The 57,671-nt window shown below is 50.1% G+C and carries 38 protein-coding genes (1 of these 38 running past the window's edge); 20 read left to right on the top strand and 18 right to left on the bottom strand.

All coding sequences use genetic code 11. The features are described 5' to 3' along the window. A protein-coding gene (locus KK083_RS24920) for a M1 family metallopeptidase (protein WP_254168532.1) crosses the window boundary here: on the top strand, nucleotides 1–1,451 show its 3' portion. Its footprint begins 541 nt before the window's first position; the window shows 1,451 of its 1,992 coding nt (coding positions 542–1,992); its start codon lies off the left edge, out of view; it ends in the stop codon at nucleotides 1,449–1,451. Nucleotides 1,452–1,645: 194 nt separating this feature from the next. Here KK083_RS24920 and KK083_RS24915 read toward each other — a convergent pair whose 3' ends face one another. The 7 genes from KK083_RS24915 to KK083_RS24885 all read right to left on the bottom strand — a co-directional run bounded on the left by KK083_RS24915 (nucleotide 1,646) and on the right by KK083_RS24885 (nucleotide 10,642). Further along, complete coding sequence (locus KK083_RS24915; RefSeq protein WP_254168530.1) at nucleotides 1,646–3,019, bottom strand: sensor histidine kinase; 1,374 nt, start codon at nucleotides 3,017–3,019, stop codon at nucleotides 1,646–1,648. Between the two features lie 6 nt (nucleotides 3,020–3,025). Beyond that, on the bottom strand, nucleotides 3,026–3,712 hold the full coding sequence (locus tag KK083_RS24910; protein WP_254168529.1) for a response regulator transcription factor: 687 nt from the start codon (nucleotides 3,710–3,712) through the stop codon (nucleotides 3,026–3,028). A 191-nt stretch (nucleotides 3,713–3,903) separates the two neighbouring features. Further along, nucleotides 3,904–4,830 carry a bestrophin family protein gene (locus KK083_RS24905; protein ID WP_254168528.1) on the bottom strand — a complete coding sequence of 309 codons (927 nt, stop codon included), beginning with the start codon at nucleotides 4,828–4,830 and terminating at the stop codon, nucleotides 3,904–3,906. 17 nt (nucleotides 4,831–4,847) lie between these two features. Continuing rightward, nucleotides 4,848–5,528, bottom strand: coding sequence for a universal stress protein (locus tag KK083_RS24900; RefSeq protein ID WP_254168527.1), 681 nt, complete (start codon nucleotides 5,526–5,528; stop codon nucleotides 4,848–4,850). A gap of 144 nt (nucleotides 5,529–5,672) precedes the next feature. Continuing rightward, nucleotides 5,673–6,155: a YybH family protein gene (locus tag KK083_RS24895; protein WP_254168526.1), complete on the bottom strand. Its 483-nt coding sequence runs from the start codon at nucleotides 6,153–6,155 to the stop codon at nucleotides 5,673–5,675. Nucleotides 6,156–6,632: 477 nt separating this feature from the next. Then, complete coding sequence (locus KK083_RS24890; RefSeq protein ID WP_254168525.1) at nucleotides 6,633–7,067, bottom strand: hypothetical protein; 435 nt, start codon at nucleotides 7,065–7,067, stop codon at nucleotides 6,633–6,635. Next, nucleotides 7,064–10,642, bottom strand: a complete 3,579-nt coding sequence (locus tag KK083_RS24885) for a choice-of-anchor tandem repeat GloVer-containing protein (RefSeq protein ID WP_254168524.1) — start codon at nucleotides 10,640–10,642, stop codon at nucleotides 7,064–7,066. The genes KK083_RS24890 and KK083_RS24885 overlap by 4 nt, the downstream gene beginning before the upstream one ends. A gap of 193 nt (nucleotides 10,643–10,835) precedes the next feature. Here KK083_RS24885 and KK083_RS24880 point away from each other — a divergent pair, with 193 nt between their 5' ends. The 12 genes from KK083_RS24880 to KK083_RS24825 all read left to right on the top strand — a co-directional run bounded on the left by KK083_RS24880 (nucleotide 10,836) and on the right by KK083_RS24825 (nucleotide 32,602). After that, on the top strand, nucleotides 10,836–13,832 hold the full coding sequence (locus KK083_RS24880; RefSeq protein WP_254168523.1) for a DUF2225 domain-containing protein: 2,997 nt from the start codon (nucleotides 10,836–10,838) through the stop codon (nucleotides 13,830–13,832). A gap of 346 nt (nucleotides 13,833–14,178) precedes the next feature. Next, nucleotides 14,179–15,012 carry an ABC transporter ATP-binding protein gene (locus tag KK083_RS24875; protein ID WP_254168522.1) on the top strand — a complete coding sequence of 278 codons (834 nt, stop codon included), beginning with the start codon at nucleotides 14,179–14,181 and terminating at the stop codon, nucleotides 15,010–15,012. Beyond that, a complete protein-coding gene (locus KK083_RS24870; RefSeq protein WP_254168521.1) occupies nucleotides 15,002–15,793 on the top strand; it encodes a hypothetical protein in 792 nt (263 codons plus the stop codon). Before KK083_RS24875 ends, KK083_RS24870 begins: the two co-directional genes overlap by 11 nt. A 1-nt stretch (nucleotide 15,794) precedes the next feature. Next, a complete protein-coding gene (locus tag KK083_RS24865) occupies nucleotides 15,795–16,160 on the top strand; it encodes a GntR family transcriptional regulator (protein ID WP_254168520.1) in 366 nt (121 codons plus the stop codon). Next, on the top strand, nucleotides 16,157–16,840 hold the full coding sequence (locus tag KK083_RS24860; protein WP_254168519.1) for a DUF4097 family beta strand repeat-containing protein: 684 nt from the start codon (nucleotides 16,157–16,159) through the stop codon (nucleotides 16,838–16,840). The genes KK083_RS24865 and KK083_RS24860 overlap by 4 nt, the downstream gene beginning before the upstream one ends. A gap of 103 nt (nucleotides 16,841–16,943) precedes the next feature. Beyond that, nucleotides 16,944–17,834 carry an ABC transporter ATP-binding protein gene (locus tag KK083_RS24855; RefSeq protein WP_254168518.1) on the top strand — a complete coding sequence of 297 codons (891 nt, stop codon included), beginning with the start codon at nucleotides 16,944–16,946 and terminating at the stop codon, nucleotides 17,832–17,834. Beyond that, nucleotides 17,831–21,166 (top strand): golvesin C-terminal-like domain-containing protein, encoded by a 3,336-nt coding sequence (locus KK083_RS24850; RefSeq protein WP_254168517.1) that lies wholly within the window; start codon nucleotides 17,831–17,833, stop codon nucleotides 21,164–21,166. Before KK083_RS24855 ends, KK083_RS24850 begins: the two co-directional genes overlap by 4 nt. 241 nt (nucleotides 21,167–21,407) lie before the next feature. Next, nucleotides 21,408–22,883, top strand: a complete 1,476-nt coding sequence (locus KK083_RS24845) for a TolC family protein (protein WP_254168516.1) — start codon at nucleotides 21,408–21,410, stop codon at nucleotides 22,881–22,883. Nucleotides 22,884–22,891: 8 nt separating this feature from the next. Continuing rightward, nucleotides 22,892–23,998, top strand: coding sequence for an efflux RND transporter periplasmic adaptor subunit (locus KK083_RS24840; protein ID WP_254168515.1), 1,107 nt, complete (start codon nucleotides 22,892–22,894; stop codon nucleotides 23,996–23,998). Between the two features lie 19 nt (nucleotides 23,999–24,017). After that, nucleotides 24,018–27,203 carry an efflux RND transporter permease subunit gene (locus tag KK083_RS24835; protein WP_254168514.1) on the top strand — a complete coding sequence of 1,062 codons (3,186 nt, stop codon included), beginning with the start codon at nucleotides 24,018–24,020 and terminating at the stop codon, nucleotides 27,201–27,203. Continuing rightward, nucleotides 27,196–31,929 (top strand): efflux RND transporter permease subunit, encoded by a 4,734-nt coding sequence (locus KK083_RS24830; RefSeq protein WP_254168513.1) that lies wholly within the window; start codon nucleotides 27,196–27,198, stop codon nucleotides 31,927–31,929. Before KK083_RS24835 ends, KK083_RS24830 begins: the two co-directional genes overlap by 8 nt. Next, nucleotides 31,901–32,602, top strand: a complete 702-nt coding sequence (locus tag KK083_RS24825) for a hypothetical protein (protein ID WP_254168512.1) — start codon at nucleotides 31,901–31,903, stop codon at nucleotides 32,600–32,602. Before KK083_RS24830 ends, KK083_RS24825 begins: the two co-directional genes overlap by 29 nt. An 18-nt stretch (nucleotides 32,603–32,620) precedes the next feature. Here KK083_RS24825 and KK083_RS24820 read toward each other — a convergent pair whose 3' ends face one another. From KK083_RS24820 to KK083_RS24795, 6 genes are all read right to left on the bottom strand, one after another. Then, entirely contained in the window at nucleotides 32,621–38,341 is a 5,721-nt protein-coding gene (locus KK083_RS24820; protein ID WP_254168511.1) for a T9SS type A sorting domain-containing protein, read from the bottom strand. A 62-nt stretch (nucleotides 38,342–38,403) separates the two neighbouring features. Beyond that, nucleotides 38,404–42,960 (bottom strand): YCF48-related protein, encoded by a 4,557-nt coding sequence (locus tag KK083_RS24815; protein WP_254168510.1) that lies wholly within the window; start codon nucleotides 42,958–42,960, stop codon nucleotides 38,404–38,406. 85 nt (nucleotides 42,961–43,045) lie between these two features. Further along, nucleotides 43,046–43,609 (bottom strand): GNAT family N-acetyltransferase, encoded by a 564-nt coding sequence (locus KK083_RS24810; protein ID WP_254168509.1) that lies wholly within the window; start codon nucleotides 43,607–43,609, stop codon nucleotides 43,046–43,048. Further along, nucleotides 43,606–43,899 (bottom strand): (2Fe-2S) ferredoxin domain-containing protein, encoded by a 294-nt coding sequence (locus KK083_RS24805; protein WP_254168508.1) that lies wholly within the window; start codon nucleotides 43,897–43,899, stop codon nucleotides 43,606–43,608. Before KK083_RS24805 ends, KK083_RS24810 begins: the two co-directional genes overlap by 4 nt. Nucleotides 43,900–44,020: 121 nt before the next feature. Beyond that, nucleotides 44,021–44,932, bottom strand: a complete 912-nt coding sequence (locus tag KK083_RS24800) for a TolB-like translocation protein (protein WP_254168507.1) — start codon at nucleotides 44,930–44,932, stop codon at nucleotides 44,021–44,023. Between the two features lie 397 nt (nucleotides 44,933–45,329). After that, on the bottom strand, nucleotides 45,330–46,844 hold the full coding sequence (locus tag KK083_RS24795; RefSeq protein ID WP_254168506.1) for a right-handed parallel beta-helix repeat-containing protein: 1,515 nt from the start codon (nucleotides 46,842–46,844) through the stop codon (nucleotides 45,330–45,332). Between the two features lie 569 nt (nucleotides 46,845–47,413). Between KK083_RS24795 and KK083_RS24790 the strand changes: the two genes are divergently transcribed. Further along, complete coding sequence (locus KK083_RS24790) at nucleotides 47,414–48,325, top strand: alpha/beta fold hydrolase (RefSeq protein ID WP_254168505.1); 912 nt, start codon at nucleotides 47,414–47,416, stop codon at nucleotides 48,323–48,325. Nucleotides 48,326–48,431: 106 nt separating this feature from the next. Here the strand turns inward: KK083_RS24790 and KK083_RS24785 are convergent, their stop codons facing one another. Next, complete coding sequence (locus KK083_RS24785) at nucleotides 48,432–49,085, bottom strand: MarR family winged helix-turn-helix transcriptional regulator (protein WP_254168504.1); 654 nt, start codon at nucleotides 49,083–49,085, stop codon at nucleotides 48,432–48,434. A 127-nt stretch (nucleotides 49,086–49,212) separates the two neighbouring features. On the opposite strand from KK083_RS24785, the gene KK083_RS24780 reads away from it, so the two are divergent. The 4 genes from KK083_RS24780 to KK083_RS24765 all read left to right on the top strand — a co-directional run bounded on the left by KK083_RS24780 (nucleotide 49,213) and on the right by KK083_RS24765 (nucleotide 51,641). Continuing rightward, nucleotides 49,213–49,587 (top strand): DoxX family protein, encoded by a 375-nt coding sequence (locus KK083_RS24780; protein WP_254168503.1) that lies wholly within the window; start codon nucleotides 49,213–49,215, stop codon nucleotides 49,585–49,587. A 110-nt stretch (nucleotides 49,588–49,697) separates the two neighbouring features. Next, nucleotides 49,698–50,174, top strand: coding sequence for a hypothetical protein (locus tag KK083_RS24775; protein ID WP_254168502.1), 477 nt, complete (start codon nucleotides 49,698–49,700; stop codon nucleotides 50,172–50,174). Nucleotides 50,175–50,182: 8 nt separating this feature from the next. Further along, complete coding sequence (locus tag KK083_RS24770) at nucleotides 50,183–50,836, top strand: NAD(P)-dependent oxidoreductase (RefSeq protein ID WP_254168501.1); 654 nt, start codon at nucleotides 50,183–50,185, stop codon at nucleotides 50,834–50,836. A 193-nt stretch (nucleotides 50,837–51,029) separates the two neighbouring features. Further along, nucleotides 51,030–51,641 (top strand): dihydrofolate reductase family protein, encoded by a 612-nt coding sequence (locus KK083_RS24765; protein WP_254168500.1) that lies wholly within the window; start codon nucleotides 51,030–51,032, stop codon nucleotides 51,639–51,641. A gap of 69 nt (nucleotides 51,642–51,710) precedes the next feature. Here the strand turns inward: KK083_RS24765 and KK083_RS24760 are convergent, their stop codons facing one another. Genes KK083_RS24760 through KK083_RS24750 form a run of 3 tightly spaced genes read right to left on the bottom strand, consistent with a single transcriptional unit; the run spans nucleotide 51,711 to nucleotide 53,402 of the window. Continuing rightward, nucleotides 51,711–52,385 carry a Type 1 glutamine amidotransferase-like domain-containing protein gene (locus KK083_RS24760; protein ID WP_254168499.1) on the bottom strand — a complete coding sequence of 225 codons (675 nt, stop codon included), beginning with the start codon at nucleotides 52,383–52,385 and terminating at the stop codon, nucleotides 51,711–51,713. A 3-nt stretch (nucleotides 52,386–52,388) separates the two neighbouring features. Next, on the bottom strand, nucleotides 52,389–52,958 hold the full coding sequence (locus tag KK083_RS24755; RefSeq protein WP_254168498.1) for a dihydrofolate reductase family protein: 570 nt from the start codon (nucleotides 52,956–52,958) through the stop codon (nucleotides 52,389–52,391). A 42-nt stretch (nucleotides 52,959–53,000) separates the two neighbouring features. Further along, nucleotides 53,001–53,402 (bottom strand): VOC family protein, encoded by a 402-nt coding sequence (locus tag KK083_RS24750; protein ID WP_254168497.1) that lies wholly within the window; start codon nucleotides 53,400–53,402, stop codon nucleotides 53,001–53,003. Between the two features lie 124 nt (nucleotides 53,403–53,526). Between KK083_RS24750 and KK083_RS24745 the strand changes: the two genes are divergently transcribed. After that, nucleotides 53,527–54,510: a GlxA family transcriptional regulator gene (locus KK083_RS24745; RefSeq protein WP_254168496.1), complete on the top strand. Its 984-nt coding sequence runs from the start codon at nucleotides 53,527–53,529 to the stop codon at nucleotides 54,508–54,510. A gap of 445 nt (nucleotides 54,511–54,955) precedes the next feature. Here KK083_RS24745 and KK083_RS24740 read toward each other — a convergent pair whose 3' ends face one another. Then, nucleotides 54,956–56,533: a hypothetical protein gene (locus KK083_RS24740; RefSeq protein WP_254168495.1), complete on the bottom strand. Its 1,578-nt coding sequence runs from the start codon at nucleotides 56,531–56,533 to the stop codon at nucleotides 54,956–54,958. Between the two features lie 355 nt (nucleotides 56,534–56,888). On the opposite strand from KK083_RS24740, the gene KK083_RS24735 reads away from it, so the two are divergent. Continuing rightward, a partial coding sequence (locus KK083_RS24735) for a ketopantoate reductase family protein (RefSeq protein WP_254168493.1) occupies nucleotides 56,889–57,671 on the top strand: 783 nt, incomplete at its 3' end.

Raw genomic sequence — 57,671 nt, 5'->3', positions numbered from 1 at the left:
GTAAGATAACACTGGAGATCGAATGGAATACAAAATTGCCGGGCGGCCCCAATGGCAGCGGGCACCGCATGACACAACGGTGGGAAAACACGCTCTTTCAACCTACCCAGTGGTTTCCGCGCGTGGCGAAATACGACGACCTGAGAGGCTGGGAAACCAGTGTCTACCTCGGCCCTTCAGAATTCTATAATAATTTTGGAAAATTCGATGTTCGCATCACTGTGCCCGCAGGCTGGCTTGTGAGCGGAACCGGACTGCTTCAAAATTCAAAGGAAGTTCTCTCCCCTGCTATCCTTCAACGACTTGCCAACATCACCACAACCGATGAGGAAGTAACGATCGTGGGTGAATCCGAACGCGGTGCGGGCACGGCTACCGCCACCGGAGAAACACTGACCTGGCATTTTGTTGCCGACCAGGTAAACGACTTTGCGTGGGCTACCTCACGCGATTTTATCTGGAAGGCTACACGCGCGAATATCCCGGAAAAAGGTTACATACCGATCCATATGTTCTACCTGCCGGCACGCGCTGGCTTGTTTGAAAACGCAGGAAAGATCACGCGCCATGCGCTTGAATTCTATTCCAGCTTATGGGCACCCTATCCTTTCCCTCAACTGACATTACAGGACGGGCCCAGCGCGGGCATGGAGTATCCGATGGTGATAAACTCCAACCAGGGCGCCGCCGATCACGAAACGGCACATCAATGGTGGCCCATGATGGTGGGAAACAACGAGACCCGCTATGGGTGGATGGATGAGGGATTCAACCAGTTTATGAATATTCTTTCTGACGCTGATGCCGAAGGAAAACCCTACAGCCTGGACGGTCTTGGTCAGCGCTACGGAAAAACGAGTGGCAGTGAAAACGAAGCGCCCATGATGTGGAGTGCTAACGACGCCGGACCGGGATACAGGTTTCAAACCTATGGCAAGGCACCGCTGATGCTCTCGATGCTGGGCGGAATGGTAGGCGACGAAGCCGTGCTGAAAGCCATGAAAGCGTATACAAAAGCCTGGAGCTTCAAACATCCTTCTCCGTGGGACTACATGTTCTTCATGAATCAAGCGCTGGGACAAAACCTGGAATGGTTCTGGTACTACTGGCTGTTCACCACCGAATCCGTGGACGGTTCGATCCGTGATGTACAAAGCTCACGCGGCATGACACGTGTGGTTGTGCACCAGGCCGGGCAGATGCCGTCACCTGTTGTACTGAAGGTTGAATTTGAAGAATCCGGACCGGCGATCGGAAACATGCCCAATGCAAAACCGATCGACAAGAACACCGTGATCGTTACGTGGCCTGCAGACGTGTGGTTCAATGGCAGCCGCACGTTCAATGCCGACCTGACGTTAGGCGAACGCAAGATCAAAAAGATCACACTCGATCCGTACGGAAGATTTCCGGATGCGGAAGTGAAAGATAATGTGTGGATGGCGAAGTGAAATGCAGGTTCACGCAAAGTGCGCAAAGAAGCGCAAAGGTCGCAAAGGATTTTTTTAAGGAACATTACATCCCGAGGCAGTCTGAAGACCGCAGGTATTGAGGCACAAGTGACCTTGCGCGCTGGGCTTACGCACAACACTTGCGCCAGGCAAAAGCCGTCGCACAGGTTTACGCATAACACCTTGCGCCAGGGTTAAAGATCCCGCGATGCGTTAAATTTTAACGTCACTTTTGTACCTGTATTGGGTTTTGAAAAGATCTGCAACTCTCCGGCGTGAAGCCTTACAATGCGTGCAGCGAGGGGGAGTCCGATGCCGTATCCTTTGTAGGGACCGGTATTGCTTCCACGGAAGAAGGGCTCAAAGACGTAACGCATGTCTTCTTCCGGAATGCCGATCCCCTGATCGGAGATCTCGACGAAACAATGTTGTTCGCTGGATGAAAGGGTTACGAGCACTTCTTTGTTGTCGCTATACTTGATGCTGTTCTGAATCACATTTGTAATTGCCAACTCAAGCCACACACTGGAGCCCACGATGCAATAAGCGGTTGTATTGCCTTCCTGTGCCTGAACAAGCATTCTTACTTTATTCGCGGGCATTCGCCGGTCAAAATTGATCTTGATATCCATCAGGAGCTCATCGAGCTGCAGGCGCTCGATCTTCTGCTTCTTACCTTCGTAGCTGATGCTGGACAGCCGGAGCAGGCTCGATGTAACGTCGCGCAGCTTCTTCGCTTCGTAATCTATGATGCCCAATGATTCTACATACTCTTCAGGTCTCCGGGGAGCGCTACGTATGATTTCGACCTCGCCCAGGATGGCGGTAAGCGGCGTGTTCAACTCGTGTGAGGCGTTTCCAATGAAGTTGCTTTGTAACTCAAAGGTGGTCTCGAGGCGGTCAAGCATGTCGTTGAATGTTGCCGCCATCTCTGCAATTTCATCGTTGCCTTTCGCGGAACCGAGACGCTCACTGAGGTTGGTTTTCGTGATCTCATGCACTTTAGAGATGATGTCGGCGATGGGTTTCATGATCCGGTTGGCAAAGAGCCGTCCCAAGGCGAAAACCAGAACACAACTTACCGAGAATCCAATGATCAGCATCGTTCGCAAAAAGAGCAGATTCTCTTCTCCATCTTCGTCGTAGGCGCTAGCGATCACAAAATACTGCTTCCCGTTGGTGCTGGCAGACTGGTACCGGAATCCGGTATAGTATTCAAAACCTTCGCGTGATGCAGCACTCCCCCTATCCATCAAATTTTCAATGAAGGATGTTGGCGCACGGGGAAGCGCTTTCAGCACCTCACGCGGGAAAGAACTGTTATCTTCAAAAAACCATTCTTTCTCCCGTCGCAATTTCTGTAAGTGACGGTCCCTGATCTCGCGAACAAGGTTAGTCTCATCTTCAAATTCACTTTCGGCGGCAATGGATGCTGAAACTTTCAAACGCGTGAGAAAGTGCTCCTCCATGTGCTTGGAAGAAACAACATACACAAAAGCGCTGAGCAGGAAGAGAATGGTACCTGTCATCAGCGTAAAGACCAACGCAATCTTCGTTCTGATCTTCATACAATGCTAGTCTGCGTCTTCCCGAAGCACGTAACCCATCCCCACCACCGTATGGATCAACTTCTTTGCTCCCGGCCTGTCGATCTTTCGCCTGACATGGTTAATGTATACGTCAACAACGTTCGTGTTCGTGTTGAAATTTATATCCCATACTTTTTCCAGTATTTCCAGCCGGGAGAATACACGCCCCTTGTTCTTCACCAGAAATTCAAGGAGGTTATACTCCGTGGCGGTCAGGTTGATCCGTTCCCCGGACCGGGTCACCAGCTTACCGAGCGTATCGAGTGCGAGATCGTCTACCTGAATCACCGAATTATCAACCGCGCTTTTTCCGTGAGACCTTCGCACAACGGCGCTGATCCTCGCCAGCAGCTCCGTAAACTTAAATGGCTTGGTAATATAATCATCCGCGCCGGTTTCAAGTCCCATCACAATATTTTCCGACGTGCCAAGGGCGGTCAGCATGATGATGGGAACACCGATGTTCTGACTTCTTACTTTCCTGCACAGCTCCACACCATTCATTCCGGGAAGCATCACGTCGAGCAGCACAACATCCGGCAAAGCAGAACGAATCATCTGCAGGCCGGTCAGCCCATCCATGGCAACGGATACTTCATGACGCGCTTCCATCAAGCCACGCCTGACAAATGAGATCACGTTGGGCTCGTCCTCGATCAACAGTATTTTCATGGCCGAAAAGGTAATGTACAACACCAATTAAAAAAAGCCGGTAGCATCAAGAGCGGTCGGTTAAGAGATTAGAGTATTATTAGAATTTCTGGATATTGGTGAACACTAACATTGGTTGGGTGCATGTTGGTGAAGAACACCAACATGGGCACACCAACATCGGCACACCAACATGGGTACACTGACATGGCTTACAACACATAAAATTCTTCGTCCGATACCTTTGCAGCGAGGCGATCGTGCTTTGGCTCGTTAAAATCCTCCATCATTTCACGGATGTTCCGCTCGATGGTTGCAGCAATGGTTGTCATCGGTGTGTCTGTCGGTTTGTTCTCGAAAGGATCCTGCAGGTGAATGGCCATCTTCTCGATAAAAAGAAAACTTGCGGAAATAAGAATGATGAGGGGAACAACAACGATGCCGAGGTACTCGGTTAATCCGAACGGGAGAAGTATGATGAACAGGTACAAGGCGAAGTTGATATAGAGACCGTAGGTGGTCGGGAACACGGTATTTTTGATCCGCTCACATTTTCCCATGGCATCACATAATCTTGTCAACGTCCTGTCGAGCTCTACCTGCTGAAACGGATTCAACCAGCCTCTTTCCATGGCTACCTGGATGTCTTTGCCGTGCAAGCTCAAAAGCGCGTTGGGAATGTGTCCATGGGCGGCAACAAACCTTTGCTCGTCTGCGCAGAGCAGGTCACGCGCGTGGAGCATTGGGTCTTTCTTTCGGAGACTATTTCCTAAACTATAACACCACATGATCTGCCGCTTGGCGAAACGGCGCACGAAGTCGTCTGCCGTCACACTGTACTCGGGATCATTCATGAAGGTTTTGATCTGGCGGATGAGGGTCCGCGAATCATTAACGATCGCTCCCCAGATGATCCTGGCTTCCCACCAGCGATCATAAGCCTGATTGGATCGAAAAGCTAACAAAAGGGAGATCACGGTTCCTACAATTGCCGGCACCGACAGGGGCAGCATGATGTGGTGAAGATTGAGCAATTTATGAAATATGCCGAACGAGATGGCGTAGATGGACACTGCGGCAATTTCAAGCCTGATCTTACCGACGATGTATGACCAGGGAATATTTTTGTTCAACAACATAGCTTTGGATCGTGTCGTTAAATGGTGAGAATAGGAAGTCCGAAAGTGCCTGCGTCGCGATCATGCTCCACGGGCAAACCTTTTTTTCGTTTTGGCTTTACGATCAGGTCGATCTGCATTTTTTCCACGATCGTCCGGGTGGAGCCATACTCCTGCCCTTCCACCATTGACTTATGAATAACGTGAAAGGGATATTGCTGAACAGCAACACTGCTGGCCTGCTGCTGCGATTCATCCAGGTACAGCGCACGTTGAATACCTTTCACTGTCTCCGCGTTGCCGGGCAGCAACATCATTGGGTACCGGCTCGTATGAAAAAGCCTGAGCGCAAACTGGTGGATATACTCCGGGCTTTGCTGAAAAGACTGCGGCACCACAACCATGTCGGGCTCAAATCTTTCCATCATTCTGTTGAACTTCGGCTGGGAAAGGCCAAACTGGTGATGCAGGCTCACTTCAGCCTTCTCATGGGCCGCCTTTTTATGCTGGTTCCAAAAAGAGATGATCGCGTCACGTTTACTGACGTCGATATGATCTTTGGCATCCAGGAAAAGCAGCTCGGTGATCGAGTCAGAGATCTCCGAAATGGTGCACAGTGTGATCTCAGCGGCTGAGCCCTGGTAGATGTCTGTCGCTAAACGAAGTGCTGTTTTTGTGTCTTCTTCAAACGTGGTTGGGATCAGAACTTTCTTTTTCATAGTGTTACTTTTTTTCTTGCTCAAAAAAAAGTAAGCGCTATTAACAGCCCCTGAACCCAGAATTATAATTTGATGAAAACTATTTTAATCAGATTTTAATTTTGAGATAAGCCCCACGGCTCCTCGTACTCAACAAGCGTTACGTTATTCTCCGACGGGTGTTTGGATCATTTCTCGAATTAAAGCCCAGCCAGCCGGACTTTCACTATAGCGAATATATAACACCATGGAGCGACCTTTAAATGTAAATGGTTTGCCGTCTCCCCTGGGAGTTCCCTCTATTGTAAAACTGGAAATTTCAGTTGCTGTGTTTCCGTGGATCTCAAAGCTCTCTATCTGATGCTCTTTAAAGTTGAGGCTATAGGCTTCAAAAGCTCCCTTCAGGTTTTTAATATTGGCGTCTCGTCCTACCAGCAAATTATCATATGAAAGGGCCTTCACAACATTGGGGTGATGATACAACGTTACTGTTTGCACATCACCATTACGAAAAGCCAGGCTTAAGTCAGCCCTGAGTTTTTGAAACGCTTCAATATCGGCTTCGTTTGAAACAGAATTCTTGTTTGTATTACAAGTGAAAAACACAAAACTGCAAAGTGCCAAAAGGGCGAGGGTTAAATACTTCATGCTACGTTTTTAAAGTCAAGATATGTGTTGTTAGTCCTGATTTCAACCGGGATTGCCCACTGTACTTGCTTAGATGACGAAGCACGCGGAATTATTGCTGAACAGCGTAAAACGTGAATGCAGGTTCACGCAAAGACCGCAAAGAGGGGCGCAAAGGTTTTTTAAAAGGCAAAAGGTATTAGATCACCGGAGGCAATCTGAACTGCACCCGTTCAGGGGAACTAAGTTCCCTGGAAAGACTTTGCTACGAACCAGGTTTTAAAAGGCGCCGGAAGAAACTTCCGCGCCAGGTAGTCACGCAAAGGCGGCGCAGTGGGCCTTAGTCTGAAGACTCACTTATTTCGGGGCACAAGTGAGCCTCCCACAGCCCTACACACAACACTTGCGCCAGCCATAGGGGCCACCGCACTGCCTTACGCACAACACTTGCGCCAGCCGTTACCAACAGCGCTGACGCGCACACAACGCTAGCGCCAGTCAAGGCCGGGTAAACCTGAAATGATACACGCCTTCAAGGCCCGTCATTCTGCCGGTGGTGTATTGCCGTTCTGCGATGACAAAGTCCATGTCGAGCGTTTTGGCGTCGCTGCTGAGCACCAGGTTTATCAGCACGGCATTGTCGCGGAGGATGGTGGTGGTAGTGGAACTGTCCGGGAATGCCCAGGTTCCACTGGAGGCCCAGGCCAGTCCTCCGTTGGTTGTGGAATAGGTATTGGCTCCGATCGTCAGGCGCATGGAGGTGTATTCGGTCGTGATGTTCACACCATCACGCTTTACTTCTACCGGCGTCCAGGAGGCACCGGTGAGTTTTTTGCTGATGCTTTGTTGCGCGGATTCATTCTCCTTGTCACAAGCGGCTTGCAACAGTAGCAGGCTGGTGAATGTGACAGCGATCAATAAGTTCTTCCTCATAGCTTGATAATTTTTGTTTGATGTACAGTTTTACCGGTTCTTACTTCCACCAGGTAGAACCCGGGTTTCCATTGGCTGGTATCCACTTCAGTGCTTTCTCCCGGAGAACCGTTTTCATACACACTACCGCCTACTGCCGAGCGGATCACAACATGCCGGAGTGTTTCGCCGGATACATTATGTTGGATCACCAGCGTGTGCTGAACAGGATTGGGATAAACCCGGAGCTCCTGTTCGGGTGTTGTTTCAACTGATGTGATAACAGCAATGGCGATCTTAAAACGAACCATAGCCGAGCCGTTGAACGCATCGGATGCCTTCAGCTGAATATCGATGGAACGATCCGCCATACCAGGAGTTCCACTGAAGGTGCGGGTCCCTGCATTGAGGGTCAGCCATGCAGGCAAGGGTTGCCCGCTTTCCTGCAGGGCTGTATAGGTGAGGGCGTCGTTGTCAGCATCGTTGAATACGCCTGCGTCGAACGTGAACGTGAAGGGCATCAGTTGCATGGCTTCTTGCTGCGGAATGGACTTCACAGCAACCGGTGGCGAATTCTCTATAACAAGGGCACGGGAAACGTTCGCGGCAGCCTCATAGCTAGTATTACCAGGTTGTGATGCCGTGATGGTTACCTGGCCCTTGGCAACAAAGGTGACGACATTTCCGCTGATGGTGGCGATGGCCGGGTTGGCACTCTGATAAGTAACGGGCAAGCCGGAGGATGCGGTTGCCGTGAGGGTCAACGATACTTCGGTGAATTTTTTAGCCAGGGATTGATCAAAAGTAATGGTCTGCACGCCTTTCGCCACCGTGAATGTCTTCGACACTTCCGCTGCTGCAGCAAAAATATCGTTACCAGCCTGATTCGCTTTAATGGTCGTTGTTCCGGGGCTTACAACGGTCACGGTGTTGCCACTGACAGTTGCCACCTCGGTGTTGGTGCTCGTGTAGCTTACCGGCAATCCCGCGCTGGAAGTTGCCTGCAATGCGAAGGGCGCATCGCCGAAGGATTTGGAACCCTCCAACGTAAACGAGATGGTCTGCGTGGATTTCGAAACCTCCAACGTATGCTCTACACTCACCGCAGGGCTATATTCGCTGTTGCCAGGCTGAGAAGCCGTGATGACCGTGCTGCCAGCGCCTTTGAGGGTCACTGTGTTTCCGGAGATGGTTGCCACAGCAGGGTCTGCGCTTACCAACGTCACTGGCAAACCGGAGGATGCGGTAGCGGAGAGGTTGAATGTTGCGTCGCTGAGCGTTTTGGCTGCCGGTGCCTCAAAGGTGATGGACTGCTCCTTCATCCCCGCAAGGAAAACAAAAGCGTTCGACCTCGGACTTGCTCCATTCGCCTGCGTGAAATCGAATTTCTTCGTATATACTGACGTGGCCGGATCGAATTGAAAGGCTACGCCATACAGTGACGACTGTCCTCCCGAAGAGGTCATGCCATACAGTTTGTTATCCGGCGCAAGCACGAGGCTGCCACGCGGGTTGAATCCGTCGGCGTAACATGCGCCCGAGGCACAACCAAACCGGTGCTTGCGGGTAAGGGCACCTGTTGCCGGATCGAAAGCAAAAATCGTCCCGGTAGTGTTGTTGAAATTAACCATGTAACCGCCAAACATGGTCATGCCATATAACTTCCCGTCGGCAGCAAGCGCAAGCTTCCCGACAGGACGCGTGCCAATGGATGACTCGGACAGATCGGCACTGCTGGAAAAATCGATTTTTTTGGTGTAAGTATTCGTGACCGGATCATATTCAAAAAGCACTCCGCTCTGATTGGTGCCTCCTGCGGCGGTGGTGCCATAAAGTTTTCCATTACCCGCTTGCGTGAGCGTGCCGTCCGGCATCCTTCCATCAACAGCTGAATTAAAAGAGATCTTTGACTGAAATGCGTCAGTAGCAGGATCGTATTCGAACAGGTAGCCGGAAGGAACTTCAAAATTGGTGGGAAGCAATCCGTAAAATTTCCCATTCGATGCCAGTGTGAGGTCGCCTGTGGGATTTTGTCCATTGGGAGAGGTAAAGTCTTTTTTCTTCGTGTACGTATTGGAGGCAGGATCGTACTCGAAGAGAACGCCCAGTCCCTGGCTCCCGCCATTGGTGGTCATGCCATACAATTTTCCGTTGTTGGCGAGCGACATACCTCCGGAAGGTGTGGCGCCATTCGTTCCGGTGAAGTCGATCTTTTTCGTGACTGCGCCCGTTGCAGGATCGAGCTCGAAAATAAAGCCGAGGTTGTTCGGGCCTCCTCTCGACACCGTGCCGTATAATTTTCCATTGCCTGCCTTCACAAGATTTCCAAGCGGATACGCCCCGTTCGTAGCCTTGTTAAAATCGATCTTTGTTTCGAATGTGTTGGTGGTGTAGTCGAATGAAAATATGGTTCCGCGCGGCCCCGAAATTCCGACGGGACTTATGCCGTATAACTTACCATTGTATGCCTTTGTCAGGGTGCCACCGCTGTTGGTCCCTTCCGAAGGGAATTCGTGTCGCTGTGTCACGCTTACAGTAGCAGGATTGAGCTCCAGTAACCTGATATTTGTGACACAATACAATTTTCCATTGGGTGCCTCTGTAAAGCCGTACACGGGCCTGCCTCCCAGCGTAAGGCCAAGCGCCACCACCGATTGAAAAACACCCGTTGCCGGATCGAACTGGAGGATGGCTCCTTCACCGTTAGCCCCGCCCCATTGGGTCAGACCGTACAATTTACCGTTGCTGGTCGACTCGGTCAGGCCGCCATAAGGATTTCTGCCCGAAGCCTCTGTCAGGTCCGCATGCTTTGTATAGGTTGACGTTAGCAGATCATATTCATACAACACACCAAGATCGTTTGCGCCGCCTTCCGGGGTCATGCCATACAACTTTCCATTGCTTGCCTGCATCACGGGACCCGCGGGAGCTGACCCGGTGGCCGTGGTGAAATTATGCTTTATAATAGCGGTTCTGCTGGCGAGGTTGAATTCGTAGATCACACCATAGATACCGGAACCTCCCCAGGGTGCTGTGCCATAAAATTTTCCGTTGGATGCCTCGATAAGCCCTGATCGCGGCTGGTTTCCGAATGACGACAGGAATGTGAACATCACATGATATGTTCCTGCGGCGGGATCGAATTCATAGATCACGCCACGACCGTCAGAACCACCGTATGGCGTGGTGCCATATAATTTGCCGTTGCTGGCCACCATGATGCCTTCGTTTGGCAAATAACCGGTGGACTGCTGAAAGTGATGCACGGCAAAGTATGCCCCAGTAGCGGGATCGTACTCAAATAAAACGCCTGACAGGTATCTGCCACCATAATTGGTAACGCCATAGAACTTGCCATTGGGTGCCATTACCATCGACTTGGGGCGATCTCCCGGGTAGTCGAACTGAAATACTTTTTGCACTGACATATAAGAGGAGGCATCTGCGTTGGTTTTGAAGATGACACCACCGCCGCCCATCCCGTATTCGGACCCGCCTTCGTAGGTCATGCCCCAGAGCACACCCTGGGCCAGTGCATGAATGGATAAAGTAGCTGCTGCGACGGTCAGCAACAGAAAACGAACTGTTTTTTTCATTGTCATGAGATTATATCGGATATTCGTTCAAGCCCTAACCATACCTTAGTTAAGCATAGTTACGTCGCAAACCTCCGCAGAAAGCCTGTCAGAAACCTGCCATCCGATAGCACTGGCCTGCCAAAAGCAACGGTAACGAGCGTTTATGCGAAGAAATCAGGGCGTGGTTGCTTGTCACCCCATGAAGCGCTTTATGAAATTTGTTGTTGTCACCCTCTTCGTCGCCCTGAGCATCGGTGCCCGGGCACAGGTCTCCCCTTCCACCCGGCACCAGGTCGATAGCCTGAAGCTCCGCTTAAAAGAGAAGACCAGCGATTACCTGAAAGCCACTACGCTGGGATCGCTGGCTGGCCATTATATAGACATCGATGCTGATTCGTCTGCCCTGTTGATAGAAGATGCGGCAGCACTTTGCCCTTTACCCGAACATGACACGGCACTGGTGAGGGTGTACCTCAATTACGCGAAGGCGCTGCACGCGAAACGCAAAAAGGACCAGCGATACGCCTACCTGCTCAAGGCAAAAAGCGCCATGAAGACCTTATCGCCTCCTTCGAAATACCGGCGGGCGGTTTATAGCGAGCTGGGCGATCACTACTACAGCCTGCAGCATGGTGACAGTTGTCTGTATTACGACCTTGCCGTGCTCGATAATTCCGTTGACTCTCTCGACATGATCATTGCCCTCAAGCGCGTGGGCGTGACCTACAATAATATAGGGAACACCGTAAAGGCCCTGGAAAGTTACCTGCGCGCGCTCCGGCTGCTGGACAAGTTCGACAACCCTGCGCAAAAAGCGGGAATTCTCAACAACGCCGGCGTACTCTATGAAGATGATGGTGACAACGTGCGGGCGGAACAATATTACAAGGAGGCGCTGACAATATTCCGGGAGATGAAAAATGCCAGACAGATCACCATGGTGCTTACCAACCTGGGCATTGTTTATGACCACGACAACCGGCCCAAAGAAGCGCTTGCCTGTTTTGCCGAAGCAGAAAATTTGCGAAAAGAGAATAACCTGCTTCCCAGCAATCCCCTGCACCTTAACATCGGAAACTCGCTGATGCATTCAGGACGTGCCACCGAAGCCCTAGAAAGATTCCGTACTGCGATGGAGGGATTCAAGCGCAATGACGACAACTATGGGATCAGCCTGGGCTACCGGCACATGGGCGAGGCGTTGTACGATCTGGGGCGCTACCAGGAAGCGGAGAAAACAGAGCTGCTGGCCTTGACCCGTGCCAGGCAACAGGGCGACGCCGAAATCATCCAGCAGGCCACCTTCGATCTCGCCAGGATCTATGGCAAGACAGGTCAGTATAAGAAAGCGTTCGAATACCAGGGAAATTATTTACAAATGCAGGACAGCCTCCGGGGCCGCGACCGGCGCATCAAACTTGGGTTGCTGGAAAAGGAATATGAGCTTGCGCACAAGGAAGATGAGAACAATGCGCTGGCCCGGGAAAATGAGATCCGGAAAATTCAATCGTCGGCCGAGAGAACCACACGCATCGCCCTGGGTACATCGCTCGTTTTTTTCGTGCTGCTCGCTGCGGTGACGGCTTCGGGATATTATCGCACCAAAGCAAAAAACACCCAACTATCCCAGCAAAAATCCAAGATCGAACAGGCCAATCTTCTCATTACACAGCAGGCACAGCAGCTGAAAGATGCCGCTGACATGAAGTCGAGATTCTTTGCCAACGTATCGCATGAGCTCCGAACACCCGTAACACTCGTCAACGGCATGCTTGAGATGATGCAGCAAGGGTCGCCGGAGGGAAAGTCACGCGACCACCTGGATATTGCTGTAGCCAACAGCCGTCGATTACAAACGCTGGTGAACGAAGTACTGGATCTCGCGAAACCGGGTACGGATCAGGCCGTGATCAACAAGAAGCAGGTCACCCTGCTCCCACTCCTTAACAGGATCATCTATTCGTTTGAATCGTTGCTGGTGAAAAAGAATATCCGGCTGGAGGTACAGGTTTCGGCGTTAAAAGATCTGCAGCTTCCGCTGGATGAGGATAAGTTTGAAAAGATCATCAATAACCTGATCTACAATGCCATTAAATTCAACCACGAAGGCGGATGGATCAAAGTGGAAGGCAGGTTCTCTGCTTCGACGGAACGGGTGATCATTGAAGTGAGCGACTCCGGCATCGGCATCCCTGAAAGTGAACAGCCTTATGTTTTTGACCGCTTCTATCAAAGCAGCGCCACGGAAACGAAAAATGGCCAGGGCCTGGGCATCGGACTTTCGCTCGTGAAAGAGCTCACGTTGTTGCATGGAGGCGATGTTGCTGTGCGCAGCCAATTGAACGAAGGATCTGTTTTCACCGTATCACTACCCACGACCCAGGAAGCGGTCTCTCTCCAGGAAAAAGAAGACGAAGATATATCCGCGGAAGCGATACAACTATTTCCCGGTAACTACGAAAAGATGCCGGCGATACTTTTGGTGGAAGATAATGCGGAGATGCGTTACTATTTGAAAGAGATCCTCGGCAATGCGGTAACGATACACGAAACGGTGAACGGCCGGGAGGCACTGCAATGGCTGAAGACAAACACGCCCGACCTGATCCTTTCGGATGTGATGATGCCTGAAATGGATGGTTATGAGTTTTTACATCAGCTGAAAAGTGATGCCCACCTTAGGGGCATTCCGGTGGTGATGCTCACCGCCCGGGCTTCGGAAGAAGACCTGCTTCACGGGCTTCGCCTCGGTGTGGACGATTATATTGTAAAACCATTCAATGCGCTGGAATTGAAGATCCGGATCCACAACCTGCTGACGAATCAATTGATCCGGAAACAGTGGCAGGAAAAACCCGTGGAGCCCGGAGAGCTGCCGCCATCACCGTCTACGAATGACATCTTTATTAAAAAGGTCGAGCAACTGGTAGAAAGCCGGGCAGCGGATGCATCGTTGGGTGTGCCCGATCTTGCCGAACACCTCGCGCTCAGTGAACGGCAACTGTATCGCACAACGGGATCGCTCACGGGCATGACACCCGCACAACTCATCAAGGAGATCAGGCTGAAGATCGCGTTCAAGCTGCTGATGAATAAAAAAGTGACAAAGGTTTCGGCGCTTGCGGCACAGGTTGGGTTTGATAACAGCGCGTATTTTTCACAGCAGTTTTTGGCGAGGTTTGGAAAGAAGCCGGTGGAGTTTCTTTGAAACTCGGAATGCAGGTTCACGCAAAGTGCACCCCGCCTACTCCGCCAGCCGGGGAACTAAGTTCCCCTGGAAAGACCTGGGCTACGAAACCAGAAAGAAAAAGGCGCCGGAAGAAACTTTCCGCGCCAGAGAGGGCACAAGTGAGCCTCCCACAACCCTACACACAACACTTGCGCCAGCACGAGAGGACGCAAAGATTTACATCCGCCAGCTTCCCGCCTGCCCTTTCACAACATTTTGATCAGTTATGAAAAAAAATTGGCCGGTTAGTCACACCCGGTTTGGAAAATTGAAAACTATTCATCAGTATTGTACTGTATTAGTTAAGTAATACAGTAAATCAGTTATGATGGTTACTATCAAGGACTTAAAGTTTAGTTATTCCAAAAAACAGCAGCCGCTGTTCCAGGATCTGCAGTGTGAACTGCCGTCGGGCAGCATTGTGGGACTGTTGGGTAAGAACGGTGCGGGCAAGACTACCCTGCTGAAACTTATGATCGGATTGCTGCAGCCAACAGAGGGCTCGGTGCGCATTATCGGTGAGCAACCCTGGGACCGCCACCCTTCGCTGCTTCAGGAGGTCTATTTCCTGCCGGAAGAGTTTCATCACCCCGGCATCTCCATCGGGAACTACGTAAAAGCAAACTCCGGATTCTATCCCCGTTTTGACGAGGAGCTGCTGCAACGCCTGATCACCGACTTCGAGCTGCCTGACAACAAACGCCTGAACCAGCTGTCGTACGGGCAGAAAAAGAAATTCCTCATCTCCTTTGCTTTATCAACGAAATGCCGGCTCCTGGTGCTGGATGAGCCAACCAACGGTCTGGATATACCTTCTAAGTCCATTTTCAGGAAGGTGATGGCGGGCTCGCTCGATGAAGACCAGCTGGTGATCATATCAACCCACCAGGTAAGGGATGTGGAGAACCTGATCGACCGGGTGTTGATGCTGGAGAAAGGGAAGTTCATCATGCAGAAGAGTCTCTTTGAGATCTCTTCGAACCTTCAGTTTGCCACGGCCACTTCACCCGAGGGTGAAAACGTTCTGTACCACGAGATGGTACCGGGTGGTTACAAAGTGATCAGGCCACAGACAGGGGGAAGCTCTTCTGTTGACATTGAATTGTTGTTCAATGCGATTTCTAATGGTACCGAAAAAATGAGAGAATATGTCAAATAATATATTCAGCAGGAAGCGATTTCTATTGCTGTTCAAGCAACACTTCATTCACAACGCACAATTCCTGTGGTTGTCGACAGGCGCTTACATCGGCGTGATCTTCATCGTGTTGTCCATTGCGCAGATGGGTAACAATCTCCGGCCTCATGAGTTGGACAGTTTCCAGGGATTCCTGGTAGGTTTCGTCACGGTGTTCGGTATTCTGTATGTGGGTCACTCCTTTCCCGCATTCCGGTCGAAAGAAAGCACGATCGGTTTCCTGATGATGCCTGCCTCGGCATTGGAGAAATTTCTGTTTGAGCTTGTCATCCGGATCGGGCTGGTGCTCGTGGCCCTGCCCCTGTTGTATTGGGTCGTCTTTCAATTGCAGGGATACTTCTTTACCATATTCACGGGCGAGGCCTTCGAACCCATCGGCGTGCAGTACCTCGTCAAGCTTGGTGAAAGGCCCGTTGAGCACATGTTCCTGATCTACTCATTCATCACGGGCGGGGTATTGCTTGCGCTTTCGCTCGCTTTCACGGGATCGGCGATGTTCACCAAACAGCCCCTGGTAAAATCTCTCTTCGCCGTGGCCATGGTGGTGATGTTCTTTGTGGGCTATAGTTACATCGTTCTGGAACACCTGGGCGTGGGCCGATACAATCCGCCGGAAGACACCATGTTGCTGGCCCCATCAGGAGAAAAAAGTGCCCTAAGGGCCGTGACCATTGCGTTCTTTACAGGCACTGTGGTCATGCTCTTCGTGGCATTCCGGAAGTTAAAAGAGCGGGAGGTATAATATGCAATTCCAGGAAGGCAAGAGCATTTTTCTGCAGATCGCAGATACGATCACTGAAAAAGTGGTGAGTGGTGAATTTCCCGCCGGAGGAAAAATACCTTCGGTGCGGGAGCTGGCTGCGGCCATGGGCGTAAATCCAAATACAGTTATGCGGACCTATAGTGAACTTCAGTCTATGAACATCATCGAAAATCAACGGGGCATCGGATACTTCGTGAATCCGGAAGCAAAAAAGATCATTCTCAAAGACAAACGGCAGGAGTTCTTTGATAAAGTCCTCCCTGAATTTCTCAGGCAGGCTGCGTTGCTCGGCATCAGCGCCGAGGAGTTGAAAAAACATTTGGAAACATCGAACGGAACAATATGAAGCTCAGCAACAAAATACTTCTTGGTTTTTTCGGATTCATCTTCCTTTATCTCACGGCGGTATTTGCCGAGCTGAGGCTGACGGGAATTCCCAATATTATGGACGACAAGAACAGCATCGCAGAGACGGCAGACATCTCAGGCATCACTTATCTGGTTTTAAGTGACTGCAATAAAGAGGTAAAGGTTATCGGATCTGATCAGCCCCGGCTGGAAGTGCGAAGCTTCTCCGGCGCATTGCTGAACAAATTGAAATATGGGATCTCCGGCGATACCCTTACACTGTCGGGCTTTCAATCAGACATTAGTGGCACTGTAGGGATCTCGGTATTCGTGCCTAGAACCGGTTTAAAAGGAATTACCGTAAAATCTACTTCTGGCACTATTGAAGGGTTGCAGCAAGAGTCTCTGCAGCTTTCACAAAACTCGGGGCGAATATGGATGGAGGACAATAAAATATCCAACATTCAAACGGATCTTTCAAACGGATCTACCCTGAGCATTTCAAAAACACCCCTGGATACGTTGTCTGCCAGGATTGACGGGTCCAGACTGCACGTCCTGGCTCCTGTCGGGCTGGTGCAAGGCACGATAGAAAACAACTCGCGCTTACAGCTGAGCGAGCTCCAGGAAATTCAGGTAAAGAAAGACAAGAACAGCCATTTGTTCATGTATCAATAAATACGGCATACGTTGTAACAAAACCTCTCAAAAAACCTCTTCATAACAGGCACCCTGCGATGTCAGCCCCTAACCCGTTATATCACCCTCAACCTGAAGCGCGATGAACATCGAGATCCGTGGACTTTCAAAGATCTACCCCAATGGTCATGCAGCCATCAAGAACATCGACCTTCAGATAGGCAGCGGCATGTTCGGACTTCTCGGCCCCAACGGCGCGGGAAAATCGAGCTTCATGCGCATACTGGTAACGGTGCAACAGGCCACTTCCGGCACAGTGCTCATGGATGGCATGGACATCAATACACACCGGCATGAGATCCGGAAAATGGTGGGATATCTTCCCCAGGACTTCACATTCTTTTCGAAGCTGAAAACGTGGGAGTTCCTGGATTATGCCGCGCAGCTCTCCACCTCGCTGAAAAGAAAAGAGCGGCTGGCCCGTGTGGACAAGCTGCTGCACCAGGTGGGATTGCTGGAGGTGCGTGAACGTATGGCGAACAAACTTTCCGGCGGTATGAAACGAAGGCTTGGCATTGCACAGGCACTGATCGGTGAACCGAGGTTGTTAGTGATCGACGAGCCTACCACAGGCCTTGACCCCGAAGAACGCATCCGCTTCAGGAACATTCTCTCAGACCTGAGCCAGAAGGACGTGACCATCATACTCTCCACACACATTGTGGGCGACATCAGCAGCACCTGTCACAACATGGCTATGCTCAACAAAGGTGAGGTAGCTTTCAAAGGTTCTCCGGAAGGAATGATCGAGCAGGTACGCGGCCATGTGTGGCAGATCATGCTGGAGGATGAGGAATTCAACGTTTTAAAAGCAAAGTATCCCGTGGTTTCAACGATCCCGGCCCATGGAAAATGGGAAGTACAGCTCATTGCCAACGGCCAGCCGCATCCCGCAGCAAAGGTTGCCAATCCGAACCTGGAGCACGCTTATGTATACTTTATGGAAAATGAATTAGGGGTGTCACTCGTATGATATCGGTAAGCACGATATTGACCATTTCATCGTACGAGGGAAAAGTACTTTGGAGGAACTGGTTTTTCCGCATCATCGCGCTGTTGGGGATCGGCTTCGTCACCATTTTCAACCTGGCTGTTTTTTCGGAGCTCGACAACGCGGACTGGCGCGGGCTTTCCAATGGCTGGATCCTGCCCTATGCGAGCCTGCTGCTGATCAGCATACCACAGGCGGCTGCCGTGATCTTTCTGGCAACCGGGCTGATCAAAAAAGATAAAAAGCTGGACACGAACGAGGTCTTCTTCGTGAGACCGATCACCAACCTCGATTACGTGCTTGGAAAAGCACTGGCGCTGTTCAAACTTTTCTTCCTGCTGAACCTCGTGCTGCTTTGTGTTCCGCTGATCGTTGGGCTTACCAGTCCTGTTGCCACGGTTAACCCGATGGCGTTCATCGTCTATCCCTTGCTGACCAGCGTTCCAACCATTGTGTTTACAACGGGAATCGCGTTTCTGCTGGTGACGGTGATCCGGAATCAACCCATCACCATCGTGTTGCTCATCGGCATCGCGGGTGTTCAGGTGATCTATTACTTCGATAAGTTCTCGAACATTCTTGATTTCACGGCGTTCAGGCTTTCGATGCTGGCCTCGGAGATGACGGGGTTTGTTGACATCGGGTTCGCGCTATGGCAACGCACGTTCTACTTTGTCACCGGCATTGGATTTCTTTTCCTCACGGCTTTTATGCTCGATCGGCTATCCAGTCACAAGTCGGTGCATCGTGCTACGCTGATCACTGGGTGTCTATTGCTTCTGCTCTCCTCCTTTATCATGGTCAGGCTTTGGGATATGCGGCAGGAACCCATTGCCTTCCGTCAGGAGATGATCGATACCAATGGCAGATGGGCGGAGGTGCCCAACATCGACATCGTCTCGCATGCCATCGCCCTGGAATGGGCCGGCCAGGAGATCGCGGGAACCTCTGAACTTGTTGCGAAAAATAACACAGGCGCACTGCTGGATACGATCTACTTTACACTGAATCCGGGTTTGACTGTGGATAGTGTGGCGGTGAACGGCAGATCCACGGAAGTGAACCGGGACTTGCAAATACTCTCTCTGAATAAGGGAATCAGCATTGGTTCCGGTGAAGAACTGAGAGTCCGCATACACTATCATGGTAAGGTGGTGGAGTCAGCCGCGCACCTGGAGGTTGACCAGAAAAGATATGAGAGCACCAATGATCAACTGATGTTCGCGCTGCTGAAGAAATACGCTTTCCTCGAAGACGACTATGTGTTGCTTACAAAAGATGTGCACTGGTATCCGGATACCGGGGTTGGTTATAACCGGAAGTCAGCGGCGAAGGAAAGGCGGTCTTTTATAACGTTTGAGCTAAGCGTAAAAGCACCTGCGGGCAAAGTGCCGGTTTCGCAGGGCGAAGTTGTTATGCGTGATAACGTGTATAAATTCAAACCGGAGTACCCGCTGCCGCACATTTCACTCGTCATCGGCAACTATGATAAAAAAGAAATAACGGTAGACAGCGTGGTCTATTCGGTATATCATTACCCGGAGAACGATTTCTTTCTGCGGCAGCTCGACCTGCTTGGCGACACCCTCAGCCACCTGATCACCGATGTTGCCAATGAATATGAAGATGCGCAAAAGCTGTCGTATCCTTTCAAAAGACTGCAGTTTGTGGAGGTGCCCATTCATTTTGCCGCGTATAACAAGATCTATGAAAGCCACCAGGCGCTGGTGCAGCCGGAAACTGTTTTCTGGCCGGAAGAAGGTGGCGACATGAGACAGTTCGACTTCAGGCGACAAATGAAGGACATGAGTCGTCAGGCCGCCAGGGCCAACCAGGTGCTGACCGATAAACAGAAGCAAGCGAATGTATTCAATGACCTGATCCGGAAAATATTTACCAAACAGACCGGGGAAAGATGGGTGTATGAAAGCAATGATTTCGACAACGCCGATTATTCACTGTTTCCGAACTATTACGATTTCAACTCGGGCATCGTGAGCGAAGACTGGGCATTGCTGAACCGGAGCATTGCAACTTACCTGCGGAACGACAAGCAGGTGCAGAATGACTACTCCCGCGAAGTGAACGGGATCTCGTTCACAGAAGAATGCAATGATCTTATGCGCACGGCCTCGATGACGAAGATCCTGACGGAAGCCGAGTTCAGCAAGATCAACAAATCGGTAACACTTAAAAGCAAGTATCTCTTCTCCTACCTCGGGCAGATCATTGGAGAAAACAATTTCAAATCGTTCCTGTACGACTGGGTGAACAGCCACCAGCATCAGCTGAGCAGCTATGAAGATTTCAGAAAAGCGATGCTTTCCAGGTTCAACACCGACATCGATCCGATCATCCGCAAGGTATATTCCGAAACTGCACAGCCCGCCTTCGAAATTCTCGACGTCCAGAAATACGAGGTCATGGATGGAGACCGGAAGCGCTACCAGGTACTCTTAAAAGCGAAAAACTCCGGCGACAGCGACGGCGTGCTCGAAGTTAAATTCAACCGCAAGAAGCGCTCTGACGATGATAACAACTTTAATTCAAGGCCCAATGAAGAGGCCCCGGAAGAAGCACCCGGCAGACTGTCCGTGATCAAACAGGGAGAAACCAGGCTGTTCGGGTTTGTGCTGGACGAAAAACCGAATGACCTCACGGTGAATACCATCATCTCGCGGAATATACCATCGGTCATCAACCTGTCGATGGGAACATTATCCAGGCGCGATGGGGGATTGTTGTTCGATGGGGAACGTGTGGTTGAAAAAGAAACAGTTTCGAATCAATACGAAGTGATCGTCGACAATGAGGATAAGGGCTTCAGCTCCTTCAGTCCCATCAAGCCAACGATGCTCAAGGCTTACCTCGATCGCCAGAAAGATTCTGCGCAAAAGTATTATGGAAACTGGGACAGCTCGTATTCAAGATGGCTCGCAACAACGGGCTCTGACTTTTACGGCAGCGTGATACGCTCGGCACATTTCACCCGGTCAGGAGATGGTGAAAAGATCGCCACCTGGACACCGGCATTCGCCGAAGAAGGCTTCTATGACATTTACGTGTACATGAAGGGAAAAAATCAAAACGAGCACGTGGGACGCGATGGTGAAGGAAAGCAATTCAATTACGACTATATCGTCCGCAACGGGGATGGTACCGATCACATCAAGTTCAATATCACCAACGCAGAGCCTGGCTGGAACTACCTTGGATCGTATTATTTCAACAAAACGGGCGGAAGTGTTTCGTTAACGGATGCCTGTGACCTGAGGACGGTGTATGCGGATGCGGTGAAGTGGGTGAAGCAGTAGGTACGAGGTTAGAGGTACGAGGTACGGGGAAGTTTAAAGTTTAAAGTTTAAAGTTTAAAGTTACGAGCTACGAGTTAAGAAGTTGAGGGTTGTTGGTGAGGGCTTGTTGGTGAAGAACACCAACAAGGGCAAGTAATTACACGAAGCGTGATATTTTATAGTGATTTTTTCAACCGGCTAACCGGCAACTGGTAACCGGCAACCAATTTAAAGATCGACCCCTATGAGTTTTAGGCAAACAATGAAAGTAAAATGTGTGAGGCCTGCGTCGGCGCTGGTGCTGATGGCGCTGTGCCTGCTGACGTGGAATGATGCGAGGGCGCAACGTACGCTTACGCTGAGTGAATCGATAGAGATCGCGCAGACGAGCAGTCGCAGCATCAAAAAATCGAAGCTGAACCTTTACGGGAATCAGCGCAGCCTGGATGCGCAACGGGCGGCGTTGAAATCGAGGTTCGCGTTGGCGGTGACGCCGTTCGATTACAACCGGCAGCGCAGCTTCAACGACCTGTTCTCGACCTGGAACACCAATAAAGATTATAACTCGTTTGCCAATCTTTCCGTCATCCAACCGATTGTGGCTACCGATGGTACCATCTCATTGATCAACCGATTCGGCTACCGCGATAACTATTCGGAATTCCAGGACGTGAGGACGAAGACCTATAGCAACAACCTGTACCTTCAGATCGACCAGCCGATCTTTACCTACAACAGAACGAAGATACAACTGAAGGAGCTGGAGCTGAACCTCGAGAACGCCACCATCAGCAACTCGCTGCAAATGCTCAGTCTCGAGCAAAGTGTTACCAGGTCGTTCTACACTTTTTACCAACGACAAAACAACCTTCAGATCTCGAAGGATGAGTATGAAAATCAAAAGATCAGCTACGAGATCACGCAAAACAAAGTAGCGGCAGACCTGCTGGCGCAGGAAGAGCTTTACCAGGCCGAGCTCAACCTGGCCACGTCAAAATCCACCCTGGAAAACAACCAGGTATTGCTTGACAACGCTGCTGATGATTTCAAACTTTTACTGGGCATGGACCTCACGGAACAAATTGCCGTGGAGGTGGATATCAATTTTATCACCCGCGAAGTGGACCTCAACCAGGCTTTGGTTCACGCGCTGGAGCACAGAATGGAATTGAGGCAACGCGCCATCGACATCGAACGGTCGCAGTTTGAATTGATCCGCACCAAGGCGCTGAATGAGTTCAAAGGCGCGGTGGCCCTGTCGTTGGGTGTATTCGGTGATAATGAACGGGCGCACAATGTGTACGAGGTACCTGCCGTGAATCCGAGGATCGCGGTTTCCTTCAACATTCCCATCTTCGACTGGGGTGAAAACAGGGCGCGCATGGATGCTGCCAACGCCTCACGGGAGATCAAAAATGTTGACCTCGAAGTGGAGAAGAACGACATCATGATCAACATCCGGAAGATCTACAGAAACCTGCAGAACCTGGAAAACCAGATAACGATAGCCGAGCAGAATGTCAAAAACGCTACGCTGACCTATGACATCAACCTGGAACGGTATAGGAATGGCGATCTCACGAGCATTGACCTCAACCGGTTTCAAAGCCAGCTCTCCGAGAAAAAAAGCACTTATGCCGATGCCCTGATCAATTATAAGATCGAGCTCCTGAACCTGAAGATCACTTCCCTGTACGATTTCGAAACGCAACAGCCTGTGATCGCTCCAACCCATTAATCATTGCAATGAAAACAACACTACACATCATGAATAAGCTCAAAAAAGGTACAGCCTCTCCTTCTGGCCGGAACATGCTTTCACTCCTGGTGCTCATCGGCATCTGTTCCTGTAACCCCGACAACTCGGACATCAAAACCGAAATAAAGATCCCCGTATCGGTGGTGAGCATCAAACCGCAGAGCATCTCGCGGTTCATTGAGACCACGGGCACGGTTTACTCTTTCAAAGAAGGTGTATTGAAATCAGAGCTCGGTGGCATTTACAATTTGCAGCGCAATCCTGCCACGGGAAGACCCTTCGCGCTTGGCGATGCAGTAAAGGCGGGCCAGGTGGTGATCCGGATCGAGGACCGGGAATTTCAGAACAACCTGCAGGTTGAAAGCAAAAAACTGAACCTGGAGCTGGCCGACAATAATCTGAAAAAGCAACAATCGCTGTACGATAAGGGCGGTGTTACGCTCACGGAATTGAAAAAATCTTCCATGGACCACGTCACCGCCAGGTACGCGTACGAGAATGCCGAGATCCAGCAGGCGAAGATGTCGGTGAAAGCCCCGTTTGATGGTGTGATCGTAGAGTTACCGTATCACACGGATGGTGTCAGGGTCGACCAGGGACAAACCATGCTGAAGGTGATGCAATACGACAAGCTGCTGATGGATGTGAAACTTCCGGAGAAACATTTGCCTGAGGTTACCATGGACCAAACGGTGCAGATCGCCAACTACAATGTGGCCAAAAAGGATACCATCTACGGAAAGATCAGCCAGATCTCCCCGGTGATCAACGCAGACACCCGGACGTTTCAAAGTGTTCTTCAGATCGATAACGGAAAAAAATTGCTGCGCCCCGGCATGTTCATCAAAGCCTTTATCCTTTCTGAAAAACGTGAAGGCACGATCGTCATCCCTAAAGAGACGGTGATCTCGCGGCAAGACGGCAAGGTAGTGTTTACGGTGGAGAACGGCATTGCTACGGAAAAGAAGATCACCACGGGCCTCGAGAGCATCGATGTAGTGGAAGTTGTCAGCGGTCTGAAGGTCAACGACAGGCTCGTGGTCTCCGGGTTTGAAACGCTGCGGAACAAATCGAAAGTGAGCATCATTCAATAACATTTAAACAACGCATCCTGTGAAGAAGATAGTCTCGCTGGCCGTTTCTTACCCGGTGTCGATCCTGATGATGGTGCTGGCTGTCATTTTACTGGGATCCATTTCATTCGGGAAACTTGGCATTGAGCTGGTTCCGGAAATGAAGAACCCCACCCTCTTCGTTGAGCTGAAGGTGGGCATCAAACCGCCGTCGGAAGTTGAAAAACAATTCATCGAATCGATTGAATCCATTGCGATCCGACAGAGCGGGGCTGTGGAAGTAAGCTCGGTGAGCCAGACGGGCTATGGCCGTGTTACGGTGCAGTATGACTGGAGCAAGGATATGGACGAGGCGTTTCTCGACCTGCAGAAATCGCTCTCATCGTTTTCACTCAACGACGAGGTAGACGAGTTTGTGATCACACAATTCGATCCCAATGCAGCGCCTGTAATGACGCTGGGCATCTATAATCCGGCCTCCAACGATACAGAAGCGCTGCGACGGATCGCAGAGAACAACTTCAGGAACGAATTCATCAAACTGCCCGGAATAGCGGAAGTTCGCCTGTCGGGTGAACAGGAGAAAGAAGTGGTGCTGGAAACCGACCCGGACCTGCTGGCCTCTTTCGGTTTGACGGTGAATGACCTCGTCACCAAGATCCAGAACTATAACCGGAGCGTCTCCGGCGGATTTATCGAGGAGCTGGGCCGGAAGTATGTGATCAAAGGTTTGGGCATCATTGAAAAACCTGAAGACCTCGAGGCACTGGTGGTGGGTTATACGAGCCGCGGCAATACAGTGGCCAATCCTGAAACACCTGCTTTAACATCAACCCTGGCGGCACCAGCCAACACAACATCTTCTTCGGACCAGGTGCCTGTGCTGCTTCGTGAGGTGGCCACGATCAAATTGCTGGATAAAGAAGCGAGCAGTATCGTGAGGGTTAATCAGCGGCGAAGCATAGGGATGTCCATCTATAAAGAAACAAACTACAACACGGTGAATGCGGTCAACGAGCTGATGACCTCACTCGAGCGGTTGAAGAAGACTGTTCCGGGTTACGAGTTTGTGGTCATTCAGAACCAGGGGCGGTTTATCCAGGGGGCCATCGACGAAGTGAAGGAATCAGGTCTCTACGGCATCCTGTTCGCGGTGATCGTGTTGTTCCTCTTCCTGCGAAGGATCGGCTCCACGCTCATCATCAGCATTGTGATCCCGATCTCGATCATTGCCACGTTCAACCTGATGTACTTCAATGGCCTCACGCTGAACGTGATGACCCTTGGCGGGCTTGCCCTGAGCGCCGGCATGCTGGTGGACATTGCCATCGTAGTGGTGGAGAATATCTTCCGGAAACGCGAGGAAGGCATGAGTGTGGTCGATGCGGCCGTGGAAGGAACGAGCGAAGTAAGTGGTGCAATCACCGCCTCGACGCTTACCTGTATTGTTGTGTTTTTGCCGATCGTTTATTTGCAAGGGCCCTCAGGAGAGCTCTTTAAAGACCAGGCGTGGACGGTTGCTTTCTCCCAGATCGCTTCGCTCTTCGTAGCCCTTCTGGTGATCCCGATGCTCTTCGCGCAGTTCTTCCGGAAGGACAAAGTGTTTGCCAGAGAAAAGAACGTGTTTTCGGAAGAAAAGCAGGTACGATTCAAATCTTACCGGACTTTATTGGAAAAAGGTCTGAATCACAAAACGGCCCTGATCGTGGCGTCGTTTGCCATGATCTTCGGTGCAGCGCTGCTGGTACCGGTCATCGGCAGCGAGTACATGCCGCAGTCGGATACACGCGCCATTTCAGTGGATGTGACCCTGACCAACGGCACGCCGCTCCCCAGGACTTCCGCCACCGTGAGCCAGATCGAAGGGCAGCTTCTGCAGCTGTTCGAGGGACAGCTCGATAAAATATATTCACACATCGGCGCCCAGCAAAGCCAGTCGGGCATCACGAATGAAAACGTTTATCATGAGAACCAGGCAACACTGAAGCTCATCTTCCGGGAAGACATCGAGCTCGATATAGCACCGGTCATGTCCAAGCTGTCCACCTACTTCGAAGCACTGCCCGGCGTTGAAGCCACATTCGCCAATGACGAAAGCGCCCTGTATTCTGTGATGGGCGACGAAGAGATGCCGCTGGTGGTGGAGCTGAGCGGCGCTGACTTTGACAAGCTGAGGCCCCTCTCCGATTCGGTGATGCACATCATGGCTGCCAACGAATATGTTTTCGATCCGGTGTCTGATCTCGAAGAAGGTGTGCCCCAGATCAAGGTTGATGTTGACAAGTACAGGGCCGGGTTGTTCAATTTGTCGATCGATGATGTGATCGTTCAGATCAGGGATCAGCTGGAAGGCAAACCCGCTGGCACGATCGAGCGTGGTGGCGAGATCCAGGATATCAAGATCAGAGTTCCCGGTGTTACGCTGGCCGGACTGGAAAACATGCGCATCAAAAGCGGGCAACGCGAATTTCCACTCAGTGAGATCTCGACGGTGCATGTGGAATATGCCAGCAACGCGATCCACAGAAAAAACCAAACCAGGACGGTGTCCATTGGCGCCCGCGTGAACCAGGACGAGCCGTACGACAAGGTGGTGAAGTCGGTTGAAACCGCGCTTGCAAAATTAACGGTGCCGCCACAGTATAAGATCAAGGTTGCAGGCCAGGAATTGCGGCGCCAGGAATCCGTGAAGAACCTGACGTTCGCGCTCGTACTGTCCATCGTGCTGGTGTATATGGTGCTTGCCTCTCAATTCGAGTCGCTGCTGCATCCGTTCACCATCTTGTTAACGATACCGCTGGCGGCTGTTGGCGCGATCCTGGCCTTCTTTATCCTGGGCATGCCCCTGAACATGATGGGCTATATCGGCATCATTCTGCTGGGTGGCATTGCAGTGAACAACTCCATTATGATCATTGACTGCATCAACCAGAACCGGCAGAACGGTATGGCCCTGCGGGAGGCGATACTGGACGCCGGCGAGCGCAGGCTCAGGCCCATTATGATGACAAGCATGACCACGATCCTCGGGATCCTTCCGCTGACGTTGGGCTTTGGCGAGAGTGCAGCGTTACGGGCACCCATTGCCATTGCCGTGATCGGCGGATTGGTAACGTCAACGCTGCTGACGCTGATCATCATACCCTGCTACTACGAGAGCATTGAAAACGTCATCGCCCGGATCAGCCGGAAGAAAGAAGTGAAAATCGAAGTTTCACATGGATAACAACGGTTTACTACAAACGATCATCAGGAGGAAGGTCCTCGTATCGATGTTGTTCATCGGGCTCACCTTCATGGGGTATATCTCCTATACCAAACTTCCTGTGGAGCTTTTTCCGAACGTGGAGCTGCCGGTGCTGATCGTACATGTGAGGCCCGTATCGGAAGTCGATCCCCGGTACATGGAACGCAAGGCGATCGTGCCGCTGGAGAGCACCATCAGTACGCTGGAGGGTGTGGCGGAGATCACGGCGAATGCCGATAGCCGGCAGGGCCTGATCTTCATCTCCTTTCAACAAGGGGTGAACATCAAATATGCTTACCTCAAGCTGGAACAGAAGGTGGGTGCCATCAAGTCGAGCCTCACGCCGGAGTTCATCGTCAACATCATCAAGATCGATACAGAAGAGTTCTCGAATGGCTTTATGGACCTGCAGGTGCTTGGCAGCGGTGGTGCAGACCGTGTGCGGAACATAGCCGATCAATATATCACGGACCGGCTGAGCGACGTAGATGGTGTGGGTGGCGTGGAAGTTTTTGGCGGCCGTCAAAAGACCGTGGAGATCATCATGAACGATGCGGTGTGCGAGGCCAATGGCATTACGCCCAACACGATCAGCAACGTGCTCTCGCGCAACTCGAACAAGAGCGCTTTTGCGGGGCAGGTAGAAATGGATGGCCGGAAAGTTTTTGTGAACGTTACGGCAGAGCTGAAAGATATCAAGCACATTCAAAGCCTTGTGGTTTCCGAGAAAGGACCACTTCTGCTGAGCGATGTGGCCGACGTCTTCTTCGGCGTAAAAGAGCAGACCTCCCTCAGCCGCGTGAATGGAAAGGATGCCGTCTCCATCCGGGTGTCGAAAGATCCGCAGGCAAACCTGATCGCACTATCGGAAAGAACGCTTGACGCCATCGAAGCGATCAACAAAGATCTCGAGGCCATGGACGTGAAGGTCATTGTACAGAACAACCAGGCTGATATGATGTCCAGGAATATTGACGAGATCAAACACCTGGCCATGACCGGCGGACTGCTGGCGATCTTTGTGCTATGGGTCTTTCTGCGGCGGATGCGGTTTATCCTCAGTGTGGCTCTTGCCATTCCCATCTCTGTGTATACGGCGTTTAATTTCTTCTACGCTTATAACATTTCCATCAACAGCCTTACGCTGATCGGAATGGCCCTGGCGATCGGCATGCTGATGGACAACAGTGTTGTGGTAATTGAAAATATTTACCGCCACGTTGTGAACAAAACCAGGCGCGAAGAAGCTGTTGTAAAAGGAACGCGTGAGGTAATGCGCCCGGTCATTGCGGCAACCCTTTGCACGGTAACGGTATTCCTGCCCTTTATCTTTTCTTCCAATTTTCTCATCACACTTATCGGTACGCATATCGGCGTCTCGATCATATCGACGCTGCTTGTTTCACTCGTGGTTGCCCTGGTGCTGATCCCCATGCTGGCCGACACCGCCATCCGCAAAGAAGACGAACGGAGCGCACCGCTGATCAGGAATGCTTCGATCCGTCAGCGCGTGATCCAGATGTATATGGTACTGCTGAAATCCTGTTTCAGGCGGCCTATGTTCACGGTTGTGGGCGGATTGGTGCTGTTCTTTGTAACGATCGCGCTCGGGTTGGTGGTGAGCCTGTCGAGTCCCACGGCGGTGGAAACCACGGAGCTGAACATGTTCGTGACCATGCCCCAGGGCAGCACGCTTGAATCCACGGATCTGCGGATCAGAAAGATCGAAGAAAAAGTGATGGAGATCCCCGTCATTGAAAAAGTGATCAGCCAGATCTCGGAAGGTGATGCGGTGATCAGCGTTCAACTTGTTGAGGGATTCAACGACCTGGATACGATCTCTGTCAGTGATGTGCGAAACCGGCTTTCGGGCATCTCTAAAAATTTCGACGACGTCAATATTTCGTTGGAGAGACCGCCGAGGCAAAACGGTGGTGAAGGTGGTGGCGGAAGCTCTGCCGAGGAAGACTTTCAGCGCATGCTGGGCATTGGCACTGCCTCCGAACGGATTGTGATCAAAGGTCAGGACTTCGAGCTGATGCAGACGATCGCCCATGACATCAATACGATGGTGAGCGGCCTTCAGGCTGTTGGGCAGAGCTCGGTCAACCTCAGCCCGGAGCGTCCCGAGGCACATCTGGTATTCGACCAAAAACAGATGAGCGACTACCACATCACCCTGCAAAATGTAGCGGTGGCGCTCAACGATTTTCAGCCTTCGTTCACATCGGGCTCCAATTTTATCAGCGGCGGCGAGCAATACGAGATCACCATCCGCACACAAAACCAGGTGACGAACAGGGCCAAGGAAATGCGCGACCTGCGGGAGATGCCTGTTACCAGCACCACAGGCGCAACGCACACCTTCTCTGATATCGGAACGGCGCTCTACTCCTCCGGCGAAAGCACCATTACCCGGGCTGACCAGGAAAAACGCATCCAAATCACCTACCACTTCATCGACGAGGTATTGAAATCAGAATCGCTGCGGGAAGCCTCGCGGCTCGAGATCGACCAGATCGTGGCGGGTGTCAATATTCCATCGGGTATCGTGGTGCAGGTGGTTCGCGATGAGGGCCTGTATGATGATTTCTACTTCTTCATTTTTGCCGCGATCGTGATCATCTTTATGATCCTCGCCGCGGTGTTCGAATCGCTGTACCTGCCGATCGTGATCATGTTCGCCATTCCGCTTGCTGCCATCGGCGCGGTGCTTGGCCTTACCCTCACCGGTAACTCGCTGCTCAGCACCAATACACTGATCGGGTTCCTGATCCTGCTCGGCGTGGTAGTGAACAATGGGATCATTCTCATCGACTACTCACGCGTGCTGAGAAGGCAGGGTTATACAAAATACCGTGCGCTGATGATGAGCGGCATCTCCCGGATCCGGCCGATCCTGATCACCTCCATTGCCACCATCATCGCGATGCTGCCACTGGCCCTCGGGGAAGCGGAATATGTTGTGAGCATCGGCCAGCCTTTTGCCGTTACCGTGATGGGCGGACTCGGCTTTGCCACCATGCTCACGCTGTTCTACATTCCGACCATGAGCGCCGGCCTGGAAAGTGTGCTTCACTGGTTCAGGCACCTGAAGCCCGGCATCAAAGCTGCGCAGATCGTGATGATGATCGTTGCGGGCGCTTTTATATCGTTACGGATCGAAGGACTGCTTTTACAAATGATCGCATTCTTCGCAGCGGTCATTTTGATCCCCGGCGGCACACACTTCATCATGTCGTCGCTGCGCCAGGCCAACGCTAAAATGGTTGCACCCGGCGAGGCCATGCACATCGAGATCCAAAGGCTCACGAAAGTGTATGGCAGAGACAAACGATGGATCAGAGAATGGAAAGGCAACAAAAATCTATTCGATGCGCGCGGAGAAGAGCCTGTGACCACCCGTATGGTTTTACAAGACCTGATCTGGCAGGGTGCGTTGGCTGGCTTCCTGATCTATTTCATCTACTTCCACCTGGAGAAGGCATTCTGGCAATTGTTCTTTATGGTGCTGCTGCACGTGCTGCTGCTGTCAGTGCTCGGCAATGTAACGCAGGTATTACCCCGCAGGCGAAAACTGTTAAAGATCTGTAACACTTTGCTGTACTGGGGATTTCCAATCTTCAGCGCTGTGTTCCTGTACAACAGCGTGCAGGTGAAAGCCATCGGCATCATTCTCATCTTCCTGTGGTTTACAGGACTGTTCCTTGTGCGTGTATCGAAAAAACTAAAGGAACGCGCTGTAGATGTTCATGTCACCACCGGCAGGTTCAGGAAGATCAGGCGGATCTATTACCGGCTATTGCTTTCCATTCCTTATGTAAGACCGAAGAAGGCGGAGTTCAAAGCGCTCAAGGGCGTGAGCCTCACGATCGAACAAGGCATGTTCGGATTGTTAGGACCGAACGGCGCCGGCAAAACCACGCTCATGCGGATCCTTTGCGGCATCCTGGACCAGAGCTACGGCAAGATCTGGATCAATGGCCACGACACGGCCTTGCGCAGGGAAGAGCTGCAAGGTCTCATCGGGTACCTTCCCCAGGCTTTTGGCACGTACGAGAACATGACTCCCTACGAGTTCCTGGATTACCAGGCGATCCTGCGAAAGATCTCCAACAAAGACGAGCGGAAAGAACGGGTACAATATGTACTGAAGGCTGTGCACATGGACGAGCATCAGCACAAAAAGATCGGCTCGTTCTCGGGTGGTATGAAACAGCGGATCGGTATTGCGCAGATCCTGCTTCACCTTCCGAAGATACTGGTGGTAGATGAGCCGACGGCGGGCCTCGATCCGTTGGAGCGGATCCGTTTCCGGAACCTGCTGGTAGAGCTCAGCCGCGAACGGATTGTGGTGTTCTCCACCCACATCATCGAAGACATCGCGAGCAGCTGCAACAAGCTGGCGGTACTCATCTCCGGCAACATCGAATACATCGGTAGCCCCACGACCATGGCGGAGCTGGCCAATGAAAAAGTGTGGGAATTCCATTTAACACCTGACGAGTTCGAGGTTGAAAAAGAGAATTATCTCATTGTTCACCACATGCGGGAAGGTGACCTTATACGGGTAAAGTGTTTATCAGACGAGCTGCCCCGGTTCGATGCCGTTCCGGTACGCGCGAATCTGGAGGATGCCTATTTATGGTTGATGAAAAGTAAATCAAGGAAAAAAAATGAAGAGCTATCTGCTGCTGTTGTATAAGCTGATGATCTATAACATCAAGGTGATTTTCGGGAACAAGTTCGTTTACTTTGTGGTGGCGGCGTTTTTGTTCTTCGCCTTCATCATCCTGCTTACCATCCTGGACGATCCGGACTTCGACGAAGCGGTGATCTATGGCTTCCTGGTTTTCCCGGGGCTGTTGCTTATCTTCTACCCGATGGCGTATGGTATTCAGAACGACGATGATTCCAAAATGCTTGAAACAATTTTTGGCATTCCCAACTACCGGTACAAGGTATGGCTGGTGCGCTTCATCCTGACGATCGGGGTCGCTGCGGTTATCCTGATCATTCTCGCCAGCCTCGCTAACCTCACGCTGTACCGGTTCAGTATTCTGCCGATGCTCGGCCAGGTGCTCTTTCCCATCACTTTTCTTTCTTCGTTAGGCTTTGCGTTGTCTACGCTGATCAGGAATGGCAATGGAACTGCTATTGTCATCGTGATCATATCGTTCATATTTTTCATTTTTGCCGAAGAGCTGGAGTACAGCACCTACAACGTCTTTCTTAATCCTTTCTCGGAACCGCGCCAGATGAGCGAATTTATCTGGCTGACCATCATTTACAAGAACAGGCTATACCTCATGATCCTGAGCATGCTTTGTCTTCTGTATGGGATGTTCAATCTCCAGTTCAGGGAAAAGTTTGTTTGAGGACGTCAGGACGTGTAATCAGCGGATCACCAGTTTCCGCACATAGGATCTGTTACTGTCACTTATTACAACGGCATAAATCCCTTTCTGCCACGTTGAAACCGACAATCGCAACTCCTTCTCCGACGAACTTTCCCGGGTGTAAACCAACCTGCCCTCTCCACTATAGATCTGCAGGTGAGCACCCGATGTGAGTCGGATGGTTGTTTCATGCGTGGCCGGGTTTGGATAGATGCTGATCTGATCCTGTGTTTCTTCTTCGACGCCCGTTACAAGGAATATGCCTGACCCTTCATAACAGCCACGTTTATAAATAATTGCCCGATACTGCCCGGTTGTACCATCGAAGGGTATTGAATTGGATGGCCCTGATGCAATGGCAGCTCCATTCCGATACCAGACGTAGTGATCTGCTTTTTCTTCCATGACCCGCATCCGGTCCTGCTCAAGCACTAACCTTGAGTCGATACCGATGCTGTCTATGGCAAGCTCAGCAGGCAGGCTTTGACATTGCTGGAAACTTTGCGTAATAAAATACCTGGCAGGCTTTGCTGGTGCATAGTAATAGCCACCGGTGCCAACCTTTGTCAGCAGGTTACTATCGGAAAACCACGATAAATTCTCTCCTTTCGCCATCAGGTAGATGGTACTGTTACTAACAGAATTGCAATAATACACCGGGCTTGCCTGAACAAGCTCAGGCTTGCCTGGCCGTTCAATGATGGTAATGTTCACTTCAGCCGCCACGCCCCTTACACCGCCTATGGTCTGTGTAACGTAAACTTTTTGCGATGAGGCAGGACTAAAGGTTCCGGTGGCGAGCAGGTTTGTAGCGTTCACATCGCTATACCATTGTATGTTCTGCCCCTTCGCGGTTAATGTTACGGTGCGGTTGCAACGGTAGATGATGGTGTCTTTCACACCGGGTGGTGGCGGAAGCATATTGAATGTCTTCACATCAGAGAATGCTGATGCAAGGTAGTTTTGGTCTACAGCCTGTACTTTCCATTCATAGTCACCGTTCACGATGTTGTTGAGCAACAGCTTGTTCACGGAACGTCCTGCGGCAAGTTTCTTTCGCGCACCGGTAGACGGGTCGAGGTAATTTTTATAAACCGGCACACCTCCTTTATAAAATACGACATCGTAGGTCAATGCCGACGACGGCGTATGGTCATCCTGTGGCGCATCCCATTCCAGGTGCAAACCTTCTGCTGTCTGATAGAACCGTAAGTTTGTTGGCGCAGCAGGAGCGTTATTTGAAATTCCCTTGCCTCCATCGATCAGCTTGTTCTCCAATACTTTCGCTGTTGTTGAATACAGTGAATTGTAATTTTCAGACATGAAACCGGTGAAGATGATATCGAGGTCTCCATCATTGTCATAATCGATGCTTTTTGATTTTCCGGAGACCCTGAAATTCGGAACAGTAGCTGTTTCAAAGCCACCGTTATTATTGTTCAATAGCATGGTGATCTCCGGGCCTGCGAAAATGAGGTCGAGGTCTCCATCGTTGTCGAAGTCAGCAGCGTTATTGGGAATAATAGCGTTCGATCCTGCCGGCAAGGTAACTTTCACTTCTTCAAATTGAAGCATTTGCGACGCGCTCAAGCCCAGATTTTTATAAAGTTTTGATTTATAATAATAGCCATCGCTGGTCAGGAACAGCACGTCGAGCCATCCATCTCCATTAAAATCGAGGACGCTTACATAACCCTGTGCTGTAGTACCGAATGTAATGTTGGTGGCCTGAAAACCTTTAGGTGTATTCAGAGACAAACTGAAACCACTTGCATAGCCGGTAATGATATCCTCATCGCCATCGCGATCAAAATCTCCTGCCACCCCCTGGTATGTGCAATAATATCCCTGACAATTACTGGCGAGGGCAGTAACAGACTGATAACTGCTGCCCGTATTCTGAAGCATTTTTGCCGAGGGGTATCCATTATATGGTTTTGCTGCCACGTAAAGATCCAGGTCGTTGTCCATGTCATAGTCTATGCCTGACAGAATCTCCAGGTTATCTGAGTCCACGATGTTAGTGAATGCGTTGAACGCGGCACCGTTGTGGGTATAGAGGTTCGTTTGATATCCGTTGTTCCACCCGTGCTCATAGATATCCAAGGCACCGTCCATATTAAGGTCCTCAAAAAATGCGGAGACGGACGAGGGTTGGCTTAGATTACCAAAGTTTGTGGCCACAAAACCGCTTTCGGTATTGGCATAGGCGGCCTTCACGCGGGTAGTATTGTTCCCGTCAGAATAGTATCCTGTCAGCAGGAGGTCCATACGGCCGTCGGCGTTGAAATCACCCACATCCATTGCGTGATCGACATTCGGAAGGGCGGTATCCTTGATCTCCCACAACGCCGTATTCCATGTTACGGTGTTGGAATGTGTCGTAGGAGCGCCGCCAACGAGCTCCCTAACACGATAGGTAAAGAGCTGATTATATTTTAATTCTGTGTCGGTATATTCAAGGGATCCTGCGCTCAGATCGGCAACCAACTCATAGTCGGTAGAAGGTGTTTTCCGTTCCACGATCACGTGATCGGCACCGGATGTACCGGCTGTCCAGCGAAGCTTTACTTTGTTCAGCAATATACGCTCAACGGTAAGACCGGTGGGTCCTGCCGCAATGGTAAAGGAGTGTGGTTCAGACCATCCCGATGACGCAAACGATGCATCAAGCGCCTGAACCTTCGCGGTATAAGTTCCCGCCGGGAGCTCGTTGACGAAAAAGAACAACCGGTTTCCCGCGTTCCCCTGGCCGGTAACATTTCGCCATGTACCTGATGCGTTGGTGCCTGGATGTACCCAGGATTTACCATTGGCATCAACGATCAGCACGTTATAGCTGATAAGCTTTGACGGTGTGGTATTATCTGTGGATGGCTGCCATTGGATCTTCACCGTGCCATTTCCGATCGTAGATGTCACAGCGCCGGGTGCCGTGGGCGGTGTGTTGGTTCGAAGACCTGATTTCCACTGATTGGTGTACACACTGCTCAATCCCTGATGCTGATCATCGTTAGCCATTCTCACAATGTCGACGTCACCATCGTTTTCAAGATCCAACAGGTGAACATACGTGCCCCACCTGCCGGGGAATTTATAGGGCGCAACTTCAAAAGCTCCGTTGCCATTGTTTTGCATGACACCTATGTTATAGCCATCGTAAAGGATAAGCTCCGGCCAGCCGTTGAAGTCGAGGTCAGCCGATGCGAGCCTTGTTTCATTGAGGTAGAATGCTCTGAAAAAGACAGGGTCTCCGAAAACTTCGTTACCCTGCCCAAGGTGCATCACCAGTCTGCTGTCGGCGTGCTTGTACATCAGGTCCAGGAAGCCATCAGCATTGAGGTCCTGGAAGATGATATCAGCATAAGAAAAGATCGTGGTTTCTTTTACCTGGAACGCACGGCCATTCAGGCTGATGGCCAGCATGGCTTTAGTGCTGGGATAATCCGTTCCGCCAAAAAAAAGGTCGAGGAAGCCATCATTGTTGATGTCTACGGTTTTAAACCATCGTCCCACGGAGAGCTCCGGCGCAATGGAAAGTGTTTCGCTGCTGAAACTGCCGTCGCGTTTCTGGATCAAAAATTTATAGTAGTATCCACTACCGCTCGAGACAGCCGCACCAAAAAAGATATCGATCAAACCATCGTTGTTAAAATCTTTCAACTCATAATCGTACATGTAGTTGATGGCAGATGATTCATACGATTTTGAAAAGACGCCGCCGTTGTTGGAGAGCACCTGGATCTTCATGCCCCAGGTATCTCCTGTCCGGACACACATATCGATGTCGCCATCGCTGTCCATATCGCCCATGAAAAGCAATCCGCTGTACGCTTTGTCCCAATCCGTTCCCGTATTCGGCAAGTACGATTTCATTGAAAAATTACCGGTTCCATCGTTGTCCATGGCAGTTTCGTTCTTTGAATCGACGCGCCCGATAACCTGAAGATCGTAATCACCGTCTGAGTCGATATCAGCCACACCACCGCCTCCCACGATGATGTTTGGATTTCTTCTGGCAAAGGCGGCTTCTTTGAACTGTCCCGCGTAATGACTGAGAACTATGCTTGGCGCAGAGTATGATGTTCCGTTGACTGACCTGACGCAATATTCATAGGTCTCGTTCAAAACAAGGGTGTTGTCAACGAATGACGTCATCGTCATGGGTACTTCATAAAGTTTTTTCCATGGCTCCTTCGTAGATCGCCTATAGATGGCAAAGCCTGTAAAGATGCCGACCTGCTGGTATGACAAATTTACCTCGGTAAAATTATTGCTGCTCAGCATGATGAGCGGCCCCGCGTCGACGGTAAAATCCTGGTAAGCTGTAAAGGCCGAAGCGTGCGAAGCATAATCGACGGCCTGTACCCGCCACCGGTAATTTCCCGCGGGGAGGTTTTTCAGCTTGTGCTCAGCGATCACGGCGGACTGTGCCGGAAATGGGATCATCAGCGTTCCATCATCCATCGATGAGGAAGGTAAGGTTGTGACGCCGTTCCGCTCGATCTCTATGGAATAAAATGTATGGGGTGCAACATCCCATTTCAGGGTCACGTCGTCGCCACTGATGGTCTGCGGGTTTGCCGGTACCTCCGGGGCCGGGGTGGTGGGTGAAGCCTGTTCATTCACATAAATTTTATGAATGCCCCCCACACCCGAAGGGTTCGATGTGCTGAGGTGGATGTCGAGGTCGCCGTCACTGTCAAAATCTACAAATTTGGGATTCGACGCTAACGCTGCCGCCAGCATAAAGTTGCCGGTAGTGAAGGACATCTGACCTCCCGAAGAGGTATTTAACAATACCATCGTGGTATTGTTAATGTTGGAAAGCCCGTATATGACGAAATCTACCAGTCCGTCGCTGTTGACGTCGCCTGGTGACACCGTTGCAATGCCGCCCGATACCGGGAAGGTATAGGCACGCTCGAATTCCGCTTTCCCATTTTGTTTGAAGCTATTGCGGAAAATGGATCTTGTATAATTCGATTCGGATACCTGTATGTCAAGGTCTCCGTCTCCATCCGCATCGACGAGAAAGAAGGTGCCATCGTTCCGGATGCTGCCGAATTCTGTGCCTTTGGTAAAAACACCATTGCCCTGGCCGATGTACGGGACGAGGGTGTTATAGTTGACGTCTATCAGGTCGACAATGCCATCGTTGTTGATATCGCCCCATATGTATTTACTGATCTCCGGAAATGCGACGATCGATTCAGCAAATGTGCCGTTTGTATTCAGGAATATCTTGCCGTCCAGGATGATGTCAAGGTCTGCGTCTGCGTCGATATCGATGCAATCCAGGGGTGTTGACCTGGTGGAAACGAAATCTATTCCCGTTGGCTGCAGAACAAAATCGAAATTGCCCTGGTTGAGCAGGGCGTGGACCTTACCTCCACCGGATAAAAGCACGTCCATGTAACCATTGTGATCAAAGTCGACCAGTCTGAGCTGATCGTTATAGCTGAAGGGTTGATTTCCCAATCCCACACCCATCGGTATGAGCGTACCATTGTCATTTTTAAACGTTTTGACTTTGTCAACCCAGTTCGCTGTCACGGCATCGAGGTCTCCGTCTCCGTCAAGATCCACCCACTCGAGGCCTCCCCAGACTGAGCCAAGGTTGCTGAAGCTGATGGGGGTAGCTGAAAAATTCTGTGCCGTTGCATATTGCACATTCATCAATAACGATATACCGGTCAGGAGTAAAATTCTCTTCATCAATTCTAGATTTGAGACATGAGATCTGCGACCCGGGAACAGGTGCTCTTCTCATATCCGATTTATTGTTTTACGATTTTTTTGGTGATCACGATATTATCCTGGCCGTACAGTTTCAGCACATACAATCCCTGAGGCAACTGGGCAACGTTGATCCGATCATCGCCACGGAAGGGCTGCAGTGCCCTTCTGAAGATCACTTTTCCGTTGAGGTCGTGCAGTTCAGCCATATGTAACGGAAGCGTGCTGGACTCGATGTTGATCACATTGTCAGCAGGATTGGGATACACCGAGATAGCTTCGGCAAGGTTCTGTTCGACGCCCACCATAACCAATACATTCACGGTGACATCGTCGCCACGTTTCCGGCATCCGCTGCGGGTGTTGGTGGCAAATACCCGAATAGTTCCCTGTGTTTCTACTTCCGCTTTGGGCCACTTTACGGAAACCTGATCGTTCTGGTCATCGACTGTATAACTTGTGCTCTTGTCAATCGACCACGCGTAAAGATTATCTGCATCACGGTTTTCGATGGCATATATTTGCTCGGAGTTGGCTGCTACGGTTGTTTCGCCCATGATCACCGGCGCGTCGATGTCTTCGACTTTCACGGTCAGGGTTCTGGTTTCGCTTGCACCACACTCATTGTAAGATCTAACGTTCAGTGTATAATCACCGGCGTTCTTAAAATAGAGCTCTACAGATGAAGGGCTATCCTTTACCGGTAGCCCGGGGATATCCCAGGAATAGTTTCCACCATAATTGACCGGCAGCGAATAGGTCTGAACATCGCCGGCGCAAACAACCTCTCTTCCGGAGATGTATCCGGGGCGCAGGGGTTTGGCACGTTTGTTCTCGTATCGTGCCACGTATCCCTCCTCGCCTACGAGGTAAATATTGTCATCCCGGAAATCCACGGCGGTGGGTTGCTCCGCGCCCCACAAATACAACTGTTCCCAGGTTGCACCGCCATCCGTTGTCTCATACAATGAGCCGGAGTTGACGATAACGTAGCCATGCTGCTCGGTCATAAAATTCAATTCCTGAATTTCGCCATTGAACTGCACGAAGATGTTCTGCCAGGTAACGCCACCATCGGTAGTTTTGCTGAAATTTTTTCCGCCCTTGTATCCGGTCTGTTCGTTCACAAAGCATATCGACCTGAATACGATGCTTGACAGCGGATCGCGGGTATAGACCCTGGTCCAGCTTACGCCGCGATCGGTTGTCTTGTACACAGATCCGAACAAGTCCATGACGAATCCAAGATCAGCAGAGAGGAAATACATGTCTATGATGGTGATCGATTCGCCGAAAGGCATGTAGGTCCATGTGAGTCCGGCGTCGGTGCTGCGATAGATCGACGAGCCATAGTTATACGTGAAGACAAGGTCCCGGGTAGCCGCATACAACTCGCCCAGCGGCTTATAATCGTTATAATCGACAACCGGTGTAAAGACCTCGGTGATGGTTTCTCCTCCATCGGTAGAGCGGTAGATGCTTTTGTTATCCGAAAACAAAGCGGTTGTTTCATCGAGGAACTGCGCGGTGCCAACCTGCGTGGTCCAGCTGACAGGCTTCCAGGTGATGCCTCCGTCACTGGTTTTGAAATTCTGGTAAGACGAACAGATAAATCCCGTTGATGGTGTCGGGAACGAAACGGCGTAATGAGTACTATTGCCCAGGGCCTGTAACTGTTGCCATGTTTTGCCATCGTCGGCGCTGACGCTCAGCGACCTTCCGCCATTGCCGGACCACGAGTTTGCAGGGGCCTGCGTTGCATACAATTTGTTATTATGAATGACCAGCCCGGTAGTTGTTTCGCCTGACACATAATTCAAGGTCCAGTTTTTACCACCATCTGTTGTCCTGTATAAAATGCCCGATCCGAGCATATAGCCTTTTTTATCGTCGATGAACCTCACCAGCCGGGGGCTTACGTTGGTCTGGAGCTCTACCTTTTGCCAGGCCGCGCCGCCGTTACTTGTATAGAAGAATCCCGAGTAGGTCAGCAGGAATCCTTCATTTGCATTCAGAAAGTGAACGCCGATAAAGCCACTCAGAAATCCGAGGGAACTGAGGTTGATCTTCTCCCAGCTTTTGCCACCATCGGTGGTTTTGACAAGGTCATAGCCCGTAGTAGCAAAGCCTTTATCCTTTGTTTCAAACCAGAGGCTGTTATAATTGTCATTGAATGAACCGCCAGACTTGCGTACCTCCCAGGTTTTGCCACCATCGGCTGTATAATAAAGGCCTCCTCCGGCCGCGACATATCCATTGGCCTCGTCTAAAAAGAAAGCGCTGTAACCGCCACTGGTTGTGGAAAAGGGCACATAAAGTTGTGACCAATTGTAGCCGTTGTCATCGGATTTTAGCATCCCATTATCACCCAACACATAGCCTGCGTTACCTTTAAAGATGATCTTTGACAAACGGGTGTTGTATCCCATGCTGGTAACGACCCAGGAATGACCATCGTCGTCGGACCGATGGATCTCTCCCATCGACGTGATGACAAAAAGTTTACCTTCTGAATTCACGGCAATATCGGTGAGCCCGTAATCCAATCTTTCACCTTGTATCGCACAATCTTTTTCTATGGAGGCGGTGAGCTGGTTTTGAATCTCGATGGTGAACAAAGCTTCTTTCACCTGCTGGTCAGGAAGGGTGGCCCTTACCCGGATGGTGTAATAGTCCCTGTCACCGAATACGAATTTCTTTTTCGTTTTCAGCTGGGCGCCCAGAATAGAGAACTCCTTGTTATGGGTATCACCATCACCTGATACCAACGCGTAAGCAGTGCCTGCCTGCGCTCCGGGTATCGAGAACGTACCGACGACAGTTCCTTCGGGTTGAAGTTCCATGACGGCACGATTCGATAGTGCTATCGGCTTTTCCGCTTCGGAAGCCTTGATGTAACGGAGCAAATTGTTTTTAAACGAATCACAAAAACCCTTTTGCGTTTCACTCACTATGGCGGCAAGCTGTATCACGATCTTACCTTCATTATCGTCGCCGGAGTAGATGGTGAGAGTGCCACTTGTACTTCCGGCTCTCACAGGCTGCATCCATACTTTGATGCTGGTTTTTTCTCCCGGCTGCAACACTTCCGGAAGGATTCCTTCCAATCCAAAATCGCTTCCGATGACCTGGACCGAGCCCAAAGGCAGCGCTTTTTTACCATCATTCGAAATCTCCAGGGTTCTGAAGCTGCACCCGTTTATGGGCGTGTTATAAAATGGCACGGATGCCTGGATTGGAACGGTTTGACCGGTTTCGACTATTTTCACATTGATCTCCGGGGCGGGCGCTGTACTCCACAGGGTGGCTGCAAACTGCTCAGCCGTGACGAAATAAACGAGGCTGCCATTGCTGGAGAACCAGTGAGGCAAGCCGCCCAAATTGGTAGACAGGGCCATTTCAAACTTTGTGCCTTCGGTGGTTCCATCCGTTGACCACAGGCTGGGGGCGCCATATTCTACAGGCGTGCCGGCGAAATACAATCTGTCATTGGCAATGACCGGTTCATTGGGAAGATTGTAGGGGCGCGTGATCTCCACGTCATGCACTTTGGCTGTACCGGCTACTGTTCCATCCGATTTCCAAAGGGCGCTCTTGGTTGGATATCCACTTCTGAAATAAACTGCGTTGTTGAAGACCTTAAAATTCTCCATACCGGATTCTGACATGTGCCGCTGCCAGGCAAATGACCTGAGCATGGATGTTCCCGCCAAGGTACCATTGGTGACCCACAACTCTTCGGTCTCTGCAACGTTGTCATAATCTTTGCGGAGTGTAAAAAACAGCTTGTCGCCCATGGCCGTGAAGTTGGTGATCTCATGATTACCATACGTGGGCGTTTTCACGTCGAAAACTTTTGTCCATACATTGGTGGCATGGTTGAGGGCATAGAGCTTGATGTGGTTGTCGTAAGTGCTGCCCCGCATGGCAAAGAGCTGCCCCCCCGTGGTGAAGAGTCCCTTGAAGTACGTGTCTTCGATATCCAGTGGCAGATCGAAATCACCGGTGGCAGTGCCATCGGTCCAGTATAAAATGTCGCTGCCTTTGTAGTAGTAGAGCTTTCCTGCAGCGGAGGTAACATGCGCTATCCGGCCAGTATAGCTGAGCTGGTCTACAACGGTTGCGTTCCCTTGTTCACCCGTTGTCTTGTACAGTTTGCCATCGGCGGAAGTGAAGTACAGATGGTTTTGAAAGATCGTGAAATGCTGTGGCGATGTGCCCCCGTAATAATCATTGGGAGGCGTAAGATCGGCCACCATTACGGTGCCGCTCGTAGTACCATCACTATACCAAAGCTCAGACTGATATTGAGATGTATAGGCGCCGAAATAAACTTTTCCCTTGAAGGTAATGAATTTGCTTATGCCGGAAGCTCCATAACCAACATTGAAATCTTTCAGCAGTTTAGTACCCTCAGGTGTGCCATCTGACACCCAGAGCTCATTGCCGATGTTGCCATCATCAGCGCAAGCAAAGACCTTATCACCCAGCGCATAAGTCAATGAAATAGAACGGAAATTTTTAAGGGGGGTCTGCGCAACGGTTGCAATGAACGTCAGGCAGAGCCAGGTAATGGCGAGGGCAGGTATTCTAAACATCAAAAACCAAATGTCAAAGATAAGAATTTCCAGGGAATCGGAGCACCATACATTTTGAATTAAAACTGCTTTTCCAAACAATGCATCATCGAATGATCTGCAGGTGCTCCAGGTGTTTTTCCAACAACAAAACTTTTCTGCCGGAGCTTTTAAAAGAGAGCTTCTCGTATAATCTTTTTGCCGCCAGGTTCCCTTCTTCTACCAGTAGGCCCAGGGGTTGGTTGCGCCGGGTCACATATTCATCGATCAGGAATTGTAAAAGACCGGTGCCGATGCCTTTACCACGGTGTGCGGGGTGAACGCCCAACGAATCGATATAATATTCCCCGTCCCGGGTCTCATCTTCGGGGGTAACGGATCTGTTGAATTTATTCTTTATATAATCAATGACGGGTTGCCTGAGCGCATGCAGGTGTGCTCCATTATAAACGTTGACGGCAGCCACTACACTTCCCGCCTCTTCAACAACCCAACAGTTTTGCCAGGAGTACTGGTTGTTTTCTCTCTCCGCAAAATAGCACATGAATGCAAGGGCCTTTTCGCTGTTCTCCTCTCCCATCAGCCTGAAGACGATCTCTTCCATCGCCAGCAATAAACAGGAGGCAATGTCTTCCGAGTCTGTAACAAAGGCTTTTCTGATAACCATCATAATGACGCGCCCGGATCCAGCTTAGCCGTGACCTGCTCAAAAAGGGATGTGGCCTTTTCTTCATCCATGTGCGTGTGCCATGTATTCTGAGGCATTACTGCGATAACAGGCCCTATTTTGCAGCGGTCCGTGCAACCTGTTTTGATGACCTGCATTTTTCGTTTTAAAGATCTCTCTTTAACCGAGCTTTTCAATCGCTTATAAAGCTGCTTGCCGCCATGTTTTTTACACTTGCTTCCGCAGCAAACATAAAGAACACACGCTGGCGTATGGGCGTAAATTTTTGACACGCGCCAAAGTTAAGAAATTAAAAAATGTGGTAGGGTTCAGTCTGAAGACTGAGTTTAATTGGGGCACAAGTGACCTTGCGCGCTCTGCTTACACACAACACTTGCGCCAGCAGCCGTGCGCCTATTGAACAACGGGCCGCAGCGCTGTGATAACTTCTGTTGAAACCCAATACACGTCGTCCCTGCTGGCGTAAAAGAGATATTTGCCGTCGGGGCTTACGTACGGACAGAAGTCGTCTGTTTCCGTGTTGATGGTGTTGCCCAGGCTTTGCGCGATGGTCCAGGTGTTGTCGGGGTTGCGGAAGCTGACGTACAGGTCGCCGCTGCCGAGGTTGTCCGGGCGTTTTGCCGAAAATACCAGGTACGATTCATCGGGGGCAACAAATACATCCGCTTCGTAATAGGGAGAATTGATAGCCGTGTCAAGCTGTATGGAAGGCTGAAACTCATCGGCGACGCGTTCCGAAGAATAGATGTCGTAGTTTTCCTTTTCGAGGCTATCGGCAACGTTGGAAGCGAAATACATTTTACCCTTGCTGGTGAAGGATATGTAGTATTCGTTCTTCCCGCTGTTGATGTTCTTACCAGCGTTGACCGGCGCAGACCATCCACCGGATTGCCGTTCGATATACCAGATATCATAATCTTTTTTAGATGTCTGGCCATCGAGTGGTTGGTCTGAGATGAAGAAGAGCTTGCTTTCGTCGGGAGTCAGGAACGGGTCGTTGTAACTGTAGACGTCATGGATCAGGATAGGCTTCGGCTCGCTCCAGCTACCGTCTTCAACTTTCATCATGCGGGTCTCCGCTTTTCCATCCTTAAAAACGCCATAGTAGAATTCAGTCAGGTCTTTGGAAAAGATAGCGCCGAATTCGAAGTCGTCTTTGGTTGAGATCACGCCAGGGGCAAAGATCGCCGGCGTTTTTCCGGGCGGCGTTTCACCGAAGTACGTTGTTTCTTTTTTAGCGCAACTGATGATGGTTGCACAGGCTATGAGGAAGGAAATGGATGAAAGGATCTGATTGGATTTCATAAAGGAAATGGGAGGCAGTCTGAAGACTGCGGTGGTTTAAGGCACAAGTGAGCCGCCGCACAATCTCACACACAACACTTGCGCCAGTGGTGCAGGTTGATTTGGGCACAAGTGAGCTACAGCACATCCTTACGCGCAACACTTGCGCCAGGCGCCAGTCAATTTAAGAGCGGATGCCGAAGAATTCTAAAACAAGTTGAATGGGGTTCAGGCCACCGGATCCGCCGGTAGAGCCGCCTGTGCTGTCAGCTTTTTTCATGTGTTTCAAGGGGTTAGGTGAATACATTAATGTTTTAAGATCCAGGGCCTCCGTTGTCAGGAGCGCCGGATCGTTGCTGACGAATATAGGTACTACAATGGTGAATGGCAAATACCACACCTCAAATCATTATGACCATCAAACGCCGGATCGCCTCAACAATTCTGCCTTTGCCCAAAGAAGAATATTTTTGACCATTTCCATGTTGCCTTCGCGGTGGCGCCGCAGCCAAAAGCCGTACATCCAGGCTTCGTTGCCCCAGTCATAACCGGTGATGTAATTTCCGCCGGAGTACCCCTCGCGCATGCACAGGTTGTCGTGCAATGGAAAGCCGGCTTCATAAAAATATTCGGCAGCCGAGAGATTTACGTCCATGTTGCCGAGGTAATAGAAGCGGTCTTCCCAGAAAGGTGTTGCCTCAACTTTGGCATGGTACAACAGCAGCTCGTCTATAAAAAGCAACGCATCGTTGTACTCCTGCCGGGTGATGGTCACCTCGCCGGAGATAAAAGGTTTGACTGCATTCCATACCTGCTCCATCATGGTGGCGCTGCGGTCATCGAACAGGAACGCGTAGTAAGACCGGTTACGGTACCAGGCATCGTCACGCCAGCGGTCTTGGGCGTCTATGCCATATTCCTGTTCGAAAGAAAGCTTCCGGTGGATGTACCAGAGCTTGCGGCGTGTGCGCGTGAGTGACAGAACTTTGTCATAGTCGGGACAATTGTCAGGCATGAAACTCACAACGTCCGATCCTTCTTTCCATGTTTCGGTTTCCTGCGTCCAGTCCACCGGTGACAAAAAATCGCGTCCGAACTCCAGCACACTGTAGCTGGCGTAGTTCATTTGCCCTGGGTCTCTGACGTTGAAATATTGGTTTGCAGCGAAATAGCCGAGGTTCTCCTGCTGGCGCGGAACGGATAATGTTGCGATCCCGGAGGTCCAGGCGCCAGTTGGATAAGTGAATTGCTCTGTTGCCGGATCTTCTTCGGTTTCTTCAGAAGCCGTTTCTTCTTCGGATTCTTCTTCCCCGGCGACCTGCATTTCTGCGCTGACACTGTTCTCCTCCGATGTTTCGTCCGATTGCTCTTCCAGGGATGGCTCTTCGGCTGCGCTGCCAGGTCCGCCGAAGGTGCACTCATTAAAGACCACGTTTTCGTTGTCGCGCTGGGCAATCGACTGCGCCTCGTCAAACATGAAGGTACAATGCTCGAAGGTGATGTTGGTGCAGTTGCTCAATTCTACGAGGTGCTGGTTGGCATACTGCGCGCTGAAGCTCACGTTGACGAATGTTATGTTCCTGCAATTTGTCAACTTCAGCACGGGGGCATGCTGCCTGAACATGACGAGCTTCAGTTCCATGAAGTTTCCACCGCGCACTGTCAGATCTTTCCGCTGGTCCATTTCCAGCGATGCGGACAGGGCAATCAGGCCTTCGCGGTCAACCTGGGCACTATCCGTTGTTTGAAGCTGCGTATTGAATTGTCCTTCATACGTGGATGCGCGGTTGTAGACGTACACTGGCAGCAGGGAATCGTCGCCGGAGGTTTGAAGTGTGGTGGAATCGGCCGGGGTCTCTGAGGTTTGATCAGGTTTTGAACAGGATGCCAGGAAAAAGATGATCGTAAAAGCGAAGGCAAGGGGTCTCAGCATGGAGTACTAAAATCGTTTTTTGTGGGAATGTGGCGGCAAATTTATCGGATCAATACGGAAGTACCATCCTCAAAAAGGGTGATTTAAAGGAGAAGGAGGCACAAAATGGTATCTCGCGTGCGCTCCGATCAACGCCGGGCGGGATTGCCGGTCTTTTTATGCACGACTTGTCAACAAACTGAATAAAAAGATTCCACAAAAGCTTGATTAGTTCATTTATTCGAGCTTTTTTTGTGGATAAGTTGTGGACAAGTGCTCTAAACGTTGCCACACTTTTTACAGAGAGTTACCAATATTTAAAAAGCTTGCCAGGGATCTACAGGAAAACGCTATGGCAAAAACGCAAATCACACTAGACCCTGTGCAAGCTTTATTTATTGGCCAAACTACAAAAAATTAGCTCTCCTTTTCAGCCGTTTTCATCACCGCCTGTGTCCCGCGGATCACTTTACGCGGAAAATTTTCAATGAATCTGCGAACATCTGCGCAATCTGCGGGAAATGCATTGGTACATTTTTTTTGCCCGTACTGGTTTGGGTCCAGTGTTAAACCTTAAACAAAAAGCGGGTATGAGCAAGCAGATCTTCAATAGAACAATCACTGTGGATGGCGTGGATATTTTTTATCGCGAGGCCGGCGACAGAAAAAATCGATCACTGTTGCTGCTTCATGGGTTTCCTACTTCGTCGATCATGTTTAAAAACCTGATGACCGCACTGGCTGACAGGTTCCATCTCGTGGCCCCGGACTATCCGGGCTTTGGATTCAGCGGCTTCCCCGACAAGACCAGGTTTGCGTACACGTTTAAAAATATAGCGGAGTACATCAACAGGTTTACCGATGCGATTGATCTAAGATCTTTCACGATCTATCTTCATGATTACGGCTGCCCTATCGGCCTTCGGATATGCGTGGATCACCCCGAAAAGATAGAAGGGATCATTGTTCAAAACGGTAATGCCTATCTGGAAGGAATAGAACTAATATGGGATGAGATAAGGGAGTATTGGGATCACCCTACCGAGGAGAAAAGGAAGAAGGTCTATGCCTTTTTAAGCAAGGAAGGTACAAAGGACCAGTATTTCGCCGGGTTATCAGAAGATATGCACGACCGGGTAAGTCCCGAAGCCTGGATCCATGACTGGGAACGCATGAGCAGGCCTGGCAATCTTGACATGCAATATGAATTAAACTGCGACTACAAGCACAACATTGAAATGTTCCCCGTGTTCCAGGAGTACTTTAGAAAATTCCAACCCCCTGCCCTGATCATCTGGGGTAAAGACGATGTATATTTTGATGTGGCGGAAGCTCCCTGTTATACAAGAGATCTGCCCGATGCACAGGTACACATTGTTGATGGCTCGCATATGGTTCTGGAAACAAACTTCGATGAAGTATCGGAGCTCATCAGCAATTTTATGTCTTCAAAATCGAAAGCCGCTATTTCTCAAGTGCGTCAAAGGAGTACGAGCGTTTGATCATTCTGTTTGTGCAGTCTGAAGACTGCGATCATGGTGGGCACCAGTGACGCGACGCACTCGCCATGCGCACAACCATTGCGCCATGCGGAGTACGAGGTACGAACTACGAGGTACGGGGTACGGGTGAGGAACCGACAATGCTCTCATAAACTTCCTCAAAAGTTTTTCCTTTGTGCTCTGCCCAGAGCTTGGAGAATTTGATCTCGATGCCTTTGAGAAGCTGGATGCTCAGGCTTTTGTCGTCTTCAGCGAGGTCGTTCATGATCATCCGCGCATTTTTTGTTATCCGGGCGTAGCAAATTTCAACGGTCTTCTCCCCTTTTGTTGTGAGCTCTACACGCTTTGAACGTTTATCTTCTTTATCGCTATACTCTTTTATGAGTCCGCGCTTCTGCAAACGCTTCAGCATGTCAGTACCGCTGGAAAGCTCGAACAAACTCGCGTAGATCACTTCGGTTTTTTTCGGGTTCTTATTTTGTTTGATATAAGTGAGCATTCCGAATTCCTCGATCTGGTTTACCCCGGTGCCCTCCAGCGCTTTATTAGCATACACCATGTTGAGCTTGCTGATCCGTCCGATGATCTTCATCAACAGGCCATCATTGAACGAAGGCACCACGCCGCCTACCAGCGCACCTTTTACCGGTTTTTCATTCTGATGCGCCAGGTAGTACCGGCAAAAATCGGCGATGTCACCGTCAGGATGTTTTGCCTCATAGGCACCCCATACATTCACCAGCTGTACTGTCCTGTTCATTTTGTGTGTCGTTTAGAAATTACTTCGGTTACGTAATAAATCTCCGGCTTTCTTTTTCAGTTCCATTCTATCACTTCGCAAACGTAATACATTTACCCATAAAACAACGAAAACGTATTAAAATACTATGAGCACACAAAAAACAAAAACGCTGTATTGGGTGGCGAAATCGTTCATCAGCTTTTTTATGGTCTTCTCCGCCTACTACTCATACAGCCATGCCGAAGACCTGAGGGCGCTTGGTTTTCCGGACTATTTCAGAATTGAGCTGGTGATAGCAAAAGTTGTCGGCGCGATCTTGCTTCTCATTCCACAACTGCCGTCAAGAATAAAAGAATGGATCTACGCGGGATTTGGAATCACCATGATATCGGCAATGATCGCACACATCTGCAGCCACGACCCGGTCTCGAAAGTACTTTTCGTGGCTTTCGATTTTATGCTGATTGTGATCAGTATCCGGTATGTGTATAGGGTGGAGCACCAATACGAGGCACGTTAAAGGTACGATTTACGAGGTATGACGGCACAGGTGAGTTTGGGCGCTGGCCTCGCACACAACACTTGCGCCAGGACGAGATACGAGGTACGATTTAAAAAAAACAGATAATCATGAATCAACATATTTATAGCGCAACCCTGGTTGTGCACGTTGTCGGCATTGTGCTTATGGCAGGCACTGCCTTTATTGACCTTTTCACGTTTCGCTATTTCTGGAAGCGTTATGGAGAAGATAAAGAACAAGGTCTTGTTGTCGAAAATATAGCATTCGGACTGCAGCGATTTATGGGCGTGGGGATGCTGCTGATCCTGCTGTCGGGCATCGGGATGATGGCATATCTTCACCAGGTTTGGGGTCAGCAACTTTGGTTCCGTATCAAAATGGCTGTGTTAGTTCTCATTATTGTCAATGGCCTTGGGTTGCGAAGAGCGTTGGGCAACAAGCTGCGGCGGATCCTGGGCGCTGATGCCACTACCGACGTCGCACTTCAACTCTCAAAAGTAAAGGCAAGGATGACGATCATTCAATACCTGCAGTTGCTGCTTTTCATCGTCATCTTTACACTGAGCGTCTTCAAATTCAACTAACGCACCTGATGAATCAACAAAATTCACGATGCTCCATTGTTGTTATCGGAGCCAATGGAGGAACCGGGCTTCAGCTTGTAAAAATGGCGTTGCAAAGAAATCATGACGTGACGGCTATTGTCCGGAATCCTGCGCGCTTAAAAATGCACCATCCCAACCTTACTATCGTTCAGGGAGATATTCTGCAACCTGAGACCTACCGGGTATCGTTGGTCAATAAGAATGTTGTTATTTCCGCGATCGGCACCCGCAGCACCGCGGCAACAACACTGTATTCGCGCGGAAGCGAGAACATATTGAAGAGCATGCAGGACACCGGTGTTACCCGTGCGTTTTTTATCTCCGCTTCCGGACTCGAGGTCAATCCATCCTTCAATTTTCTGATGCGCATGGCTACCAAACATCTTCTTCAACGAATATTGCGAAACATGTATGATGATCTGGAAAGAATGGAGGCCATTGTTAAACGGAGCGATCTCGACTGGACAATTATGCGTCCACCCAGGCTCACCAATGCTGAAGTGACGGGCCGCTATCGATTTTCAGTGAACCGTTACCTTGATCACGGCATGGTGATTTCCAGGGCAGACCTCTCCCATTTCATTTTGGAGAATATTTACAATTCCGATATTTATCAGTCGACAGTTGAGGTCGCGTATTGAGAAGGTTGAGGTATATGACGAGGCAGTCTGAAGCCTGCGTTCATGAGGGGCACAAGTGACCTCACGCGCTAACCCTGCACACAACACTTGCGCCAGCCAGGCTGTCGTATTCAGCCATCCAGATTGTCGCATTTTACACTGCCAAGGCATGATTCTGTTGACGAGATTTGTATCGCAATAAATACATCAGATCATGAGAAAATTAAAATTGCAAGTGCAGATAACTGTTGACGGATATGTTGGTGGCCCCAGCGGTGACCTTGACTGGCGGACCTGGAACTGGGACGACAAGCTGAAAGCGTTTGCGTATCCGCTGCGTGATGCTTGTGATACGATCCTTCTTGGAAGAAAAATGGCGGAGGCTTTTGTTCCGCATTTTGAAGAGACGGTGAACAAACTGAAAGCCGACAACGGCGACAAAGCACTGGATGAACAGTTTGCCTACGCTTACAAGATGGTAAACATGCCGAAAATTGTCTTCAGCAAAACCATAAAAACACTGCAAGGCAAAAACGTTTCCGTAGAAAATGGCGACCTCGTAACGGCCATCAAAAACCTCAAAAGCAGAGAAGGCAAAGACATGATCGTGTACGGCGGCGCTGAATTTGTTTCGCACCTTGTCAAAGAAGGCTTGATTGACGAGTTCAATTTTTTTGTGAACCCTATAATGATCAACAAAGGCTTGCGGATCTTTGACCTGTTGGATCATCGGCAAAAACTTACACCGGTCAGCGCAACGGCTTATGCGTGTGGAATTTCTGTTTTGGTGTTTAGACTTGATCGTGAGACGAGCGGTGCAGTCTGAAGACTGCATGGATTAACGGCACAAGTGACCTTACGCGCTGGCTGGCGCACAACACTTGCGCCAGCCGAATTACGAGATACTCGGTGGAAACAGTTTCCAGTTTCCTTCGGAGATGACTTCGATGGTGTTGTTGGTCACTTTGATGGCGGTTTGATCGTCAATGGCGTATGACGGGACGGGTATGGTGGCGGCCAGCTTCTCAAGGTTGGCCAGGGAGTTGTCGGGAAACCATTCGTGATCCAGGTGTGGGTGCAGGGCGAAGTCAAGAATTCCCAACGATTTATCGCTTTCGGCTGGGAGGGTATGATTACGGTAGCTGGTTCCAAAGCGGGTCATGATCATACTGCCTGCGCTCAGGCCTACGTAGACGGTCTTGCGCAGCACCGACGGCAAAAGATCGGTGAGCCCGGACTTCTGCATCCAGTAGCACAAATACTGGCAGTCGCCACCGCCGACCAGCAAAGCATCCGTCTCCCGGAGTATGGGAACCCACAGCTCCTCTTTAATACTTGGCAGCGCCGTGAGCTCGAGCAGTCCCAACGATTTCCAGCCCAGGTCACAGAAGGGGTCGCCCAATGATCCGCAGATCACCCTTCGTACGATATCGCCACCGTTGGGTATGCCATATATGGCGGTGGGAATGAAAAGGGCACTCGCTTCGGAAACCGGTTTGCCCAGCAGATCAACCAGTGCGTTGCGAATGCTCGTGTTGCTGATGCCGGCGGACGTGAGAAGCAGCTTCATTATTTAACGAATGGTTTCGTAGTGAACAGTCATAACGCCTGATTTCAGCGTTTTTGCGTCTAATAATTTCAGTTTGCTTTTTACGTCGTTGTTTTTGAACACGCTGAGACCATCACCCAGTATGATAGGATGTATCGTCAGCTTGTATTCATCAATGAGGCCCAGCTTCATAAAAGTTGCCGACAGGCCAGGGCTGCCAAATATTACGAGGTCTTTTCCTGGTTGCTGTTTCAGCTTTTTCACCTCTTCAGCAACATTGCCTTTGATGAGCCGGGTGTTATTCCAGGTTACTTCGTTCAGGGTTGTTGAAAACACAATTTTAGGTATGTTTTCCACCCATTGAGCATGTTGCAGCGCCTGTTTAGGAGCGTCGGGTTTCTTCAACACGGTTGGCCAGTAACTTTCCATCAACTGATAGGTGGTCCGTCCATATACAGGTGAACCTACAGTTTTAACCAATTCATCGGCGTATTGCTGCAGCTCTTCATTATAGGTTAAAAAATCCAGTCCGTGGTTGGGATCTGCTGCAAATCCATCGAGGGAAACGTGCATGAATAAGACTAATTTTCTCATGTTGTTCTGTTGTTTATCGGTTATTATTAAAAATTCTCAATGTTAACAGCTCAGCAGCCATTGATGCCCATACCGATCCTGAAGCACACCAAACAATGCGCCCCAATAAGTATTTTCAGGCGTATGGATCTCTGTTCCGCCGGGCAACAGTTTTGCATAATAAGCTTTTAATTCATCTTCATTGCTGCACCGGAGCATTAAAGAAATCGCGTTGCCTGTAGTCAATCCCTGCTCACTTACCATATCAGAGCCAATCAGAATAAGCTGGTCGTTTACCAGGGTGGCCTGCACAATGAACCGCTTCATAGGCCCGGGCAACTGATCGGCGCCAGGCAACTCTCCTACCGTTTGAAACGTAAGTGTACCACCAAAACACCCCCTGTAAAAGGCCATCGCTTCGCGGCAATTGCCATTGAAAGTCAGGTAGGTGTTTATTTTGGTCATTTCTTTAATTTTATGTCCGGTTTGATGATACAAAGCTATTCCCGACGCCCAAGACTATGCGGCGGGTTTAGTGACAATCATGGGGGGATATTATGCCAAACCAAAACTCATTCATTTTATTTATATGAAACATATTTCGATCATCGTACCGCTTGGGCAAAGCAGCCTGGTAAATATCGAAGGGAGCCTGCAGATACTTTCGGAAACGAACGTGTTGCGCGCAGCAAAAGGTGAAGATCCGCTGTTCCATATTCAGCTGGTAGGACTGACGCGCCACGTGCCCCAGCGAAACGGTCTGTTCACCATTGTGCCCGATGCGTTGATACAGGATGTAAAAAAGACCGACCTCATCATTATTCCCTCTTTGCAGGGCAACCAGCCTAATGCCGCTGAGATGAATAAGGAATTTATTCCCTGGATCAGGCATCAGTACGAACAGGGTGCTGAAATCGCCAGTCTTTGCATCGGGGCTTTTTTTCTGGCGGCCACCGGACTACTCAATGGTAAACCCTGTACCACTCACTGGCTGCTGGCCGATGAGTTTAGAAGAACGTACCCCGAAGCAAAGCTGATGCCCTCTGAAATTATCACCGATGAAGATGGCTTGTATACCAGCGGCGGCGCCTTTTCCTACCTGAACCTGCTCGTATATCTCATCGAGAAATATGCAGGCCGCGATATGGCCATCAAAATCGCCAAGAGCTTTGTAATCGATATCGACAAGGTAAGCCAGTCGCCCTTCATCATCTTTGAAGGTCAAAAAGACCATACTGATGAAGAAATAAAAATGGCGCAGGAGTTTATCGAAAGGAATTACCTGGAGAAAATAACCATCGATCAGCTTGCCGATAAATTTGCGATCAGCAGAAGGAATTTTGAGCGCCGTTTTCAGAAATCAACCAACAATACGGTTAATGAATATGTGCAAAGGGTTAAAGTGGAAGCGGCGAAAAGAAAACTTGAATCGAGCAGAAAGAACGTTAGCGAGGTGATGTATGAAGTAGGCTATACGGATACCAAAACCTTCCGCGATGTATTTAAAAAGATAACGGGTTTAACACCGGTTGAATATCGAAATAAGTACAATAAGCAGGAGGTGATGGGGTGATTGCGGGGCAGTCTGAAGACTGTATTCATGGTGGGCACAAGTGAGCTTCCGCGCTTGGCTTGCACACAACACTTGCGCCAGTCGCAGTACTGTGTGGTTGAGGGAACTAAGTTCCCCGGAGAGGTTATGCTACGAACCAGGTTTTAAAAGACGCCGGAAGAAACTTCCGCGCCAGAGGGGGATTACGGGGCAGTCTGAAGACTGCAATCATGGTGGGCACAAGTGAGCTTGCACGCGTGGCCCGCACACAACACTTGCGCCAGTCGCAGTACTGTGTCGGTTGAGGGGAACTAAGTTCCCCGGAGAGGTTATGCTACGAAGCAGGTCTTAAAAGGCGCCGGAAGAAACTTCCGCGCCAGAGGAGGTGCAGTCTGAAGACTGCAATCAATAGGGGCACAAGTGAGCTTGCACACCTGGCTTGCACACAACACTTGCGCCAGCCGTGTTAGAAGGTCTTCGCGGCCCAGCGGACGTACCGGTTGTTTTTGTTGCCGTACATGATCAGCTTTTTGCCTTTGTAGAGAACACAATCTTTGGGGCGTATGGTGACCTCGGCATCTTTGGTGGTGTACATGACCTCTTTGGTTTGTTTGCCGTCGGGGGTGATCTTTACGAGCACGTTCTCTTTAAAGTTGGGCTTGCCCATGTTGGCGAAGGCGAAATATTTGCTGCCGTTGTATTCCGTATAAAAATACGAGGCGTTGAAGATCTCCATATCGACGGCCTGCTGACTTTTTTCAACTTTATAAACGCCGGTGATCGCGCCTGCCGCGTTCACATCAATGACGGCAAGGTCATCCATGTGGTTAACCGTGTAGAAAACATTTCCGTTTCTTTTCTGCTGCGCTACATTGCGCTCACCGATCAATGTGTAACCGCCATTTTTATTGAATTGAATATCGCTCAGTATAAACCGGTAGCTTAGAAACTGGTCTTTGCCGGCAGCCAGGCCTACATTCTTGATCGAAATATCACTCGGCATCAAAAAATCAGCGCCAAAGTCTTTCTTGCCTGTTTCTGTAACGGTGTTTGTTTTTGTATTCACTTTGAGGCAGACAGCTCCCGACGGCAAGTTCTCATCGTTGTCGGAATAGAATCCGATCAGCAGAAGATTTCCATCCGCGCCGATACCGAGATCAAGCGCATTATAAAAGGTTTTTTCGGCCGGAACAGGAATGATCTTCGAACCTCCGTTGCTGTCAAATCTGACAATGCGATGATCATAATTCGCCTTGTATTCCATCGACCGGGTTGCAGAAAGAATATTGGTCTTTTTTAAGGACGCGTTCTTTGAGTAGTCCTTTTTGTTATCGAAAAATCGCGTAAGCAAATAGACCTCACCTTTATTGCTGACTCTGAACTGATCGAACATGTAGATACCGTCAGACATATCCAGGCTGCCATCCCATGTATACATTTCTTTCATACCCGCATCCAGCAGAACATAGCCAAACGTAAGGATGGAATTCTCATCGTTGACAAGGCTGTAGGAGATCAACAGCTTTGATTTGTCACGTGATGGCTCTGCCTTGAAGATCGCTCTTTCATAATCTCTTTTCAGCTTCGCGAACGACAGCTGTACCACCTTTTTTGGTGAAGTGAGCGAAAGGTTCTTTTTATCAAGCTCCTGCGCATAGAAGGTAACGGTCTTTGCCTTTTTCTCCTCGACGGTGGAAAACACCATGATCTTCCCGTTGATCTCCTGGGTGAACTCATAGTCCGATTCTTTTCCATCAACGCTGAAGTTGGCTACTTTTTTATTGACCAGCGCTGCGTGCTCGTTGATCAACGCAAAGTAGAAATCCCTGTCACCCACCACAGGACCGGAGATCACCTCAGAATACGGGATCATCAGATAGTAGGCTCCCTGCTCGTCCTGCCCGATCGGCTCAATATCGGCCCAGCTTTCTTTCATGGTTTGTTTTACCATCTGGCCAATTTCCACTCCGTTTTGCGCCCATGTAAGGGTGGGCACCATGGATGCCAGGCAGATACAGGCAAGGACTGATAATCTCATCTTCATAACGCGGGCGGGTTTGTGTTTTATTGTTCGCAAACATATCAGAAACGCACTGGAGTAAATGAATAAAATGGCGCTTAAACTTACATCCAAAGGCTTGCGTGTTGGGGGAACTAAGTTCCCCTGAATAGACCCTGCTACGAAGCAGATTTTTTAAAAGGCGCCGGAAGAAACTTCCGCGCCGGAGGGGGTGCGGTCTGAAGACTGCATTGATGATGGGCACAAGTGAGCCTGCGCACTGGCCATACGCACAACACTTGCGCCAGCGGGGCTAACTGCTATCTACAAAAAAGTTTAAACTGCACCTGTTCTTGCTCGTGCTTTCTCCGGATTTTGGCCGTTGTCAAAATTTGGAACGATGAACATATCAGACAAAATATTTGTGATCGGGGCTGGTGCCATTGGTAAGGTACTCGCAGTATTGTTAACAGACGTTCGCCGGAATGTCAGCCTGCTACGCGCCACTGCTCCTGATGCCGAGAGCGAGTCGCAGGAGGTAAACATCCTCATTGAAGGAAGAAAAAGTGTAGCGGCCACCGTACCTGTTTCGGGTTTGAATGCATGCCATGAGCTTGCCGGGATCATTGCTGTCACCAGTAAGTCTTACGGGAACCGTGACGTTGTGGACATGCTGAAGGGCAAGATCGGAAATTCGCCGATCGTTATTTTACAAAATGGCCTGGGGGTTGAGAACGTTTTCCTGGATGCACTACCGAACAACGTTTATCGTTGTGTGCTGTTTGCCACCAGTCAATTCGATTCTTCAGCCATGCTGCATTTCAAACCGGTATCAACGTCTCTCGTCGGCATTGTGCGCGGAAATGAGGGTGAGCTGCGGGCTATTGTTGAAGCACTCAACAGCCCGATGTTTGCGTTTGGTACCGAAAAAGATATTCAACGTGTTGCCTGGAAGAAAAGCATCGTGAACTGCGTTTTCAATTCGGTATGCCCGCTGCTGGAGACCGACAACGGCATCTTTCACCGTAACCCGGACGCGCTTCTGTTGGCGAGAACGATCGTAGAACAATGTGTGAAAGTTGCCAACCTCGTCAATATTCAGCTCACCACGGAAGAAACAATCCAAAGCCTGCTCACGATCAGCAAATTCTCGGATGGACAACTGATCTCGACTTACCAGGAT

It is taken from the genome of Chryseosolibacter histidinae, assembly GCF_018598225.1.
In the GTDB taxonomy this organism is placed as follows: domain Bacteria; phylum Bacteroidota; class Bacteroidia; order Cytophagales; family Cyclobacteriaceae; genus Chryseosolibacter; species Chryseosolibacter histidini.
The sequence above is the reverse complement of the archived record's forward strand: the minus strand, read 5'-3'. Positions and strand labels throughout refer to the sequence as shown.

Coding starts and splice junctions, on each gene's coding strand:
- KK083_RS24915 (WP_254168530.1), bottom strand. CDS start 3,019: ATGAAGATCAGAACGAAGATTGCGTTGGTCTTTACGCTGATGACAGGT.
- KK083_RS24910 (WP_254168529.1), bottom strand. CDS start 3,712: ATGAAAATACTGTTGATCGAGGACGAGCCCAACGTGATCTCATTTGTC.
- KK083_RS24905 (WP_254168528.1), bottom strand. CDS start 4,830: ATGTTGTTGAACAAAAATATTCCCTGGTCATACATCGTCGGTAAGATC.
- KK083_RS24900 (WP_254168527.1), bottom strand. CDS start 5,528: ATGAAAAAGAAAGTTCTGATCCCAACCACGTTTGAAGAAGACACAAAA.
- KK083_RS24895 (WP_254168526.1), bottom strand. CDS start 6,155: ATGAAGTATTTAACCCTCGCCCTTTTGGCACTTTGCAGTTTTGTGTTT.
- KK083_RS24890 (WP_254168525.1), bottom strand. CDS start 7,067: ATGAGGAAGAACTTATTGATCGCTGTCACATTCACCAGCCTGCTACTG.
- KK083_RS24885 (WP_254168524.1), bottom strand. CDS start 10,642: ATGAAAAAAACAGTTCGTTTTCTGTTGCTGACCGTCGCAGCAGCTACT.
- KK083_RS24880 (WP_254168523.1), top strand. CDS start 10,836: ATGAAATTTGTTGTTGTCACCCTCTTCGTCGCCCTGAGCATCGGTGCC.
- KK083_RS24875 (WP_254168522.1), top strand. CDS start 14,179: ATGATGGTTACTATCAAGGACTTAAAGTTTAGTTATTCCAAAAAACAG.
- KK083_RS24870 (WP_254168521.1), top strand. CDS start 15,002: ATGTCAAATAATATATTCAGCAGGAAGCGATTTCTATTGCTGTTCAAG.
- KK083_RS24865 (WP_254168520.1), top strand. CDS start 15,795: ATGCAATTCCAGGAAGGCAAGAGCATTTTTCTGCAGATCGCAGATACG.
- KK083_RS24860 (WP_254168519.1), top strand. CDS start 16,157: ATGAAGCTCAGCAACAAAATACTTCTTGGTTTTTTCGGATTCATCTTC.
- KK083_RS24855 (WP_254168518.1), top strand. CDS start 16,944: ATGAACATCGAGATCCGTGGACTTTCAAAGATCTACCCCAATGGTCAT.
- KK083_RS24850 (WP_254168517.1), top strand. CDS start 17,831: ATGATATCGGTAAGCACGATATTGACCATTTCATCGTACGAGGGAAAA.
- KK083_RS24845 (WP_254168516.1), top strand. CDS start 21,408: ATGAAAGTAAAATGTGTGAGGCCTGCGTCGGCGCTGGTGCTGATGGCG.
- KK083_RS24840 (WP_254168515.1), top strand. CDS start 22,892: ATGAAAACAACACTACACATCATGAATAAGCTCAAAAAAGGTACAGCC.
- KK083_RS24830 (WP_254168513.1), top strand. CDS start 27,196: ATGGATAACAACGGTTTACTACAAACGATCATCAGGAGGAAGGTCCTC.
- KK083_RS24825 (WP_254168512.1), top strand. CDS start 31,901: ATGAAGAGCTATCTGCTGCTGTTGTATAAGCTGATGATCTATAACATC.
- KK083_RS24820 (WP_254168511.1), bottom strand. CDS start 38,341: ATGAAGAGAATTTTACTCCTGACCGGTATATCGTTATTGATGAATGTG.
- KK083_RS24815 (WP_254168510.1), bottom strand. CDS start 42,960: ATGTTTAGAATACCTGCCCTCGCCATTACCTGGCTCTGCCTGACGTTC.
- KK083_RS24810 (WP_254168509.1), bottom strand. CDS start 43,609: ATGATGGTTATCAGAAAAGCCTTTGTTACAGACTCGGAAGACATTGCC.
- KK083_RS24800 (WP_254168507.1), bottom strand. CDS start 44,932: ATGAAATCCAATCAGATCCTTTCATCCATTTCCTTCCTCATAGCCTGT.
- KK083_RS24795 (WP_254168506.1), bottom strand. CDS start 46,844: ATGCTGAGACCCCTTGCCTTCGCTTTTACGATCATCTTTTTCCTGGCA.
- KK083_RS24790 (WP_254168505.1), top strand. CDS start 47,414: ATGAGCAAGCAGATCTTCAATAGAACAATCACTGTGGATGGCGTGGAT.
- KK083_RS24785 (WP_254168504.1), bottom strand. CDS start 49,085: ATGAACAGGACAGTACAGCTGGTGAATGTATGGGGTGCCTATGAGGCA.
- KK083_RS24780 (WP_254168503.1), top strand. CDS start 49,213: ATGAGCACACAAAAAACAAAAACGCTGTATTGGGTGGCGAAATCGTTC.
- KK083_RS24775 (WP_254168502.1), top strand. CDS start 49,698: ATGAATCAACATATTTATAGCGCAACCCTGGTTGTGCACGTTGTCGGC.
- KK083_RS24770 (WP_254168501.1), top strand. CDS start 50,183: ATGAATCAACAAAATTCACGATGCTCCATTGTTGTTATCGGAGCCAAT.
- KK083_RS24765 (WP_254168500.1), top strand. CDS start 51,030: ATGAGAAAATTAAAATTGCAAGTGCAGATAACTGTTGACGGATATGTT.
- KK083_RS24760 (WP_254168499.1), bottom strand. CDS start 52,385: ATGAAGCTGCTTCTCACGTCCGCCGGCATCAGCAACACGAGCATTCGC.
- KK083_RS24755 (WP_254168498.1), bottom strand. CDS start 52,958: ATGAGAAAATTAGTCTTATTCATGCACGTTTCCCTCGATGGATTTGCA.
- KK083_RS24750 (WP_254168497.1), bottom strand. CDS start 53,402: ATGACCAAAATAAACACCTACCTGACTTTCAATGGCAATTGCCGCGAA.
- KK083_RS24745 (WP_254168496.1), top strand. CDS start 53,527: ATGAAACATATTTCGATCATCGTACCGCTTGGGCAAAGCAGCCTGGTA.
- KK083_RS24740 (WP_254168495.1), bottom strand. CDS start 56,533: ATGAAGATGAGATTATCAGTCCTTGCCTGTATCTGCCTGGCATCCATG.